The organism is Georgenia sp. Z1491, from assembly GCF_049856175.1.
Taxonomy (GTDB): Bacteria; Actinomycetota; Actinomycetes; order Actinomycetales; family Actinomycetaceae; genus JB111.
Map to the genome: position 1 here is coordinate 1 of NZ_JBNDNA010000017.1, position 49,344 is coordinate 49,344.

The 49,344-nt window shown below is 72.5% G+C and carries 50 protein-coding genes, 5 pseudogenes and 2 other annotated features; of the genes and pseudogenes, 25 read left to right on the forward strand and 30 right to left on the reverse strand.

Annotation, left to right across the window (positions count from 1 at the left end):
* Nucleotide 1: 1 nt before the first annotated feature.
* Entirely contained in the window at nt 2–133 is a 132-nt protein-coding gene (locus ACPYO4_RS14230) for a DNA/RNA helicase domain-containing protein (protein WP_425709961.1), read from the forward strand.
* A gap of 63 nt (nt 134–196) precedes the next feature.
* On the opposite strand, the gene ACPYO4_RS14235 is transcribed toward ACPYO4_RS14230, so the two are convergent.
* A complete protein-coding gene (locus ACPYO4_RS14235; protein ID WP_425709913.1) occupies nt 197–757 on the reverse strand; it encodes a hypothetical protein in 561 nt (186 codons plus the stop codon).
* Nucleotides 757–1,329 carry a hypothetical protein gene (locus ACPYO4_RS14240; RefSeq protein WP_425709914.1) on the reverse strand — a complete coding sequence of 191 codons (573 nt, stop codon included), beginning with the start codon at nt 1,327–1,329 and terminating at the stop codon, nt 757–759. Before ACPYO4_RS14240 ends, ACPYO4_RS14235 begins: the two co-directional genes overlap by 1 nt.
* Before the next feature lie 162 nt (nt 1,330–1,491).
* On the opposite strand from ACPYO4_RS14240, the gene ACPYO4_RS14245 reads away from it, so the two are divergent.
* The 3 genes from ACPYO4_RS14245 (at nt 1,492) to ACPYO4_RS14255 (ending at nt 3,088) form a co-directional block, all read left to right on the forward strand.
* A complete protein-coding gene (locus ACPYO4_RS14245; RefSeq protein ID WP_425709915.1) occupies nt 1,492–1,785 on the forward strand; it encodes an antibiotic biosynthesis monooxygenase family protein in 294 nt (97 codons plus the stop codon).
* A gap of 95 nt (nt 1,786–1,880) precedes the next feature.
* Nucleotides 1,881–2,504, forward strand: coding sequence for a ClpP family protease (locus tag ACPYO4_RS14250; RefSeq protein WP_425709916.1), 624 nt, complete (start codon nt 1,881–1,883; stop codon nt 2,502–2,504).
* Nucleotides 2,501–3,088: a ClpP family protease gene (locus ACPYO4_RS14255; RefSeq protein WP_425709917.1), complete on the forward strand. Its 588-nt coding sequence runs from the start codon at nt 2,501–2,503 to the stop codon at nt 3,086–3,088. Before ACPYO4_RS14250 ends, ACPYO4_RS14255 begins: the two co-directional genes overlap by 4 nt.
* Before the next feature lie 100 nt (nt 3,089–3,188).
* Here ACPYO4_RS14255 and ACPYO4_RS14260 read toward each other — a convergent pair whose 3' ends face one another.
* On the reverse strand, nt 3,189–3,623 hold the full coding sequence (locus ACPYO4_RS14260; RefSeq protein ID WP_425709918.1) for a helix-turn-helix domain-containing protein: 435 nt from the start codon (nt 3,621–3,623) through the stop codon (nt 3,189–3,191).
* 157 nt (nt 3,624–3,780) lie between these two features.
* On the opposite strand from ACPYO4_RS14260, the gene ACPYO4_RS14265 reads away from it, so the two are divergent.
* Together ACPYO4_RS14265 and ACPYO4_RS14270 are read left to right on the forward strand one after the other, a co-directional pair.
* Nucleotides 3,781–4,470 carry a GOLPH3/VPS74 family protein gene (locus ACPYO4_RS14265; protein WP_425709919.1) on the forward strand — a complete coding sequence of 230 codons (690 nt, stop codon included), beginning with the start codon at nt 3,781–3,783 and terminating at the stop codon, nt 4,468–4,470.
* A 141-nt stretch (nt 4,471–4,611) separates the two neighbouring features.
* The gene (locus ACPYO4_RS14270; protein ID WP_425709920.1) at nt 4,612–5,496 is read left to right on the forward strand and encodes a fructosamine kinase family protein; all 885 of its coding nucleotides are present in this window, start codon (nt 4,612–4,614) and stop codon (nt 5,494–5,496) included.
* A gap of 169 nt (nt 5,497–5,665) precedes the next feature.
* Here the strand turns inward: ACPYO4_RS14270 and ACPYO4_RS14275 are convergent.
* Nucleotides 5,666–6,049 (reverse strand): annotated as a pseudogene (locus ACPYO4_RS14275) (RidA family protein); the annotation flags it as partial.
* A 64-nt stretch (nt 6,050–6,113) separates the two neighbouring features.
* Entirely contained in the window at nt 6,114–6,452 is a 339-nt protein-coding gene (locus tag ACPYO4_RS14280; RefSeq protein ID WP_425709921.1) for a hypothetical protein, read from the reverse strand.
* A gap of 454 nt (nt 6,453–6,906) precedes the next feature.
* On the opposite strand from ACPYO4_RS14280, the gene ACPYO4_RS14285 reads away from it, so the two are divergent.
* From ACPYO4_RS14285 to ACPYO4_RS14300, 4 genes are all read left to right on the forward strand, one after another.
* Nucleotides 6,907–7,893, forward strand: coding sequence for a DMT family transporter (locus tag ACPYO4_RS14285; RefSeq protein ID WP_425709962.1), 987 nt, complete (start codon nt 6,907–6,909; stop codon nt 7,891–7,893).
* Between the two features lie 128 nt (nt 7,894–8,021).
* Complete coding sequence (locus ACPYO4_RS14290) at nt 8,022–9,512, forward strand: NAD-dependent succinate-semialdehyde dehydrogenase (protein ID WP_425709922.1); 1,491 nt, start codon at nt 8,022–8,024, stop codon at nt 9,510–9,512.
* Nucleotides 9,513–9,654: 142 nt separating this feature from the next.
* On the forward strand, nt 9,655–9,918 hold the full coding sequence (locus ACPYO4_RS14295) for a type II toxin-antitoxin system Phd/YefM family antitoxin (RefSeq protein ID WP_425709923.1): 264 nt from the start codon (nt 9,655–9,657) through the stop codon (nt 9,916–9,918).
* A complete protein-coding gene (locus ACPYO4_RS14300; protein WP_425709924.1) occupies nt 9,915–10,298 on the forward strand; it encodes a PIN domain-containing protein in 384 nt (127 codons plus the stop codon). Before ACPYO4_RS14295 ends, ACPYO4_RS14300 begins: the two co-directional genes overlap by 4 nt.
* A 58-nt stretch (nt 10,299–10,356) precedes the next feature.
* Here ACPYO4_RS14300 and ACPYO4_RS14305 read toward each other — a convergent pair whose 3' ends face one another.
* From ACPYO4_RS14305 to ACPYO4_RS14345, 9 genes are all read right to left on the reverse strand, one after another.
* A complete protein-coding gene (locus tag ACPYO4_RS14305; protein WP_425709925.1) occupies nt 10,357–11,352 on the reverse strand; it encodes a LacI family DNA-binding transcriptional regulator in 996 nt (331 codons plus the stop codon).
* A complete protein-coding gene (locus tag ACPYO4_RS14310) occupies nt 11,349–12,500 on the reverse strand; it encodes an N-acetylglucosamine-6-phosphate deacetylase (protein ID WP_425709926.1) in 1,152 nt (383 codons plus the stop codon). The genes ACPYO4_RS14305 and ACPYO4_RS14310 overlap by 4 nt, the downstream gene beginning before the upstream one ends.
* Nucleotides 12,490–13,227 carry a 6-phosphogluconolactonase gene (locus ACPYO4_RS14315; protein WP_425709927.1) on the reverse strand — a complete coding sequence of 246 codons (738 nt, stop codon included), beginning with the start codon at nt 13,225–13,227 and terminating at the stop codon, nt 12,490–12,492. Before ACPYO4_RS14315 ends, ACPYO4_RS14310 begins: the two co-directional genes overlap by 11 nt.
* A 19-nt stretch (nt 13,228–13,246) precedes the next feature.
* On the reverse strand, nt 13,247–13,993 hold the full coding sequence (locus tag ACPYO4_RS14320) for a sugar isomerase domain-containing protein (RefSeq protein ID WP_425709928.1): 747 nt from the start codon (nt 13,991–13,993) through the stop codon (nt 13,247–13,249).
* Between the two features lie 70 nt (nt 13,994–14,063).
* Complete coding sequence (locus ACPYO4_RS14325) at nt 14,064–15,353, reverse strand: TRAP transporter large permease (protein ID WP_425709929.1); 1,290 nt, start codon at nt 15,351–15,353, stop codon at nt 14,064–14,066.
* Complete coding sequence (locus tag ACPYO4_RS14330; protein ID WP_425709930.1) at nt 15,350–15,889, reverse strand: TRAP transporter small permease; 540 nt, start codon at nt 15,887–15,889, stop codon at nt 15,350–15,352. The genes ACPYO4_RS14325 and ACPYO4_RS14330 overlap by 4 nt, the downstream gene beginning before the upstream one ends.
* Nucleotides 15,890–15,983: 94 nt before the next feature.
* Nucleotides 15,984–17,036, reverse strand: coding sequence for a TRAP transporter substrate-binding protein (locus ACPYO4_RS14335; protein WP_425709931.1), 1,053 nt, complete (start codon nt 17,034–17,036; stop codon nt 15,984–15,986).
* A gap of 184 nt (nt 17,037–17,220) precedes the next feature.
* Entirely contained in the window at nt 17,221–17,634 is a 414-nt protein-coding gene (locus ACPYO4_RS14340) for a YccF domain-containing protein (RefSeq protein WP_425709932.1), read from the reverse strand.
* Between the two features lie 104 nt (nt 17,635–17,738).
* Complete coding sequence (locus ACPYO4_RS14345; protein WP_425709933.1) at nt 17,739–21,299, reverse strand: hydantoinase B/oxoprolinase family protein; 3,561 nt, start codon at nt 21,297–21,299, stop codon at nt 17,739–17,741.
* Nucleotides 21,300–21,516: 217 nt separating this feature from the next.
* Here ACPYO4_RS14345 and ACPYO4_RS14350 point away from each other — a divergent pair, with 217 nt between their 5' ends.
* On the forward strand, nt 21,517–22,230 hold the full coding sequence (locus tag ACPYO4_RS14350) for a hypothetical protein (RefSeq protein WP_425709934.1): 714 nt from the start codon (nt 21,517–21,519) through the stop codon (nt 22,228–22,230).
* 75 nt (nt 22,231–22,305) lie between these two features.
* On the opposite strand, the gene ACPYO4_RS14355 is transcribed toward ACPYO4_RS14350, so the two are convergent.
* Entirely contained in the window at nt 22,306–22,740 is a 435-nt protein-coding gene (locus tag ACPYO4_RS14355) for a protein-tyrosine phosphatase family protein (protein WP_425709935.1), read from the reverse strand.
* A gap of 189 nt (nt 22,741–22,929) precedes the next feature.
* Here ACPYO4_RS14355 and ACPYO4_RS14360 point away from each other — a divergent pair, with 189 nt between their 5' ends.
* Together ACPYO4_RS14360 and ACPYO4_RS14365 are read left to right on the forward strand one after the other, a co-directional pair.
* Entirely contained in the window at nt 22,930–23,523 is a 594-nt protein-coding gene (locus ACPYO4_RS14360) for a hypothetical protein (protein WP_425709936.1), read from the forward strand.
* Between the two features lie 350 nt (nt 23,524–23,873).
* Nucleotides 23,874–24,563: a hypothetical protein gene (locus tag ACPYO4_RS14365; RefSeq protein ID WP_425709937.1), complete on the forward strand. Its 690-nt coding sequence runs from the start codon at nt 23,874–23,876 to the stop codon at nt 24,561–24,563.
* 6 nt (nt 24,564–24,569) lie between these two features.
* Here the strand turns inward: ACPYO4_RS14365 and ACPYO4_RS14370 are convergent, their stop codons facing one another.
* Together ACPYO4_RS14370 and ACPYO4_RS14375 are read right to left on the reverse strand one after the other, a co-directional pair.
* Nucleotides 24,570–25,727, reverse strand: coding sequence for an RNA polymerase sigma factor (locus ACPYO4_RS14370; RefSeq protein WP_425709938.1), 1,158 nt, complete (start codon nt 25,725–25,727; stop codon nt 24,570–24,572).
* Nucleotides 25,728–26,165 (reverse strand): YciI family protein, encoded by a 438-nt coding sequence (locus tag ACPYO4_RS14375; protein WP_425709939.1) that lies wholly within the window; start codon nt 26,163–26,165, stop codon nt 25,728–25,730.
* 349 nt (nt 26,166–26,514) lie between these two features.
* Between ACPYO4_RS14375 and ACPYO4_RS14380 the strand changes: the two genes are divergently transcribed.
* The 3 genes from ACPYO4_RS14380 to ACPYO4_RS14390 are packed head-to-tail and all read left to right on the forward strand — an operon-like array spanning nt 26,515 to nt 28,882.
* Nucleotides 26,515–27,108 (forward strand): MFS transporter, encoded by a 594-nt coding sequence (locus ACPYO4_RS14380; protein WP_425709940.1) that lies wholly within the window; start codon nt 26,515–26,517, stop codon nt 27,106–27,108.
* Complete coding sequence (locus ACPYO4_RS14385) at nt 27,105–27,899, forward strand: MFS transporter (protein ID WP_425709941.1); 795 nt, start codon at nt 27,105–27,107, stop codon at nt 27,897–27,899. Before ACPYO4_RS14380 ends, ACPYO4_RS14385 begins: the two co-directional genes overlap by 4 nt.
* Nucleotides 27,896–28,882, forward strand: a complete 987-nt coding sequence (locus ACPYO4_RS14390; RefSeq protein ID WP_425709942.1) for a sigma-70 family RNA polymerase sigma factor — start codon at nt 27,896–27,898, stop codon at nt 28,880–28,882. The genes ACPYO4_RS14385 and ACPYO4_RS14390 overlap by 4 nt, the downstream gene beginning before the upstream one ends.
* On the opposite strand, the gene ACPYO4_RS14395 is transcribed toward ACPYO4_RS14390, so the two are convergent.
* The 4 genes from ACPYO4_RS14395 to ACPYO4_RS14410 form a co-directional block, all read right to left on the reverse strand.
* Nucleotides 28,815–29,330: a helix-turn-helix domain-containing protein gene (locus ACPYO4_RS14395; protein WP_425709943.1), complete on the reverse strand. Its 516-nt coding sequence runs from the start codon at nt 29,328–29,330 to the stop codon at nt 28,815–28,817. The genes ACPYO4_RS14390 and ACPYO4_RS14395 overlap by 68 nt on opposite strands.
* Nucleotides 29,327–30,034, reverse strand: a complete 708-nt coding sequence (locus ACPYO4_RS14400; RefSeq protein WP_425709944.1) for a hypothetical protein — start codon at nt 30,032–30,034, stop codon at nt 29,327–29,329. Before ACPYO4_RS14400 ends, ACPYO4_RS14395 begins: the two co-directional genes overlap by 4 nt.
* Nucleotides 30,035–30,145: 111 nt before the next feature.
* A complete protein-coding gene (locus ACPYO4_RS14405; protein ID WP_425709945.1) occupies nt 30,146–31,063 on the reverse strand; it encodes an MBL fold metallo-hydrolase in 918 nt (305 codons plus the stop codon).
* Nucleotides 31,060–32,076 carry an ABC transporter substrate-binding protein gene (locus tag ACPYO4_RS14410; RefSeq protein ID WP_425709946.1) on the reverse strand — a complete coding sequence of 339 codons (1,017 nt, stop codon included), beginning with the start codon at nt 32,074–32,076 and terminating at the stop codon, nt 31,060–31,062. Before ACPYO4_RS14410 ends, ACPYO4_RS14405 begins: the two co-directional genes overlap by 4 nt.
* Nucleotides 32,077–32,384: 308 nt before the next feature.
* Between ACPYO4_RS14410 and ACPYO4_RS14415 the strand changes: the two genes are divergently transcribed.
* From ACPYO4_RS14415 to ACPYO4_RS14445, 7 genes are read left to right on the forward strand one after another with little or no spacing between them, the layout of a single operon-like run.
* Nucleotides 32,385–33,404 (forward strand): VOC family protein, encoded by a 1,020-nt coding sequence (locus tag ACPYO4_RS14415; RefSeq protein ID WP_425709947.1) that lies wholly within the window; start codon nt 32,385–32,387, stop codon nt 33,402–33,404.
* A 3-nt stretch (nt 33,405–33,407) separates the two neighbouring features.
* Entirely contained in the window at nt 33,408–34,367 is a 960-nt protein-coding gene (locus tag ACPYO4_RS14420; protein ID WP_425709948.1) for a fumarylacetoacetate hydrolase family protein, read from the forward strand.
* 60 nt (nt 34,368–34,427) lie between these two features.
* Nucleotides 34,428–35,396 carry a cyclase family protein gene (locus ACPYO4_RS14425; protein WP_425709949.1) on the forward strand — a complete coding sequence of 323 codons (969 nt, stop codon included), beginning with the start codon at nt 34,428–34,430 and terminating at the stop codon, nt 35,394–35,396.
* Between the two features lie 56 nt (nt 35,397–35,452).
* Complete coding sequence (locus ACPYO4_RS14430; RefSeq protein ID WP_425709950.1) at nt 35,453–36,577, forward strand: FAD-dependent monooxygenase; 1,125 nt, start codon at nt 35,453–35,455, stop codon at nt 36,575–36,577.
* Nucleotides 36,574–37,743, forward strand: coding sequence for an amidohydrolase family protein (locus tag ACPYO4_RS14435; RefSeq protein ID WP_425709951.1), 1,170 nt, complete (start codon nt 36,574–36,576; stop codon nt 37,741–37,743). Before ACPYO4_RS14430 ends, ACPYO4_RS14435 begins: the two co-directional genes overlap by 4 nt.
* A 7-nt stretch (nt 37,744–37,750) precedes the next feature.
* Complete coding sequence (locus ACPYO4_RS14440; RefSeq protein ID WP_425709952.1) at nt 37,751–38,716, forward strand: fumarylacetoacetate hydrolase family protein; 966 nt, start codon at nt 37,751–37,753, stop codon at nt 38,714–38,716.
* On the forward strand, nt 38,713–39,519 hold the full coding sequence (locus tag ACPYO4_RS14445; protein ID WP_425709953.1) for an SDR family NAD(P)-dependent oxidoreductase: 807 nt from the start codon (nt 38,713–38,715) through the stop codon (nt 39,517–39,519). The genes ACPYO4_RS14440 and ACPYO4_RS14445 overlap by 4 nt, the downstream gene beginning before the upstream one ends.
* 61 nt (nt 39,520–39,580) lie before the next feature.
* Here ACPYO4_RS14445 and ACPYO4_RS14450 read toward each other — a convergent pair whose 3' ends face one another.
* The 4 genes and pseudogenes from ACPYO4_RS14450 to ACPYO4_RS14465 all read right to left on the reverse strand — a co-directional run bounded on the left by ACPYO4_RS14450 (nt 39,581) and on the right by ACPYO4_RS14465 (nt 43,736).
* Complete coding sequence (locus ACPYO4_RS14450) at nt 39,581–40,354, reverse strand: SDR family NAD(P)-dependent oxidoreductase (RefSeq protein ID WP_425709954.1); 774 nt, start codon at nt 40,352–40,354, stop codon at nt 39,581–39,583.
* A complete protein-coding gene (locus ACPYO4_RS14455; protein WP_425709955.1) occupies nt 40,351–41,337 on the reverse strand; it encodes a LysR family transcriptional regulator in 987 nt (328 codons plus the stop codon). Before ACPYO4_RS14455 ends, ACPYO4_RS14450 begins: the two co-directional genes overlap by 4 nt.
* A 154-nt stretch (nt 41,338–41,491) precedes the next feature.
* A complete protein-coding gene (locus tag ACPYO4_RS14460; protein WP_425709956.1) occupies nt 41,492–42,223 on the reverse strand; it encodes a DUF998 domain-containing protein in 732 nt (243 codons plus the stop codon).
* Between the two features lie 249 nt (nt 42,224–42,472).
* Nucleotides 42,473–43,736 (reverse strand): annotated as a pseudogene (locus tag ACPYO4_RS14465) (IS3 family transposase).
* Nucleotides 43,319–43,451, reverse strand: a sequence feature (AL1L pseudoknot). It overlaps the preceding pseudogene by 133 nt.
* 53 nt (nt 43,737–43,789) lie before the next feature.
* Between ACPYO4_RS14465 and ACPYO4_RS14470 the strand changes: the two are divergent.
* A pseudogene (locus ACPYO4_RS14470) lies at nt 43,790–44,158 on the forward strand (integrase core domain-containing protein); the annotation flags it as partial.
* Between the two features lie 23 nt (nt 44,159–44,181).
* Nucleotides 44,182–44,481, forward strand: coding sequence for a hypothetical protein (locus ACPYO4_RS14475; protein WP_425709957.1), 300 nt, complete (start codon nt 44,182–44,184; stop codon nt 44,479–44,481).
* On the opposite strand, the gene ACPYO4_RS14480 is transcribed toward ACPYO4_RS14475, so the two are convergent.
* The 5 genes and pseudogenes from ACPYO4_RS14480 to ACPYO4_RS14500 all read right to left on the reverse strand — a co-directional run bounded on the left by ACPYO4_RS14480 (nt 44,478) and on the right by ACPYO4_RS14500 (nt 49,288).
* Nucleotides 44,478–45,284: a mycofactocin-coupled SDR family oxidoreductase gene (locus ACPYO4_RS14480; protein WP_425709958.1), complete on the reverse strand. Its 807-nt coding sequence runs from the start codon at nt 45,282–45,284 to the stop codon at nt 44,478–44,480. The genes ACPYO4_RS14475 and ACPYO4_RS14480 overlap by 4 nt on opposite strands.
* Nucleotides 45,285–45,474: 190 nt before the next feature.
* Nucleotides 45,475–46,287, reverse strand: a complete 813-nt coding sequence (locus ACPYO4_RS14485) for a mycofactocin-coupled SDR family oxidoreductase (protein ID WP_425709959.1) — start codon at nt 46,285–46,287, stop codon at nt 45,475–45,477.
* Between the two features lie 112 nt (nt 46,288–46,399).
* Nucleotides 46,400–47,347 (reverse strand): helix-turn-helix domain-containing protein, encoded by a 948-nt coding sequence (locus ACPYO4_RS14490; RefSeq protein ID WP_425709960.1) that lies wholly within the window; start codon nt 47,345–47,347, stop codon nt 46,400–46,402.
* Nucleotides 47,348–47,456: 109 nt separating this feature from the next.
* Nucleotides 47,457–47,984, reverse strand: a pseudogene (locus ACPYO4_RS14495) (IS3 family transposase); the annotation flags it as partial.
* Nucleotides 47,985–48,023: 39 nt separating this feature from the next.
* Nucleotides 48,024–49,288: pseudogene (locus ACPYO4_RS14500) on the reverse strand (IS3 family transposase).
* Nucleotides 48,871–49,003: a sequence feature (AL1L pseudoknot), on the reverse strand. Its footprint overlaps the pseudogene before it by 133 nt.
* Nucleotides 49,289–49,344: the final 56 nt, after the last annotated feature.

Consider the following 49,344-nt stretch of genomic DNA (forward strand, 5'->3'; position numbering starts at 1 on the left):
CATGTACACGGACGACGACCTTCGTCGACTCATCACCAACATCTACGGTGTGCTGCTGACGAGGGGAATGCTCGGGACGTTCGTGTACGTCTGCGACGACGAGCTCCGTGAATATCTTCGGAAGTACTTCTGAGGCCGGCGAGAACATGGCCAACCCGAACATGGCCGGGGACCTGCGGCGGCGTCCCGCGGTCCCTCACGCCAGGTCGGCCAGGCACTCCTCGTCGCCGATCGTGAACGGCACCTCGACGGTGCGCAGGTCCGAGCCGTAGTCGCTGTCCGGGCTGTAGTCCACGAACGCGATGAAGTCCCCGCACCCGTCCGTGTGGTGGAAGCCGAAGCCCGTGGTCAGCGACGTCCCCGCCGGGACGTGCGCGGTGCCCAGGCTGTACTCCAGACTCTGCCGGAGGATGAACGGATCGCCCGGGTCGGAGACCTCGGTCACCCGCACGTCGTACCTCCGCGTCACAGGCTCATCGCTCTCGTTCTCGATCGTCAGCTCGAGATCGAGCGCGTACGGCTCGCTGGGCCAGTCCGCCCGCCAGCCCCGGTCGCGCAGCTCCCCGACGAGCGTCACCCCGACCCCGTCGACCAGCTCGGCACGGACCTCCTCGCCGCGGACGGTCGCCCCCTCGCCCCCGCCGCGCGGCAGCAGGACCAGCCCGGTGCTCAACGTCGCGAACATCGCGACTCCGGCGACGCCGAACACCGCCCGCGCACCTCTGGGCGGGACCAGGGCCCGCGAGAGGCCGGCCATCACCGGCCACCTTCCGTGAGGACGAACGTGTAGTCCGCGCCGTCGACCGTCAGCTCGAGCTCGTAGTGCTCGACCTGCCCCTCGCCGGGCTCGTGGACGAGCCAGAACCGGTAGGGATCCCGGCGCTGGATCGTGCCGCCGATCCGGTCCGCCGCCCGCTGGCCCCGTTCCGTGAGCGCCAGCTCGGTGCGGGCGCCGTCGGCGTCGACGGCGAACAGCGTCGTGTCCAGGTCGGACAGGTCGATCGTCTCCCGGCCGTCGTCGCCGTCGGCACCCCACGTCCAGGTCAGGCTGCCGGTCAGGGAGACGTACCGGTCGCCCCAGGGGGAGGCGAGGGACGGTACCGCGGAGGGCTGGCGCACGTCGTAGACCCAGAAGCCCACGGTGCGCAGGTCGCCGGTGCCCGTGGTGTCGGACAGGCCGTAGGTCGTGACGAGCGGTTCGGCCGCGTCGCGCCGCAGCAGGCCGACCGCCCCGACGAGCAGCACGGAGGCGATCACCCCGAGCAGGGCGCCCTGCACGAACCATCGTCGTCGGGAGATCGGTGGTCTCGGGGGAGCGTCGGGGGACATGACCGCACGCTAGGACGAGCGCGCGCCCCGGACCAGGGCAGGAGTACCCCTGCCCGGGACCAAGGGCTCAGCCGGACGACTCCGCGCGTGCTTAGGCTGGCCTTACCGCAACCGTCACCCGTGCATCGCGCCGGCGCGCCCGCGCCGCAGGAGGAGATCACCATGGCCTTCGTCAACATCACCGCCCTGACGTTCCCCGAGGGCGCGCAGGCCGAGATCGAGCAGCGCTTCGCCGCCCGTAGGAAGGCCGTCGACGCCTCGCCAGGGTTCCTCGGCTTCGAGCTGCTGCGCCCCGTCGTCGGGGAGTCCCGCTACTTCGTCGTCACCCGCTGGGAGAGCCGCGAGGATTATGAGGCCTGGTCCGCCGCACGCCCCACCGGCGGGCACGAGAACGACCAGCGTCGCGGCATGGACGTCGAGGTCCTCGGCTTCGAGGTCGTCCAGCAGGACGGCTGACGCCGCACGCGGTTCTTCACCCGCGCTGCCGACGGCCGATCTGCCGGCGGCAGATCCCGGCTCCCCGGCCACCTCACCGGGCGCAGGGTGCCTGCATGAGCGATCAGCCCCGACCACCACTGTTCAGCGAGTCGGCGCGCCGCGACCTGTTCGAGCGCCGCGTCCTCGTCCTCGACGGCGTCCTCGACGACGACAACGGCACCCTGCTGGCCACCCAGCTCATCGCCCTGTCGGCCGAGGACCCCGCCGCGGGCATCGCCCTGTGGATCCACTCCCCGGGCGGATCCGTGCCCGCGATGCTCGCCATCCGTGACGTCATGCGGATGATCCCGAACGACGTCGCGACCCTCGCCCTCGGCATCGCCTGCAGCGCCGGCCAGTTCCTCCTGTCCGCAGGCACGCCCGGCCACCGGCGCGCGCTGCCGCACGCGCGGATCCTCATGCACCAGGGATCGGCCGGCATCGGGGGTTCCGCCGTCGACGTCGAGCTGCAGGCCGACGACCTGCGGCACACGCGCGACACCGTCCTGCGGCTCGTCGCCGAGGACACCGGGCAGAGCATCGAGAGCGTCTTCGAGGACTCCCTGCACGACCGCTGGTACACGGCACGCGAGGCGCTGGAGTACGGGTTCATCGACGAGATCGCCGACTCCTTCGACCAGATCCGGCCCCGTGCCCGCACCGCGGCCGGGTTCGTCGCCGCGGAAGGTGCGCGATGACCAGCTACACGGTTCCCAACGTCATCGCCCAGCACCCGCGCGGAGAGCGGATCATGGACGTCTACTCCCACCTGCTGACCGAGCGCATCATCTACCTCGGCACGGGCATCGACGCCGGCGTCGCCAACACCCTCATCGCCCAGCTCCTGCACCTGGAGTCCGACAAGCCCGACGGCGACATCCACCTCTACGTCAACTGCGAGGGCGGCGACCCGAGCGCCATGCTCGCCGTCTACGACACGATGCTCTACATCCGACCCGAGGTCGCGACCACCTGCGTCGGTCAGGCGGTGGGGCCGGGTGCCGTCCTGCTCGCCGCCGGTGCCCCGGGCAAGCGCGCCGCCCTGCCGCATGCCCGCATCGTCCTGCACCAGCCCACCGCCCAGGGGCGCGGCACGATCCCGGACCTCATCCTCCAGGCCGACGAGGTCGTCCGGATCCGCTCCGACATGGAGGAGGCGCTGGCGCGGCACACCGGCCAGAGCGTCGCGCGGCTGCGAGCCGACACCGACCGCGACCGCGTGCTCACCGCCGCGGCGGCCCGCGACTACGGCCTGGTCGACCACGTCATCGATGGCCGCTGAGCTGTCTGGCTGCGCGGGACGGGCCGGGTGGGAAGGGCGTCGCGCGGTGGCGTGCCGCACCGTCCGTTGCCCGCGAGGAGCCGGCGACGGTGCCGCGACGTCAGGCGGCGAGGGCGAACGCGCCGCGGCACGTGGCCCCGTCGCGCGTCGACCCGGCGTGGGGGAGCGCGGCCGGCGTGGCGCCGAGCCGCTGGGCCACGGACAGCGCGAGGTCGACGAGCGTGAGGTCGAGGGCACCGCCGATGGCGGCGATCATCTCGCTCGAGGGCTCCTTCCGGCCGCGCTCGACCTCGGAGAGGTACTGAGGTGACAGGCCGGCACGCTCGGCGACGTCGGTCAGCCGCTCCCCGCGCTCGTGCCGCGCGACCCGCAACCGGTCGCCGACCATGTGCCGCCACAGCGGCTCGGGCACCCCCGGAGGCGTACGGTCGCGTTGTCCGGTGACGCCGGACCTCCAGGCGGGTCGTCCGACGTCGTCGCCCGGTTCCGCGTGCGTCGTCGCCTCGTCGTCCCCGGCGCTGCTGCTGTCGGTCATGTCCGCGAGCGTAGGGCGCCCCGCTGCGCGCGGCCCAGCCGATCCGCTCTCGGCAGAGCGAGCCGGTGACGCTACCGTGGTGGACACGCGCGTCCTGCCGACGGACCGGGCCGGACCCGGACCGCGGCGCCGCCCGCCCCACCGAGAGGCCCGACCGATGTCGTCGACCACCACCAGCGCCGAGCTCGTCGTCGAGGACCTGCTCCTCGTCCTGTTCGACGAGCGCCACCACCTCTTCCGGGGCGAGGGGCAGCGCCTGTTCCATGCGCTCGCCGGCGCACTGCTCGTCGACCTGGCCGAGCAGGGGCTCGTCACGCCCGACGCCGACGACCCGCGCGACGCGGTCCGGGCGGCGTCGGAGATCCCGCCAGGCGACGAGCTGCTGCGCATCGGCTGGGACGTCGTGGCCCGCCGCCCGGTCACTGCGCAGTCCTTCGTCCTCCAGGTCGGGCCGCGCCTGCGGGCGCCCGTCATCGACCGGCTCGTCGACCGCGGCCACCTGGGGAGCGAGCGGCGCAAGATCCTCGGGTTCGTGCCCTCCACGCGGCTCACGGCGGGGGAGTCGACCCGGCGCGAGCAGCTGGTGGAGACGATCCGCGGCGTGCTCGTCGACGGCGACCAGGCCGGCACGCACGACTCGGCCGTGGCGGCGATCCTCTTCGCCGCCGGCGCCGCGCCGCTCATGCACCCGGAGATCCCCTGGTCCGGTGCCGTGCACGCGCACGGCACCGAGCTGGTGTCCGCGAGCCGCGCGGCCACGGGCACGGCCGAGGTGGTCCACCAGATGATCGCCACGCTCGTGTCGACGTCGGTCTTCGTCTCCCTCGCCGCAGGATCGAGGGACTGACCCGGATCGGCCGGGCCGCCGGGGCACCTCCGGCGAGTCTGGCGGCGTGACCCGGGCATGGCCCGGCCTTCCGCCCGCCTCCAGGGGACGATCACCCGACCCGCCCTCGCGGGATCCGGCCCGCGTTGCGACCATGGCCGGATGGCGACGCACCGCAAGACCGACGAGCCGACCACCCTGGCGTTCGAGACCGCGGGCCTGCGCTGGCTCACCGACGCCGAGTCCGACGGCGGAGCACCGGTCGTGGGGATCCTCGCCGAGGGGGAGGGCTGGGTCGACCTCGACCGCCTCGAGCACGCCCCCGCGACGCCCGACGCCGCGGCCGCCTTCGGCAGGGCGCTCGCCCGGACCCACGCGGCCGGCGCGCCGTCCCTGGGCTGCGCGCCGCCGGGCTGGTCAGGCGAGGTGCCCCGCAGCTCGGGGGTGATGCCGCTGCACGGCCACGACGACGCGCCCGTCTTCTCCTCGTGGGGCGAGTTCTACGCCGAGTACCAGATCCGGCCCTACGTCCCGCGGGCGCTCGCGAACGGCTCGATCGACGAGGGCGGCGGCCGGGTGCTCGAGCAGCTGGCCGACCGCCTCGCGGCGGGGCAGTTCGACCACGCACAGCCCGCGCTCGTCGGCGACGGCGACGGCACTGGCGACGGCGCCGCGCGCCTGCACGGCGACCTGTGGGGCGGCAACGTCGTGTGGACCGGCGGGCCGCGTGGCTCCGAGGGGCGTGGTGCGGCCGGAGCCGGCCCCGGGCGCGGCTGCCCCGAGCGCGGCGGCCCCGGCGTCCGAGGTGTGCTCATCGACCCCGCGGCGCACGGCGGCCACGCCGAGACCGACCTCGCGGCGCTCGACCTGTTCGGGATCGCGCACCTGCCGGAGATCCTCGCCGGCTACGACGAGGTCTCGCCGCTCTCCGACGGCTGGCAGGAGCGGGTGGGCCTGCACCAGCTGACGATGCTCGTCATGCACGCGGTGATCTTCGGCGGCTCCTACGGCCCCGAGACGGTGCAGGTCGCGCGACGGTATCTGTGACCGCTGTATCCGAGGGCGTCGTTCAGGCGACGGGTCCGCCGCGGCCGCCCGGGTCCGGACGGGCACGCAGCTCGTCGGCGACCTCCTCCTCCGGGCGCGGCGCCACGCTCTGGTCGTCCTCGAGCTCGGGCACATCCGGCCCGCCGTGGCCCGGGACGTCGCCGGGCCCGTCGACGACCGCGGCGACGGCCTCGATCTCGACGAGCTGGTCGTCGTACCCGAGCACGGTGACGCCGAGGAGGGTGCTGGGCACGTCGTGCTCGCCGAACGCGTCGCGCACCACCTCCCACGCGGTCACGAGGTCGGCCTGCCGTGACGAGGCCACGAGGACGCGGGTGCTGACGACGTCGGTGAGCCGCGCGCCTGCGGCCTCGAGGGCCTGCGTCAGCGTCAGGACGCACTGCCGGGCCTGGCCGGCGTAGTCGCCGACCGCCGCCGTCGATCCGTCGATCTCCAGCGGGCAGGAGCCGGCGAGGAAGACGAGCCGCGCGTCGGCGGGGACGGTGGCCGCGTAGGCGTACTCCGCGGCGTCGGACAGCGAGGCCGACCGGATGAGCCGGACGGCGCTCTCGCGGCTGTCCGCGTTGCCGGACGATCCCGGGCCGGCCGTGGGCTGCTCAGGACCTGGGTGGGGCATCGGTCTCTCCTCGTCGCTCGGCGTTCTTCGGGGAGAAGCGCTGCTGCGCCCCCTGCTTGGTCAGGCCGTAGACGGCGCCGATCTTCGACCAGGACACCTTGGCGGAGCGGGCCGCGCGCACGGCGTCGGACTCGATGGCCTCGGCGGTCTCCCGGAGACGACGGGCGCCGTCGAGCACCTCCAGCGGCTCCGTCGCGGAGGTGAGGGCCGCGAGCGCGGTCCGCGCATCCTCGGCCGCGCGGGCTCGCTGCCTCTCGCTGCTCGCGTTCTGCGCGGCGCCGGGATCGGCGGCGTCCACCACGTCGCTGCGCTTGCCCATGCGGCCATCGTATCGAGCGTCGGGGCGGCGTTCGGCCAGGTGCCCGCCACGCCGGCGTCAACGACAGGTTGACACCCCGCGTCAACCGATGGTTGACTTCGTGTCAACATCCAGTTGACGAACGAGGAGGTGCACCGTGGCGAAGAAGTCGAAGAAGGACAAGGACGACGAGAAGAACAAGAAGGCCAAGAAGAACAAGAAGAAGTGACTCCTGGGTGATCACGGGGGCGGGGTGCCGATCCGGCGCACCGCCCCCGAGTCGTGTTCGGGACCGGCGTGGCCCGGCGCGCGCGTCGGGACACAGGACGGCCGCGGCGCGGCCCTGAGGGGTGGCCGCGGCCCGAGCCGACGGGCCGACGGACCGGCCGCATCGATCCCACCGTCCTGACCGGTGGACACCGCGACCGGTCGCGGTGCGCCGTCGAGGCCGGGTGCGAGCATGTGTCCCGTGCGGATGGCCGTGGTGTGCGCGTTCGGGGCGACGGCCCTGTGGGGACTGGCCTTCGTCGCCCCCGAGCTCGTCGCCACCGACGGCACCGAGCTGGCCCTCGGCAGGTACCTCGTCTTCGGCCTCTCCTCGGTGCTCGTCCTCGCGGCCCGGGGCTTCGTCGCGGTCCGCGACCTGCGGGCCCGCGACTGGCGGCGCATCATCCTCCTCGGCCTGCTCGGCAACTCCCTGTTCTACTCGCTCATCTCCGCGGGCATCGTCTCCGCGGGTTCCGTCCCCGTCGCCCTCGTCTTCGCCGTCCTGCCGCTGATGATGGCCGCCGTCGGCAACGTCCGGCGCCCCGTCTTCCGCTGGCGCAGCGTCCTCGGACCGTTCCTGCTCGTCGCCGCGGGTCTCGCGGTCAACGCCGCCACCGCGCTCGCCGGCGACCTCGCCGTGCTCGGCCCGAGGCCGGTCCTGGGCCTGGTCCTCGCCGTGCTCGCGCTGCTCAGCTGGCTCGTCTACGGCATCTGGAACAGCGAGTACCTGCACGACCGGCCGCTGACCAGCAGCGTCTCCTGGGCCTCGCTCACAGGCCTGGGCACGCTCATCACGCTCCCGGCGATCCTCGCCGTCGACGTCCTGGTCCGTGGCGGCATCGACCTGCCGGCGGCGGGGGACCTGCCCGCGCTCGTGGCGTGGTCGATCGTCCTCGGCATCGGCGCGTCCTGGGTCGCCACCTGGCTGTGGGCGCGGGCGAGCATGAGCCTGGGGGCCTCCGTGCTCGGGCTGCTCATCGTCACCGAGGCGGTGTTCGCGGTCCTCTACTCCTGCCTCGTCGACCGGCGGCTGCCGAGCCCGGTGGAGTCCCTGACGGCGGCCCTGACCATCGGCGGGGTCGCCTGGGGACTGGTGAGCATCATGCGGGCGCGGGCCAGGGCGCGCGGCCGCGTCGCGGCAGCCCGACCGCGACCGCACGACCACGACCCACGACTCACGACCCCTGACCGCTGACCCCTGACCCCTGACCCCTGACCCCTGACCCCGGTAGTACCCGCACGGGGCCTGGTACCGCCCGGACGGCCGGTGCACAGTGCGACGAGGCCCCCGTGCGCCTCGCGACCTCGACCAAGGAGACGACGATGACTCAGACGACCACCCACCCCGCCGCCGTCACCGACCTGGTTCGGTCGATCGATCCCGAGCGCGGCGTGTGGATCGACGGGCGGGGTGCCGCGGCATCGTCGGGTGCGACCTTCTTGGTCGCCGACCCGGCCACGACGTTGGAAATCGCCGCGATCTCGGACGGCACCCCCGACGACGCACGGCGCGCCGTCGACGCCGCGGCCACCGCTCTGCCGGCCTGGTCCGCGACGGCCCCGCGCGCCCGGGCCGACGTCCTGCACCGGGCGTTCGAGCTGATGACGGGGCAGAAGGAGGCGCTCGCCGGTCTCATCGCCGCGGAGAACGGAAAGGCCATGGCCGATGCCCGGTCCGAGGTGACCTACGCGGCGGAGTTCTTCCGCTGGTACGCCGAGGAGTGCGTCCGTGGTGCGGGGGAGTACACGGTGGCGCCCGCGGGCGGGGTGCGCACCGTGGTCACGCACCGGCCGATCGGAGTCGCCGCGCTGGTGACGCCGTGGAACTTCCCCGCCGCGATGGCCACGCGCAAGATCGCCCCCGCGCTCGGCGCAGGATGCACGGTCCTGCTCAAGCCCGCCTCGGAGACTCCGCTGACCGCGCTGGCGATCGCGCGGATCCTCACCGAGGCGGGCGTGCCCGACGGCGTCGTAGGCGTCGTCCCGACGTCGTCGGCCTCCTCGGTGGTCACCACCTGGCTCAAGGACGAGCGCGTCGCGAAGATCTCCTTCACCGGTTCCACCGGCGTCGGCAAGATCCTGCTCGAGCAGGCGGCGAAGCGGGTCGTGAGCGCGTCGATGGAGCTCGGGGGGAACGCCCCGCTCGTGGTCGCCGCCGACGCCGACCTCGACCAGGCGGTCGCGGGCGCGATGCTCGCGAAGTTCCGCAACGGGGGCCAGGCATGCACCGCGGCGAACCGGTTCTACGTCCATGCCGACGTCGTCGAGGAGTTCACCGAGCGGTTCGGCGCGAAGGTCGAGGCGCTGCGGGTCGGCCCTGCGCAGGACGACGCGACCGAGATCGGCCCGCTCATCAGCGCGAAGGCGCTCGCGGGCGTGACCGAGCTGGTCGACGACGCGGTGGCCGCCGGCGCGCGGGTCACCCAGCGCGCGGATGTCCCCGGCGGCCTCGACGGGCATTTCTACGCGCCGACCGTGGTGCGCGACGTGCCGGCCGACTCCCCGCTGGTCCGGAACGAGATCTTCGGCCCGGTCGCGCCGATCGTCACCTGGACCGACGACGAGGAGATGCTCGCGCAGGTCAACGGCACCGAGCTCGGTCTGTCCGCCTACCTCTTCTCCCGTGATCTCGGCTGGGCGATGCGGATCGCTGAGCGCTTCGAGACGGGGATGGTGGGGCTCAACCGCGGGCTGGTGTCCGACCCTGCGGCGCCGTTCGGCGGCGTCAAGCAGTCCGGCCTCGGCCGCGAGGGCGGCCACGAGGGCATCCGCGAGTACCAGGAGGTCCAGTACCTCAGCGTCGACTGGAGCTGAGCTGAGCTGAGCTGAGCCGACCGGCCGGCCGGTCGGCGGGCGAGGGCCGTCTCGGCGACGACGCGACCGACCCCGGTCACCATCCACCGGCCTGGACAGCACGCGCAACCGTGTAGATAATTGTCTGGACCCGGAGGTGTGTATGAGCAAGACCATCAGCATCGGTGAGTTGCGCCAGAATCCGACGAGAATGCTGCGCGAGGTCAAGGGTGGTGCGACCTACACGATCACCGATCACGGCGAACCGGTGGCGGAGGTCGCAGGCCATCGCAGGCCACGCTGGGTCGCCAGCGAAGCGATCGACTCGTTGCTGCGAGAGTTCGGCGCCGACGACGCCTGGGCGCGAGAGATCGCAATCGACCGTGCCGCAGTCGATCCCGCCGACCCGTGGGAGCAGGCGGAGTGAGGGCGATTCTCGACACCAGTCTGCTGGTGGCGGAGTCGCTCTCGCACCCCGGTTACGACGTCGCCGTCTCGTCGCTGTCGTGGGCCGAGCTCGGCTACGGTCTCCGAAAGACCGTCGACCCGGTCGAACGGGCGCGTCGCGAGGCACGGATCACGCGGCTTCGAACGGTCCTGGGCGCTGGAATCCCGTTCGACGACGCAGTGGCGGATGCGTACGAGACCGTGTGCGGACTTGTGCTGACCGGCGGACGCGACGTTCGAGGCCGTGTCATCGACCTCATGATCGCGGCGACGGCCGCGGCACACGGTGCCGCTGTGATCACCCACAACACCGACGATTTTGCCGGTCTCGACGGACTCGTCACCGTCGTGGCGGCCTGACCTCCCGGACAGGATGGCCCTGCTCGGGCGCCGGAAGTACGCCGGCTCACGGCGGCCCCTACGTCGTCTCGCCCTTGCGGTAGGAGCCGCTGACGACGACCTGCCGGGCACCCGCACCCGCGTCGTCGGAGAGCAGCAGGTCGATCGCCGTGCGCGCGGCGGTACGGGTGTCCAGGTGCACCGTGGACATCGCGGGCTGGGTGCTGATGGGTAGGGCGTCGTCGCAGCCCAGGACCCGGAAGTCGTCGGGTGCTCGCAGGCCGCGGGCGGCCAGCCCGTCGAGGACGGCGTGGGCGACGATGTCGTCGAAGGCCACGACGAGCTCGCCCTCGCGGACCTCGAGGTCGCCGACGAGCAGTCGCGCGGCGTCGTAGGTCGGTTCGTCGAGCTCGAGGTACCGGTAGGGCAGGGAGTGCCCGGCGGCCTCCGTGCGGGCGCTCGTCTCCCGCTCCATGTTCGGCCACCAGCGTTCCTTGCTCCCGATGTAGGCCACGCCCGACGCCCCGGTGCGCACGCCGTCGGCGACGGCGTCGGAGATCGCCTGTGCGGCGGAGACGAGCACGGATGACAGGCCGGTGACGCGGGCGTTGATCAGCACCGTCGGCACCTGGTCCGCGACCGAGAGCACGTGCGAGCGCGACATCCGCGTCGAGGCGAGGACGAGCCCGGCGACGTCGCGGCTGACCAGGGCGGCGAGCTGCTTCTCGCGGGCCACGCTGTGCTCGCTGCTGAGGATGTAGAGCGAGTACCCCTGCTCCTCCGCGGCGAGCTGGGCGGCGTGCACCAGCGGCGGGAAGAACGGGTTGGACAGGTCGGGGACGATGAGCCCCAGCGCGGAGGACCTGCCCGTGCTCAGCGCCTTCGCGTACCTGTTGTGGCGGAAGCCGAGCCGGTCGGCCGCCGCCTTGACCCGGGCGACCGTGTCCTCCCGCAGCAGGTGCGGATGGTTGAACGCGCGCGAGGCCGTCGACGTCGACACCTCGGCCGCCCGCGCGACGTCGGTGATGGTCACGGGCGCCGGGCGCGGGGCGCGAGGACTCACGGGTCGGCTCATGCGTCGATCGTGCCGCCGGCGGGCCCCACGACCTTCAGCGAGGCGAGGTCCGTGTCCCAGAGGACGAGGTGGGCCTGCGCGCCCGGTTCGATCCGGCCGACGCCGCCCGAACCGGCGAGCTCGGCGAGCAGCCTCCCGGGTACCCGGGTGGCCATGGCGAACACGTCGGGCAGCGCGAGCTGGGTGCGCGTGGCCGCGAACCGGACGCAGTGCGCGAGGGAGACCGCGGAGCCGGCGAGCAGCCGGTCGTCGTCGGCGAGGGCGAGCCGACCGTCGTCGGACAGGACGACGTCGCCCCCGACCGGCGTGGTGTACCGGCCGGCGGGGGAGCCCGCGAGCGCGACCGAGTCCGAGACGAGGTAGCAGCCCTGCGGTCCCTTCGCGCGCACGACGCTCTCCAGCACCGCGGCCGGCAGGTGGTGCCCGTCGGCGATGAGCCCGGCCGACAGGGTCGGGTCCGCGATCTGCTCCCACAGCAGGTTGGGGTGCCGGGGGAGCTCGGCGCGCACCCCGTTGCCCAGGTGGGTCGAGAGGGTCGCGCCGGCGACGGAGGCCGCGGCGACCTGCTCGGCCGTGGCGTGCGTGTGGCCGATGGCCACCGCGACGCCGAGCCGGCGCAGCGCGGAGATCTTCGCCGGGGCGTCCTCGCCGTGCGGCGAGACGGTGAGGTAGCCGATCGGGAACAGCTCCTGCCAGCGCCGCACCTCGTCGACATCGATCTCCCGGACGAGGTCCCGGTCGTGCGCCCCGCGCGGCCCGTCCAGCGGCGAGATGAACGGCCCCTCGATGTGCGCGCACGGCACGGACGCGGCCACGACCGGGTCGCTCGCCACCGCGTCGGCCAGTACCGACAGGGCGTGCGCGACGCGCTCGTGGCTCTGCGTGACGATCGTGGGCACCCAGTGGCTCGTCCCCTGCGCCGCGAGGCTGCGCGCGAGGCGGCCGACGTCGTCGACGGTGAGATCGGCCGCGTTGACGTCGGTGCCGCCGAACCCGTTGACCTGCAGGTCCACCAGGCCGTGGCTGAGCCAGGGCAGCCCGTCGGACGTGTCGAGCAGCGCGACCTCGTCGATGACCCCCGCGCGCACGGCGACCCGCACGGGGCGGCCGGTGAGGACGTCACGGCCCTCGTACGTCTCACGCGACACGGCTCAGCGCCTCCAGGTCCGCCAGCACCGTGACGTCCGGGTGGTTCTTCAACGCGGTCGCGGGGACCTCGTTGGTCACGGCGTTCTCGAGCATCGCACGCATCGCCTCGGCCTTCGCCGCCCCGAGGACCGAGCAGACGATGGTGCGGGCGGCGAGCATCCGCGGCACGGTGACCGTGATGGCGTGCCGGGGCACGGCCGCGAGCTCGGGGAACAGCCCCTCGTCGACCTGCTGCGTCCGGGAGGCCTCCGCGAGCTCGATGTGGCGCACCGGCTCGGGGTCCTCCAGGTCCGCGCCCGGGTCGTTGAACGCGAGGTGGCCGTTGACGCCGATCCCGCACAGCACGAGGTCGAAGTCGCCGTCCGGCAGCCGCGCCGCGTAGTCGCTCGCCGCCGCCGACGCCGCGCCCGAGGCGTCGATCCGCTCGAAGACGTACGGGCTGCCCTGCGGGAGGCGGGCGAGGTAGGTGTCCTCCAGCCACCGGCCGAACGCCTGGGGCGCCGCTGCGGGCAGCCCCACGTACTCGTCCATGTGGAAGTACCGCACCGGTCGGGAGTGGACGTCCGCCCCCACCAGCGCGTCGAGGACGGGGACCTGGCTGGGCGCGGCGGCCAGCAGGACCGTGGCCTCCCGCCCCTCGCCGTGCGCCCGGGCGATCGCCCGCGCCGCGATCCGTGCACCGTCGGCGCCGAGCTCGGCGAGGGTGTGGTTCTGGATGAGCTCCATCGTCTGTGTCCTCCGTCGCTCAGAGCAGCTTGATGCGGCCGGTGAACCGGTCGACGAGCCGGGCGTTCGCCTCGTCGCCGCCCGGAGCGTTCCCGCTCGTCCACACGGCCGGCCGGCCTCCGTCGGCGAGGACCCGCTCGATGGTGAGCATCTGGATGGCGTTCATGAGGAAGGCGTTGGCGAACGTCGACACGGCCCCGGCGTTCGGGACGTCGGCGTCGAAGGAGACCACGGCGTCCCCGACCGGCACGTGCGAGTCCAGGAAGAGGTCCGCCAGGTCGTGGAGGTTCTGCTTGGACGGGTGCCGGGCCGGGTGGTCCGGTCCGATGGTCTCGGCGTGCTCGCGGGAGCTGACGCCGACGACCGTGGCCCCCAGCTCCTTGGCCCGCAGCGTGGAGTCGACGACGGCCGAGTTCATGCCGTAGGAGTTGACGATGAGGATGAGGTCGCCCTCGCCCAGGCCGGAGTGGTCGATGACGACGCGCCCGTAGCCCGGGGTGCGCTCCATCGCCATCGACCGCCGCGCGCCGCTGGACAGCATCGTGCCCTCGTCGAGGATGGCCGAGATGTTCATCAGGCCGCCGGCGCGGAAGAACGCCTCCTGGCTCGCGATGTTCGCGTGCCCGCCGGGTCCGTAGACGTAGATGAGGCGGTCCTCCGTCACGCGTCGCGCGGTCTCGTCGATCACGCGGGGCAGGACCTCGGCGTTGGACTCGACGACCCGTCCCAGCATGCCGGTGACGTAGTCGAGGTACTTCTCGAGCACTGGATGTCCTTTCGTCGGTGCGGGGCCGGGACCCGGCGCCCGCGTCGGTGCGGTGTCAGCAGGGGCCGGGTCAGAACAGGAGGCCCGGCAGGGCGGTGGTCAGGGCCGGCACGAGGGTGGTGAGGAGGACTACCAGGAGGTAGACGCCGATGAACGGCGCGATCTCCCTGACCAGCGGGACGAACGAGACGCGCGCGAGCTTCGTCGTGACGAAGAGCAGCGCGCCCACCGGTGGCGTGATGAGGCCGACCATGAGGTTGACGACGATCACCGCCGAGTAGTGGATCGGGTCGATCCCGAGCTCGATGGCGCTGGGCAGCAGGACCGGGACGAAGATGAGGATCGCCGGGATCGCGTCCATGATCATCCCCAGGACGAGGAAGAAGAGCATCGTCAGCACCAGGAACGCGAACGGGCCGAGCCCGGCGTCGACGACGAGCTGGTCGATCCGGTCGCCCAGGCGGGTGAGCGCGACGATGTAGGTGAACCCCGCGACGGCGGCGAAGATCATCATGATCGTCGACGCGAACTGCGCGGTTTGGGTGAACACGTCGAACAGCGACCTCAGGTTCAGCGTCCGGTAGACGAGCCCGAGGAGGAGCACGTAGGCGGACGCGAGGATCGAGATCTCCGTGACGGTCGCGAACCCGCCGATGACCCCGGCGATGATGAGCACCGGCGTGAGCAGGGCCGGCAGCGCGCGCAGCGTGACGGCGAGCAGCCCGTCCTTCCGGTACGGGTTGACCGCCTCCGTGTCGGGGATCCGCTCGGTGCCCCGGCTGCGCAGGGCCACGACGACGACGAGGCCGACGATGAGCAGGACGCCCGGGCCGATGCCGGCGATGAACAGCTGCCCGACGGACAGGGAGGTCACCAGCGCGACGAACACCATCGGGACGCTCGGGGGGATCACCGGGCCGAGGACCGCGGAGGACGCGACGACGGCGGCCGAGAACTCCTGCCGATACCCGGACCGCCGCATCATCGGCAGCATCGCGGAGCCGATCATCGACGCGGCGGCCGGGGCGGACCCGCTGACCGAGGAGGCGAAGGCGCTCGAGCCGATGACGGTGTGCGCGAGCCCGCCCTTGATGCCGCCGATGAAGTACATGAGGAAGGCGACGATCCGCTCGGTCAGTCCGGCCTGGGACATGAGCGAGCCCATGAGGACGAAGAACGGGATGGCGAGCAGCTCGTAGGAGTCGACGCCGGCCGCGACCTGGGTGGGCAGCACCGTGGCCGAGCCGAGTCCACCGGCGAACAGGGTGACGAGGACTGCCGCGAGCATGGCGACGAAGATGGGTGTGCCCAGCGCCATGAGCGCGAACATCGTGACGAAGAGGACTGCGATCTCGGTCATGACGCCGCACCCGCGTCGGCGGTGGCCAGCGCCGGTCCCTCGGGACCGCGGACGCCACGCAGGACGCCGAACAGCACGAGGAAGAGGCCGAGCACGGGGACCGCGAGGTACGCCCACCCCGTGGGGATGCCCAGCTGGATGTACTGGATGCTCATGCGGTCCAGCGCCACGATGGTGCCGGAGACCAGCAGGACGACGCCGATCGCGAGCTCGATCACGCGTGTGAGGTAGGCGCACGCCGTGCGGAACGCCGCCGGCACGCGGTCCACGACGAAGTCGACGACGAGGTGCTCGCGCAGCCCGACGGCGGCCGACGCGCCGATCATGATCACCCAGGTGATGAGCAGGCGACTGAGGTCGTTGACCCAGATCCAGCCGCCCATGAACGGGCGCGCGCCGATCTGGACCACGTTGACGACGAACAGGACGAGCAGCAGCCCGCCCGCGATCGCGGCGAGGCCGTGCGAGGTGCGCCGGACGAGGGCCTCACGCCTCGTCGGTCCTCGGCCCGGTGGTGTCGGTGCGTCGGAGTCCATGGTGTCTCCTTCTGGGAGTCTGTTCGTGCAAGCGGTTGCACCGCGAGGCGGGCGGCTCGAGGGTGTGCGGGCCGCCCGCCCCGGTCGCGGTGCGTCAGGCGGCGTCCGCGTGCTCGGCGGCGAGCTCCTCGACCATGTCGAGCGTGCCCTCGGGCCACATGTCGCCGTCGAACTGGTCGAACTCGCCGTCGAGCTCCTCGCGGAACGCGTCGACGTCCACGTCGACCACGGTCATGTTCTCCTCGATGACCTCCATGGCGGCCTCGAGCTCGTCGCGGGTCGACCCGGTGACGTCCTCGCCGGCCTGCTCCATCTCCTCGGAGAGGATCGTGCGGTGCTCCTCGCACATGCCCTGCCACAGATCGTCGTTGACGTACCAGGCCCGCACGTCGCGGATGTAGTCCGTCGGCATGTAGTAGTCCTGCACCTCGAAGATGCTGTTGTTGACGACGGCGATCGACCCGGTCTCCTGCGCGTCGACCACGCCCTGGCGCAGCGAGAAGTACAGGTCCGACAGCGCGATGACCTGCGGCTCGGCGCCGAGCGCCACGGCGAAGGCCTGGGGGATCGGGGCGTCCGCGATCCGGATGCTCAGGCCGCCCATGTCCTCGGGGGTCTCCACCGGACGGTTCGCGGTCAGTGCCCGCGGCTCGTTGTCCCCGGAGGCGTTGACGACCCGCACCCCGGTGGCCTCCGCGGCCTCGTCGAAGAGCTCGGCGAACTCCTCGGTCTCGAGGACGGCCGCGAACTGCTCGTAGCTGTCCCACAGGAACGGCACGGTCAGGGCGGTGAACGCCTCGGCACCGCTGAGGGTCGAGTACGTCGAGATCGTCTCGTAGTAGGCGTCGATCTCCCCGCTCGCGACGCCCGCGTAGGCGTCGTTCATGTCGCCCAGCTGGCTGTCCGGGTAGATCTGCACGTCGACGTCGCCGTCGGTGCGCTCGGAGACGCGGTCTGCCAGTTCCTGCGCCGCGATCGTGCCGGGGTCGTTGGCGGTGCGGATCATGGCGACCCGGAGCGTGGTCGGCTCGCACTCGCCGCCGTTCGCCCCGGAGTTTCCGCCGCCGTCGTCGCCGGTGAGGAAGCCGCAGCCGCCCAGGACGAGCGCACCGCCCGTCGCCACCGTCAGAGCTCGTAGTCGTCGCATGGTGTCCCTACCTCCTTGTCGGGTGGGGGGAACCTCGCATGCAAGCGCTTGCACGTCAAGGGGCGACGCGCGATCCGGAGCGGGTGGGCGGTCGGCCGCCTCCGGAGTGCCGCGGCCGCGCGCAGGCGACCGAGGCGCGATCCGGGCACTGGCGAGCGTGGCCTACCGGCCGGGCACGCGTGGCCTACCGGCCGGGTGCGGCGGCGAACGGGTCGCCGGCGCGGCTGCGCACCGGCACGATGTGGGTCCCGAACGGGAGGAAGGCGAGCGGCACCATCTTCCAGCAGGCGATCCCCAGCGGGATGCCGATGATCGTCAGGCACAGCAGCGCACCCGCGACCAGGTGGACGAGCGCGAGCTCCCAACCGAGGAGGACGATCCAGATGATGTTCGCGACCACGTGCAGGATGCCGAAGTCCCGCCGGATCTCGGCGCGACGCCCGAACGGCCAGACCACGTAACCGGCAAGCCGGAAGGACGCGAGTCCGAACGGGATCGTGATGATGAAGATGCAGGCGATGATTCCGGCGGCGACGTAGAACAGGAAGAGCCAGAACCCGGCCAGGACGAACCACAGGACGTTGCCGAGGATGCGCATGGACCCACGGTAGAGGTCGGCCGGCTACGCCCCGGTCCCCGGACGACGGCGGTGGAGGTCGGCGGACCGCACGCTCGACGACTCGCAACCGCACGCTCGACGAACTAGGGCTCGCCGTAACCTCCGCCGCCGGGCGTCTCGACGACGAGGACGTCGCCCGGCCCGACCTCGGCCGTGTCGACCCCGCCGAGCTCGACCACCTCGCCGTCCGCGCGCTCGACCCGGTTGCGGCCCAGCGCCCCGGGGCGCCCGCCGGCCATCCCGAACGGCGCCACGACCCGGTTGCCGGTGAGCAGGCTGACGGTGGTGGGCTCGAGGAACCGGATCCGACGTACCCCGCCGTTGCCCCCGCGCCACCGGCCCTCGCCACCGCTCCCGCGCCGGACGGTGTAGGACTCGAGCAGCACGGGCAGGCGCCACTCGAGCACCTCGGGATCGGTCAGCCGCGAGTTCGTCATGTGCGTCTGGACGGTGTCGGTGCCGTCGAACCCGTCGCCCGCCCCGGAGCCGGAGGCCAGGGTCTCGTAGTACTGGAACCGCTCGTTCCCGAAGGTTACGTTGTTCATCGTCCCGGCGCCCTCGGCCATCACCCCGAGCGCCGCATACAGTGCGCCGGTGACGGCCTGCGAGGTCTCGACGTTGCCGCCCACCACCGCCGCGGGGTGCGTCGGAGCGAGCATCGACCCGTCCGGGACCACGATCCGCAGCGGCCGCAGGCACCCGTCGTTGAGCGGGATGTCGGCGTCGACGAGCGTGCGGAAGACGTACAGCACCGCCGCGGTGGTCACCGCCGTCGGGGCGTTGAGGTTCGTGGCCAGCTGCGCGGACGTGCCCGTGAGGTCGATCGTCGCCGTGCGCGCCGCCCGGTCCACCTCGACCCGCACCCGGATGCGGGCGCCGGCGTCGGTCGCGTAGTCCCAGGTCCCGCCGGTCAGGCGGGCGACCGCGCGCCGCACCGACTCCTCGGCGTTGTCCTGCACGTGCCGCATGTAGGCCTGCACGACGTCGAGCCCGTAGCGGTCCACCAGGGCGCGCACCTCGGCGACGCCGGTGGCGTTCGCCGCGACCTGGGCGCGCAGGTCGGCGAGGTTCGTCGCCGGGTCGCGCGAGGGGTAGGGGCCGGACGTCAGCAGCTCCTCGGTCTCGTCCTCGAGGAACCGCCCGTCGTCGACGATGAGCCGGTCGTCGAACAGGATCCCCTCCTCGTCGACCGTTCTCGAGGTCGCCGGCATGGACCCGGGCGTGAGCCCGCCGATCTCGGCGTGGTGCCCGCGCGAGGCCACGAGGAAGAGCAGCTCGGTCCCGTCGTCGTCGAACACGGGGGTGACGACGGTGACGTCGGGCAGGTGTGTCCCGCCGTGGTACGGGTCGTTGACGGCCACGACCTGCCCGGGGCGGAGCTGCTCACCGCGCCGGCGCAGGACCTCCTGGACGGTGGCGCCCATCGAGCCCAGGTGGACGGGGATGTGCGGGGCGTTGGCCACGAGGTGCCCCGTCGGGTCGAACAGGGCGCAGGAGAAGTCGAGTCGCTCCTTGATGTTGACCGACTGCGAGGTCGCCTCCAGCCGGGCGCCCATCTGCTCGGCCACCGACATGAACAGGCTGTTGAACACCTCGAGCATCACCGGGTCCGCGACCGTGCCTGCGGTGGGCGCCGCCCGCGGCGTCGACCGCTCGAGCAGCATGGCGCCGTCCTCGAGCACCCGCGCAGTCCAGCCGGCCTCGACCACCGTCGTCGAGTCCGGGTCCACGACGATCGCCGGACCGGCGAGGACGCCGTCGACCCCTGCCCGACGCCGGAGCGGCACCCTCCGTGCCTCACCGCCCGTGTGCATGGCGACCTCGGCGGGCTCCGCGTCGGCGCCGAGGTCGGCGGCGATCGTCGGCCGCCCGGAGCGGACCAGGGCCTCCACCGCCACGGCCTCGACGACGACCGGCCGGTCGAGGAGGAAGGAGTAGGTGCGGCGGTGCTCCTCCTCGAAGGCCGCCCGCATAGCACCGGGTGGGCCGAGGGGCACCTGCACCGCGGTGTCGGTGCGCTCGTAGCGCAGGTGCGCGCGGGCGAGCACCTCGACCGGGCCCTCGGCATCGGCGAGCTCGGCACGGGCCTCGGCCGCCAGGTGGTCGGCGACGTCGGCGAGGAGGGGCTCGGCGTCGTCGTCGAGGATCGTCTCGACGGACTGCTCGCGCATGGCGGTGACGTCTGCGAGCCCCATCCCCAGGGCGGAGAGCACGCCCGCCATCGGCGGGACGAGCACGGTGGAGATGCCCAGCGCGTCGGCGACCCGGCAGGCGTGCTGGCCGCCGGCGCCGCCGAAGGTGGTCAGGGCGTGGTCGGTGACGTCGTGGCCGCGCGAGACGGAGACCTTCTTGATCGCGCCGGCCATCGTGGCGACGGCGACGTCGAGGAACCCCTCTGCCACCTCCTCGGCCGTGCGGTCGACCCCGGTCTCCTCGCGTAGGCGGTCGGCGAGCTCGGTGAAGAGGCGGGCGACGACGTCGGTGTCGATGGGCTCGTCGCCGCCGGGGCCGAAGACGTGGGGGAACGAGGCGGGATCGATGCGGCCGAGATGGACGTTGGCGTCGGTGAGCGTGAGCGGGCCGCCGCGCCGGTAGCAGGCGGGACCGGGGACCGCGCCGGCGGAATCCGGGCCGACCGTGAACCGGCCGTCGGTCACGTGCAGGACCGAGCCACCGCCGGCCGCGACGGTGTGGATCGCGAGCATCGGCGCGCGCAGCCGGACCCCGGCGACCTCGGTGTGGAAGTCGCGTTCGAGCTCGCCGGTGTGGTGGGAGACGTCGGTGGAGGTGCCGCCCATGTCGAGGCCGACCACGCGGGTGAGCCCGGCCCGCGCCGAGAGCTCGGCCATCGAGACGATCCCGCCCGCGGGGCCGGAGAGGATGGCGTCCTTGCCGCGGAAGGCGTGGGCCTCGGTCAGGCCGCCCGAGGACTGCATGAACAGCAGCCGCACGCCCGGCAGGTCTGCCGCGACCCGGTCGACGTAGCGGGCGAGGACGGGGGAGAGGTAGGCGTCCACGACCGTGGTGTCCCCGCGGGGGACGACCTTCATCAGCGGGCTGACCTCGCTGGAGATCGAGACCTGACCGAACCCGAGACGTCGGGCGAGGTCGCCGACGGCCCGCTCGTGGTCCGGGTACAGGTGACTGTGCAGGCACAGCACGGCGACGGCGTCGATCCCGTCGGCCCGCGCCCGGCGCAGCTCCGGCTCGAGGCTGTCGAGATCGGGGGGCGTGAGGATCTCGCCCCGGGCGGTCACCCGCTCGTCGACCTCGATCACCCGCTCGTAGAGCATCTCGGGGAGCACGATGTGGCGGTCGAAGATGCGGGGGCGCTCCTGGTAGCCGATCCGCAGCGCGTCGGCGAAGCCGCGGGTGACGACGAGCGCGGTGGGCTCCCCGGTGCGTTCGAGCAGGGCGTTGGTGGCCACGGTCGTGCCCATGCGGACGACGTCGACCTGCTCGGCGGGGACGGGCTCGTCGGGCGCCAGCCCGAGGACGTGCCGGATGCCGGCGACGGCGGCGTCCGCGCGCCGGCCGGGGTCGTGGGAGAGCAGCTTGTGGGTGACGAGCGAGCCGTCCGGGCGGCGGGCGACGACGTCCGTGAAGGTCCCGCCGCGGTCGATCCAGAACTGCCATCCGTCCATGCGTGGACACTACGGGGAGGGGCGTGCGCGGTGCGGGGTGCGGGTCGCGCGGTGCGGGGTGCGGGTCGCGCGGTGCGGGCACGGGACGCGGGGACGCGCGCCGCGGGTGGGCCGCCCCGGGCAGAGGTCTCCGACCGGGGCGGCCCTCGGCCGGCGGCGGGGCCCTACCGTGTGGGGTGGTCGGCGACGGGTGCCGTCCCGCGACGGAGAGGGAACCATGACGCGCAGGACCACGAGGATCATGACGGCGGCCACCGGAGTGCTCGCGCTGCTCGCGGCAGCCGGGTGCTCGGGCTCGGGTGCGGACGCGGTCGGGCCCCAGCTCGACGCCGACGGTCTCGCCTCCTACGCGTGCGCGCTTGCCGTCGACGCCGCCGCCGGCACGCCGATGGAGGAGATCGAGGGGTACATCGGGCCGGACACCGCTCCCGAGCTCATTGCGGCCGGCGGGGCGGCCGGACTGCTGGGAGCGACCACCAACTCACCGCTCGAGGGCTACGAGGACCTGCTCGAGCCGGCGACCACCATGATGCAGAGCCTGCAGAGGATCGACCTGGAGAGCCTGCAGCAGAGCCTCGACGACCTCGTGACCGCGTGCGAGGGGCACGATCTGCCCGAGGGGGACCCCGACGTCACCGAGGAAGGGCGCCTCGCCCAGGCGTGCGCGCTCGTCACGTCGGTGGACGGCGACGATCGGCCGGCCGAGGAGTGGCTCGAGATCCAGGCGCCGGCGGGCAGCGCCGAGAGCCTGATCATGGCCCGCGCCGGAGGGTTCTCCGGGCTCGGCGGTGGACTCAACGCGTGGACGATGCCCGGCCACGAGCCGCTCTCGGAGGCGTCGACCAGCGTGGTCGAGGGCCTGATGCGGCTCGACACCGAGGCGGTCGACGAGGGCGCCGCCGCCGGCGCGGAGTACTGCGCGACCCTCTGACCGAACCGGGCGCACGCCGGGCGGGTGTCTGGCCGCGGTCGGTTGCTCCCTGGTCGGGCCCTGGACGTCCCCGGCTCAGGTCAGCCGGGCGGCGACGGCCCGGATCCACTCGCGCTGCCGCCGGGTCTCGACGGCGCGCGGCCGGTAGGCGGAGCGGACCCACCCGACCGCGTCCTCGGCCGGGACCCCGCTCATGACGGCGAGGACCGCGAGCGCGGTTCCGGTCCTGCCCGTTCCTCCGTGGCAGGCGATCTCCACCCGCTCGTCGGCGGCTCTCGCGTGGGCGTCCCGCAGCGCGTCCAGGGCATCCTCGGTGGAGGCGGGTAACGAGAAGTCACGCCACCGGACGCAGCGGTTCGGCCAGCCGGTCTCCTGCGGGTCGCGGGCCAGCAGGTAGACGGCGTGGTCGGGCGGCGAGGCGTCGTCGCGGGCCACTCTCCGACCGGTGCCGCGCACCGTGCGACCGTCCGGGAGGCGTACCACCCCCGGCTCGGCGTCCCACGTAGGCATGTCGGTACGGTACGCGGGGGCGGTGGGCGCCGGGCCGACGTCGCAGCATGACGGGTATCCCGGCCATGACAGGGGTTTCATCTGTTTGTCCTCGCCCTCACAGAAAGCCCGGGCATCGTGGTGGTCATCGAGGAGGACGGCCCCCGGACCTCCCAGGAACGGCCCCAGCGGGCCACGAGAGGACACGCCATGAGCAAGAAGATGTGGATCACCACCGGGACGCTGGCCGTCGCCGCGATCGTCGCCGGCAGCTCGGTGGCCATCGCCGACGGCGAGTCGCCCTCCGAGCCCGGCTCCGACGCCGCGAGCTCGAACGGGGACGGCCGCGAGCTGCGGGTGCTCCCGCAGCTGTCGACCCCGATGCTCTCCGCCGCCTCGGCGCCCGCCGCCGTCGACCCGTCGGACCCGCGGACGAATACCTCGGCCGTCACCGCGACGTCGGCGGACCAGACGCCCAGCGCACCGTCGACCGACTCGCCGGTGTCGGCGCAGTCGCCGGTCTCCGCGCCGTCGCCCGTCTCGCCCCAGTCGCCCGCCTCCCCGGCGAGCCCGGCCTCCGCGCCGTCGGCGCCGAGCGCGGCCCCGGCCCCGCGCACGCAGGCACCCGCGCCGGCTCCTGCTCCGGCGCCAGCTCCCGCGCCCGCGCCGGCACCGGCTCCCGCGCCGGCACCGGCTCCCGCGCCGAACCACTCGGCCGACTCGGGCTGGTCGGCCCCGTCGGGTGTCTCGGCCCAGTCGGGCTGGTCGGCGGACTCGGGCTGGTCGGCCGACTCGGCGGACTGACACGGCCCGTCGGGTCAACTGACCGCTCGGCTCGGCGCACCGCCCCGCTGGACCGACGCGGGTCGGCGACCCGGCGCAACGAACGCCGCGACACCGGTGGCCCGGTCCCCTCGACCTGACGGTCCTGGGCCCGGGCCACCGGTGCGCTCGCGTCCCCGTGGGCCGCAGGTTGTCGCAGGCCGTGCGAGTCGGCGTCGCCGACCGTGGGTGACGGAGGCGGAGCAGCGACAGCCGGGGTCGGAGCGGTTGCGGCCCGATCACCTACGCTCGGAGACCACGTGCGCGGCCGTGCCCGACCCGACGGCCGCTCCCTGCGGAGAGGTGTCATGGTGCGGACGACGATGTCGACGTTGAACAGGGGTCTGGCTCTGACGACGATCGTCGCCGCGGCGCTCCTCGCGGTCGCAGGGTGCGGGGTCGAGGACGAGCCGGAGATCGACGCGGACGGGCTGGCGCGCCACGCCTGCGGGTTCGCCGCGGCGGCGCACAGCACGCCGGCGGAGCAGTGGGGCGAACCCGTCGGCCCGGGCACCGCTGAGGAGTTTCTCCTCTCCGGCGGCGCCAACGGCCTCCTCGGCGCGACGACGGCCTCGCCGCTCGAGGGGTACGAGGAGCTCATGGAGCACGGCCAGCGCGTCTACACGGCGACGCTGCAGGCCGAGCTCGACCTCCTCGACGACGGGCTCGCGTCCGTGGTCGACGCGTGCGAGGAGCACGGCTTCGCCGACGACGACCCCGACCTGTCCGAGGAGGCGCGGCTCGAGCTCTCCTGCGCACTCGTCGGTGCGGTGAGCGAGGACGACCGACCCGCCGAGGACTGGCTGCAGGTCGGGGCGCGCGCCGGCAGCGAGGAGGGCCTGCTCATGGCGCAGATGTCCGGTTTCACCGGCCTCCTGGGGGCCTCGCACGGCTGGGAGATGCCCGGGCACGAGGAGCTGTCCGAGGCCGCACAGTCGGTGCACACCTCGCTGACGAGGATCGACGCCGACGGCGTGGACGAGGGGATGCGCGCCGCCGAGGAGTACTGCTCGAGCCTGTGACGCGGCTCAGCCGCCGGCGCCCAGGCGGGCGGCCCGGCGGATCAGGTGGTCGCGCTCGGGGATGCTCGTCGCGCGGTCGGCCGCCAGCGCGTACAGCCGGGCCGCGCCCGCCCGGTCCCCGTCCTTCTCGGTGAGGTGCGCGGCGACCGCCGCGTGGCGGGGCAGCGACTCGTCGAGCTCGGCCAGCGCGGCCAGGCCGGCCCGCGCGCCGTCCGCCTCGCCGACGGCCACCGCCCGGTTGAGCCGTGCCACCGGGCTGTCCGTGAGCCGCACGAGCTCGTCGTACCACTCGACGATCTGTACCCAGTCGGTCTCGCTCGCGGCAGGCGCGTCCGCGTGCAGCGCGGCGATCGCCGCCTGCGCCTGGTACTCGCCGAGCTCGTCGCGGGCGAGGGCGGCCTGCAGGATCGCGACGCCCTCCGCGATGGCGCGGGTGTCCCACAGCGAGCGGTCCTGCTCCGTCAGCGGCACGAGGCGCCCGTCCCTGCCGAACCTGGCCGGGCGCCGGGCGAGGTGCAGCAGCATGAGCGCGAGCAGCCCGTCGACCTCGGGGTGCCGGACCGCGGCGGCGAGCCCACGCGTGAGGCGGAGGGCCTCGGAGGCCAGGTCGACGTCGCCCGCGTACCCCTCGTTGAAGACGAGGTAGAGGGTGCGCAGCACTGTCGTCACGGACCCCGTCTCGCCCAGCCGGACGTCTGCCACCGTGCGCTTCGCGCGGCTGATGCGCTGCGCCATCGTCGACTCGGGCACGAGGTAGGCCTCGGCGATCTGCCGCGTGGTGAGGCCACCGACCGCCCGCAGGGTGAGCGCGACCGCCGAGGACGGCGTGAGCGAGGGGTGCGCGCACAGGAAGTACAGCCACAACGAGTCGTCGGCCTCGGCGGCGCGCCCGGCGGGCGGGGCGGCGTGCACCACCTCCTCGCGTTTCCGGCGCGCGGACTCGGCGCGTGTGGCGTCGAGGAACTTCCGCCACGCCACGGTGACGAGCCAGCCCTTCGGGTCCTGGGGCGCCGAGGCCGGCCAGGCGCGCCACGCCTCGAGCAGCGCCTCCTGGACGGCGTCCTCCGCTGAGGCGAAGTCGGCGCCGCGCCGGACGAGGATCCGCAGGACGACGGGTGTGAGCCGCCGCAGCAGGTCCTCGTCCGGCGCGACCGTCTCGGACATTCAGCGGCGTTCGCGGTCGATGATGTCGGCCGCCTCCGTGGAGGTGACGGCGGGGGAGAGGAACGGGCGCAGCTCGAGCCACTCGCCGATGGGCCTGCCGTCCTTGCCGGGGGCGGCCGAGAGCTCGGCGGCCAGCTCGAGCGCCCGGTCGTGGGTGTCGACGTCGATGATCACCCATCCGGCCACGAGGTCCTTGGTCTCGGCGAACGGACCGTCGGTGACCGGCGGGCGCCCCTCGCCGTCGAACCGGACCCACGAGCCCTCGGGGGACAGCGCCTGGCTGTCGACGAGCTCGCCGGAGTCCCGCAGCCGGCCGACGAAGGCGTCCATGTAGGCGAAGTGTGCGTCCATCTCCGCCTCGGACCACTCGTTCATGGGCGCGTCGTTCGGCGCCGTGGGGGCCCCGCGGTAGTGCTTGAGCATGAGGTACTTGGCCATGACGGACTCCTCCGGTGGGTGCGACCCAGTGTGGTCGCGTGCACCCCTGGGACGGAACCGGTCACGGATTCTCGACATCGGTGCGGTGGGCCTGGTCGCCGGTCCTCGGAGGTCCGCGGTCCGCGCCGGGGGGCGTGTCGAACTCGTGGACCGGGCATGCGCCCACCGATGAGTTCTGCCTGCGCCAGGTATCTACCCCTGTGAGCCCGCCTGCGCCCGGACGGTCCGGGTGGCCCCGGCGGGCGAGAGAGGGGGCATCGTGGCGATCGAGCGAGCGAGTGCGAGTCCAGGTCCGAGCTCGAGTCCGAGTCCGAGTCCGAGTCCGAGCGCCACCCGGCCGACGACCCCCGTGCGCCGGGGCTGGGTGCTGGCGATCGTGTGCACGGCGATGTTCATGGGCGTGCTCGACTCGACGAGCGTGTACGCGGCGTTGCCCGAGATCGCGGTCGACCTGGGGTTCGAGCCGGCCGAGGCGCAGTGGGTAATCACGGCCTACGGGGTCTCGATCGGCGGGCTCCTGATCCTCGGCGGCCGGCTGGCCGACCATCTCGGCCGGCGCCGGGTGTTCCTGGCAGCGGTCGCGCTCTACGCGGGCGCGTCGCTCCTGTGCGGCCTGGCACCGACGAGCGGGCTGCTCGTCCTCGGTCGGGTGGTGCAGGGCGTCGGCGCGGCGGTGCTGACGCCGGCCGGTCTGTCGATCCTCATGGCGGTGTTCCCCGAGGGGCCGGAGCGCCACCGGGCGCTGGGCATCTGGGGCGGGCTCGGCGGCACGGGGGCGTCCGTCGGCCTGCTGCTCGGCGGTACGCTGACCGACTGGGCGGGGTGGCCCTGGATCTTCTTCACCAACGTCCCGGTGTGCCTGGTGGTGCTGCTCGTGGGCCCGGCGCTGCCCCCCCGGAGGGGGCCCGGTCACGGCAGCGGCTCGACGTCCCCGGCGCGGTGACGGCCACCGCCGCGCTCGTCGCCGTCCTGCTCGCCCTCTTCCGCGTGGCCGCACACGGCATCGACCCGCTCGTCGCTGCGCTCGGGGCCGCCGGAGTGGTCGTGGCCGGCCTGTTCGTCGTCGTCGAACGGCGGAGCCCGGCACCGCTGGTCCCGATGCGCATCTTCCGCTCACGGACTCTCGTCGGCGGCAACCTCGTCATCCTGCTCGCGGGGATCGCCGTCGACGGGCTGCTCATCCTGGTGACCCTCTACGCCCAGCACGTCCTCGGCCTCTCGGCTCTGCAGTTCGGCCTGACGATGGGGACCATGACCGTCACCTCGGTCGTCGCGGTCCTGGCGGGTCAGCAGCTCGTCACCCGGTTCGGGTTCCGGGCCGTGGCCGGCGCCGGGCTGACCCTGATGGCCGTGGCCGGCCTCCTGCTGAGCCGGCTGCGCCCCGGCGGCACGATGGCCGAGGACCTGCTGGCAGGGCTTATCGTGTTCGGCGTCGGCATGGGCGCCGCGTTCGTCGCCGGCCAGATCCCGGCGCTCGCCGACGTTCCCGAGCACGACGCCGGACTGGCGGCCGGCGTCGAGGAGACGCCCTTCGCCGTCGGCACGACGATGGGTGCGGCGCTGGTCTCGGCCGTCGCGATCGGGCACGCGACGCGCGGCGGGACGGATGTCCCGTCCGCCGCAGCCCTCACCGACGGGTTCGCCGTGGCGTTCCTCGTGCTCGCCGCCCTGGCGATCCTCGGCGCCGCCGTGTCGGCGGTCCTGCTGCGCCGGCCACGTACGGTGGCGGCGTGAGGACCACGGACGCGGAGTTCGAGCGGCGCACGCGCTCCTACCGTCCGGAGCTGCTCGCGCACGCCTACCGCATGCTCGGGTCGATCCACGAGGCCGAGGACGCCGTGCAGGAGACGTACCTGCGCGCGTGGCGCGGGATCGAGTCGTTCGAGGGCCGCTCGTCGGTGCGGAGCTGGCTCTACCGGATCGCGACCACCGCCGCCCTGCGCGCGCTGGAGAACCGCGGTCGCCGGGCGCTGCCCACCGGCCTCGGCGGACCCGCCGACGACCCGTCGGCCGACCTGGTCCAGTGGCCCGAGCTGCCGTGGCTCGAGCCCGCGCCGGACGCCATGCTCGCGGGCGCGATCGGCGCGGACGACCCGCTCGCCGCGGTCACGCGCCGGCAGAGCGTGCGGCTCGCGTTCGTCGCGGCGCTCCAGCACCTGCCCTCCCGCCAGCGGGCGGTCCTCGTCCTGCGCGAGGTCCTCGGGTTCGCCGCCGCGGAGGTGGCGCAGATGCTCGGGACCACCCCGGCAGCCGTCAACAGCGCCCTCCAGCGCGCACGCGCTCAGCTCGAGCGCGTCCGGCCCGACGAGGGCGACGTCGTCGAGTCCGGCTCGCCCGAGCAGCGCGCCCTGCTCGAGCGGTATGTCGAGGCGATGCACGCCAACGACATGGCAGCGCTCGTCGGCGTCCTCACCGAGGACGCCGTGTACGAGATGCCGCCCTTCCCGGCCTGGTTCCGCGGCGCGCGCACGATCGGCGAGATGGTGGACGCCCAGAGCCCCGCGCAGAGACCGGGCGACCACGTCCTCGTGCCGACGGCTGCCAACGGTCAGGCGGCCTTCGGGCTCTACCTGCCCGACGAGCACGGCGTGCACCGCGCCTTCAACATCCAGGTCCTCGACGTGACGGGCGCGGGCATCTCGCACATCGTCATCTTCTTCGACCTGCGGCTGTTCGCCCGGTTCGGGCTGCCGGAGGTGCTGCCGCCGGCGAGCTGAGGTCCACGGCGCTGACCAGGCGTTCCATCCGGTGCACGAGTGCCGCCGACGGTGAGACCGTGCCCGAGCGGTACGTCGACAGCCTGCTCCTCGACGTCCCGATCCGCGTGGCGAAGTCGGCCATCGACAGACCGGAACGGGTCACGAGCTCGCTGACCCGGGCGGCGACCGCGGCTCGGTCGATCTCCTCGGCACGACGACGCGCGCGGGCGATCGCCCGTCGGAGCAGCGGTGCGAGCCCGGCCGGGGACTCGTACCCGAGATAGTCCTCGACCTGCCGGGCGACCGGCCCCCACGGGTCCCGCCCTATCTCGCGAGTCACGGCCGACCAGTCACGGATCGAGCCGCGGTCGAGGATCGCGACGAGCGCCTCGTAGGGCCACGTGTCCAACGGTGCGTCCGGATCGACGTCGACGTTGCGTGCCAGGCGTGCGAGGTGCGCGGTCATGTGGCGTCCTCCTCGACGATCTCCAGCAGCGCGTCCGCGAGCTCGGCGCAGGCGCGGACGACCTCCGACCACTCGTGCCAGCGAGGCTCGAGGTTCTTGTACCGCGTGAGCTCGGTGCGCAGCCGACGGTCGCGCGGTGCCGGCTCGGAGAGCCGGAGGACGAGCGTTGTGAGCACGGAGTCGTCCTCGCCGGATCGGTCCGCGTAGTAGTCGTCCATCTCTGCGAGCACCTGCGCCGCGACCTCCGTGCCGGTCCGGGCGGCGAGCGCGACGGTGTCGAGGTAGTCGCGCACGGCGTTGCGCTGGACGACGAGGTAAGCCTTGACGCGCAGCATCTCCGGCAGGGTGGGAACCCGGACCGTCCGATCCTCGCCGACGCTCACCTCCTCCACCTCGAGCGGACGGGTGCGGCGGAGCTGGCGGAGTCCTGCCTCGATCCCGTCGAGCGATCCGAGCAGCGTCAGCGGTGGGCTGCTCGCGCGGACGGAGGTGACCCAGCCCTCGCTCGCCTCGACCGCCTCGACGATCTCCGCGTAGCGCGCCGCGAGGTCGGACATCACGTGGTCGTGGTCCAGCGACAGCCGGTGGCCGGCGTGCAGAGCCGAGGCGGTGCCACCGACCAGGACGGCCTCGGGAACGATGTCCTGCAGGCGGGAGGCCGAGCGCAGGACGTCCTCGAGGTTCGGGCCGGACGACTGATCCATGGGCGGATGGTATCGGAACTGATACGAGGCTCCGAGTGGCTCACGCGCAGGATCTTGCTGCGACGCGGACCCGCCCTGAAGTACGGCCCGCCAGCCGGGCCGCCCCCGCACCTACGCGCGCGTGGCCAGCAGCCCGCCGTTGAGCTCGACCATGTCGCGGAACGCCGCTACGGGGTCGAGCGCGTGGGTGGCGTCGAGGTCCCGGTAGGCTACGTGCAGGTTGCCCGCGATCCGTTCGGGGTCGATGAGGCCGACGAACCTGCCCAGATCGGTGTCCCGTGCGCACTCCAGCGGCGTGAGCCCGGCGGCGAGCCCGCGTCCGGCCGCCTCGAGGACGAGCTCGAGGTACTCCGCGACGTCGTCGATCACATCGCGCCCGGCGATCTCCCCGTGCCCCGGCACCACCGTGGTGGCAGCGAGCGTGCGCAGCTCGTCTAGGGCTGTCAGCCAGCCCGTGACCGAGCCCGACAGTGCGAACGGCGTCCCGCCCTCGAACACGAGGTCGGCGGCCAGCAGCAGGCTGCGCTCGGGGAACCACACGTACGCGTCGCCGGTGGTGTGGGCGATGACGCCGGGGTGGCGGACCTCGATCGGCTCGTCGCCCCGGGTCAGCGTGAGCCCGGTCTCGAACGTGCGGCCCGGTACGACGGCGTGGGCGTCGCCCACCGTGATCGGCTCGAACACGCCCGGCGGGGCGTGCACCGGGGCCTCGAGCGCGGCCGCCGTCGCCGCGTGGGAGACGACCTCGGCGCCGGTCACGAGGGAGGAGCCGGTGCAGTGGTCGGGGTGGGCGTGCGTGAGGAGCAGGAGGTCCACGCGGCGTCCCTCGACGCCGTGGCCGGTCGTCGTGGCGACGGCGTCGAGGTAGTCCCGGGTGCGGCGCTCCGTCGACGTCACGTCGACGCTCACCAGCCCCTGGTCCGTCTCGACGACGGCCATGTTGTTGACCATCCACCCGCCGTCGGGCTGGATGTACGCCCAGACGCCGTCGCCGAGGTCGGTCATGCGCGGGCTGCGGCCCTGGCTCACTCCACCACCAGCGCCATCACGTCGACGACCTCGCTCGTGAACCCGAACTCGGCCATGAGCTCGGCCATCCGCTCGAGGGCCGGGATGTTGAGCTCGGAGGTGAACTCGGCGAGTACGAGGTTGTCCGCCGCTTCCTGGGGGATGTCCATGACGTCCGGCAGGACGTCGCGCACGAGCTGGTCGTCCTCGCCGACCAGCGCCATGGTCTCTTCGACGGCCGCCCGGAACGCCTCGACGAGCTCCGGATTCTCCTCGGTGGTCGCCACGCTCGTGTAGCTGAGCATGGCGGGCTGGCCGCCCTCGATCGACTCGACGTAGGGGTAGAGGATCACCTCGTGTCCGGCCGCCTGGGCCTGCCCGAGGAACGGCTCGACCAGCAGTGCGGCGTCGACCTGCCCGTTCTCCAGCTGAGCCTGGGCATCCGGGAAAGGAATCTCGACCAGCTCGACCGCCTCCGGGTCGCCGCCCGCCAGCCGCACGGATTCGCGGAGCGCGAGCTCGGGCTGGGACAGCAGGGTGTTGGCGGCGACCGAGCGGCCGCCCAGGTCGGAGGCGTCCGCGATGTCGGAGTCGGCGGAGACGACGAGGCCGAACGCGTCGGCGCCCTCCGCCGCGCTGTCGACCCAGCCGGACACGATGCGGGTCTCGATGCCCTCGGCCTGCGCGAGGAGGACCGAGACCGGGTTGCCGACGGCGAAGTCCAGCTCGCCGGACAGGACGGCGGGCAGCGTGGCGCCACCGCCCTGGCCCGAGACGACCTCAACGTCAAGGCCGTGCGCCTCGAAGATCCCTTCCTGGATGCCGACCTGGATCGGCTGGGAGTCCGCGATCGGCAGGACGCCGACCCTGATCGAGGTCAGCTCGTCCGAGGCGGCGGCCCCCTCGGAGCCGCCCTCCGCCCCGGAGGCATCGTCGTCGGACTCGTCCCCACCACCGCCGCAGGCGACGAGCGTGAGGGCGGTGGCGGTCAGCAGTCCGGCGAGGGCGGCGCGACGGGGGGTTCGAGCAGTCATCTGGCTCTCCTTCGAGCAGGTGCAGGGGAGGCGATCGTGACAGGCGCGGGCGCGACTGCCCATCGCTCGCTCGCATACCTGGGATCGACGGCGCGGATATGTAGGTCCGCGGTTCGTCCTCGTAGGCCGACCGGAGGAGACGTGGATCTCGCCGCCGGGTGATCGTCGACGACGAAGTATCGATCGGACGAATAAATGGGATGGATGGGACCGCTTGGTGTCGGGGAAGGATCCGCCCACACTCGGGGCATCGCACACCGACGTGCCTCGCGGCGTTGCCGCGGCACCCGTCCCGGAAGGACCCGACGATGGAGAAGCTCCTCGCTCACCTCTCGCACCTGGAGATCGCGAGCCCCGACGTTGCGGCCTCTGCCGCGTTCTACGTCGACAAGTTCGGCATGCGGATCATCGAGGAGGTCGACGGGAAGGCGTACCTGCGCTGCTGGGGCGATCACCAGCGGTACAGCCTCGTCATCTCGCCGGGGGCCGAGCCGGCGCTGGTGACGATGGCCTGGCGGACCACGTCCGCTGAGGCGCTCGAGGAGGCCGGCCGTCGGGTCGCCGCCACGGGCACCGACGTCGCGTGGGCCGACCGCGGCGCGCACATCGGGCGCAACGCCCGGTTCGTGGGCCCCGGTGGGCACGACATGACTCTCTTCTGGGAGACGGAGCGGTTCTGGGCGGAGGGTGAGCTCGCCTCGCAGTACCCGGACCGCCCGGAGCGCCGGTCGGCCCACGCGGGCGCGCCGCGGTTCCTCGACCACGTCACGGTCGCGACGGCGGACGTGCGCGCCTTCACGGCCTGGTACAGCGAGACGCTCGGCTTCCGGACCATGGCCTTCACCGACCTCGACGAGGCGCCGGTCACCGTCTTTGCCGTCCTCACGACCAACGAGAAGTCGCACGACCTCGGGGTCGTGCTCGACACCTCGGACCGGGCGGGCCGGGTCAACCACATCGCGTTCTGGGTCGACACTCGCGAGGAGCTGTTGATCTCCGCCGACGTGCTCATGGAGCGCGGCACGCCGATCGAGTACGGGCCCTCGATCCACGGCATCGGGGAGCAGTCCTTCCTCTACTTCCGTGAGCCGTCCGGTCTGCGGGTCGAGCTGAACTCCGGTGGCTACCGCAACTATGTGCCGGACTGGGAGCCCCACACCTGGCTGCCGGCCGAGGGGTCGAACAACTTCTACCGGAACGGTTCGATGCCGATGTCGATGACGGAGTCGTTCCCGGACGCCGACGGCCTCACCGCCACCGAGGAGGGCGCCTCGCCCGAGATGAAGGCCGCGATCCTCGGCGCCTACTCCGAGCACGGCAAGGGCTGACGCGTGGTTTTCGCACTCGCACGCCTGCGCTCGGACGGCAGCGCGCGCCTCGCCCTCGTCGTCGGCGAGCGGATCCGGGAGCTCCCCGACGACGTCGTCGCCGACCTGGGAGGATCGCTCAACGCGATCCTCGCGGACATCGGCGGGGCCACGCCGCGACTGGAGGCACTCGCCGCCGACGACTCGGCCCACTGGCGGACCGTCGACGAGGTGACGCTCCTCGCGCCGGTGGAGCCCCGGCAGGTCATCCAGGCCGGCGCCAACTACCGCAAGCACGTCATCGACCTCGGGGTCGCGCACCGCGACCCCGCCGACGGCAGGAGCGAGGAGGAGGTGCGCGCCGAGACCGCCGCGATGATGGACGAGCGGGCCGCGACCGGCATCCCGTACTTCTTCCTCGGGCTGCCCACCGTCATCGCCGGCCCGCACGAGGACCTCGTCCTGCCCGCCGGCAATCCCACGCACGACTGGGAGCTCGAGCTCGCCGCTGTCATCGGCCGGCCGGCATTCCGCGTGAGCGTGGACGAGGCGCTGAACCACGTCGCCGGTTACACGATCGTCAACGACATCACCACGCGGAACCTCGTGTTCCGCAAGGACATGGACGCGATCGGCACGGACTGGTTCCGGGCCAAGAACCAACCGGGCTTCCTGCCCGCCGGGCCCTACCTGGTCCCGGCCGACCAGGTCGGCGACACGCAGACGCTCCGCGTCACGCTCCGGCTCAACGGGGAGGTGATGCAGGACGAGGGTACGGACGACATGATCTTCACCGTCGCCCAGCTGCTCTCGCACGCCTCGCAGACCACGACCCTTCTGCCGGGCGACCTGCTGCTCACCGGGTCCCCGTCCGGTAACGGCGCCCACTGGGGGCGGATGCTCCGCCCGGGCGACGTGATGGAGGGCGAAATCACCGGCCTCGGCCGGCAGGTCGTCCGCTGCCGAGACGAGGCCCGCGCATGACCACGGTCGTCGAGTGTGCGGTGCGTGCCCCTCGAGCGTGCGGATCGTGAAGGAGGCGTCGTGAGCACCGAGGACGAGAGCCGGGCCGCCGAGGCGATCGTGGCCGCCGCCGCGCGCGTGTCCAACTGGGGCCGATGGGGGGACGACGACCGCCTCGGCACTCTCAACCACGTGGGCGCCGCCGACCGCGTCCGCGCCGCCGGGCTCGTCCGCACGGGCGAGGTGCACTCGCTCGCCCAACCCTTCTCGAGCGAGGGCCCGCAGAAGGGGTGGCGCCGCCGCACGAACCCGGTCCACACGATGACCGACACCGGCGTCGAGGCCGTCCACGGCGACCAGGGCTTCCCGCACGGGTTCGGTGGCGCCGACGACGTCATCGCCATGCCGCTGCAGTGCTCGACCCAGTGGGACGGACTCGGCCACATCTTCGACCACGGGCGGGCATGGAACGGGCGCTCGGCCGCCGTCGTCACCTCCGAGGGCGACTCCGTCACCGGCATCGAGACCACCGCGGAGCAGTTCGTCGCCCGCGGGGTCCTGCTCGACGTCGGCGCGGCCCTCGGGAGCGACGGCGAACTCCCGGACGGGTTCGCCATCACTCCCGACCACCTCGAGGCGACGATCGCCGCGCAGGGTGAGAGCTCCGCCGTCGGGCGCGGCGACGTCCTGATGATCCGGACCGGCCACTACACGCGAGCGCGCCGCGACGGCTGGGGCGACTACGCCGGAGGCCCCGCGCCCGGCATGTCGTTCACCAGTCTCGACTGGGTGCACGCCCGCGAGGTGTCGGCGCTCGCCACCGACACGTGGGGCGCCGAGGTCCGGCCGCCGGAGCTGCCCGGCGCGTTCCAGCCGTTCCACCAGGTCGCCATCCCGCACATGGGACTGTTCCTGGGGGAGATGTGGGCCCCGGACGGCCTCGCCGCCGCCTGCGCGGTCGACGGGCGCTACGACTTCCTGCTCGTCGCCCCCACGCTGCCGATCGTCGGCGCCGTGGGCTCACCGACCAACCCGCTCGCCATCCGATAGCACCGGCCACCGCGCGCACACGCCCACCCAGCCGTCCATACGAAGGAGTACACGACATGGCTGCCATCACCACCGTTGGCATCGTCGGGGCCGGGGCCGCCGGCACCACCCTCGCCGCCTACCTCGCCCGCGGCGGAATCGACGTCGAGGTCCTCGAACGCACCCCCGAGCCCTCCACGCTCGGCTCCGGCCTGACCCTGCAGGGCAACGCCCTGCGTCTGCTCAAGGACCTCGGCGTGTGGGAACAGCTCGAGTCCCACGGCTACGGGTTCTCCGAGCTCGGCATCCGGGCCCCCGACCCGGACGGCACCGTGCTCACGGTCATGGACGACATGCGAACCGGGGGCCCCGACCTGCCCTCGACACTCGGGATCTACCGACCGGACCTCGCCCGCATCGTCCGCGAGCGGGCCGCCGAGCTGGGTGCCCGCTTCGTGTACGGCGCTCAGGTCGAGGGGCTCGACGACGACGGTGAGGACGTCACCGTCCACCTCGCCGACGGCACGACCAGCCGCTACGCCCTCGTCGTCGGTGCCGACGGGCTGCACTCCACGGTGCGCTCCCTCATCGGCATCACCGAGGAACCGCGACGGACCGGGATGGGCATCTGGCGGGCATTCGTCCCGCGCCCGGCCGAGGTCACCCGCACGGACCTCGTCTACGGCGGTCCGGTCTACATTGCCGGCTACTGCCCGACGACGGACGACACCTGCTACGCCTACCTGGTCGAGGACGTCCAGGACCGCACGGGCGCGGACGGGCCGGCGATCATGCGCGAGCTCGCCGCCGGCTACGGCGGCCCCTGGAAGGAGATCCGCGAGTCGATCGACGACGGGGCGAACGTCAACTACACGTCCTTCACGACCCACTTCGTCGAAGGCGACTGGCACCGTGGCCGGGTGGTGATCATCGGCGACGCCGCCCACTCCTGCCCCCCGACGATCGCCCAGGGTGCGGCGCAGTCGTTCGAGGACGCCGCCGTGCTCGCCGAGCTGCTCCTCGGCACCGAGACCCTGGACGACGCGCTGTTCGCCGAGTTCCTCGAGCGGCGACGCGCCCGCGCGAAGCGGGTCGTCGAAGCCTCGACCCAGCTCGGCCAGTGGCTGCTCGACCACGACCGCAGCGGCGACCCGGGCGCCCTCATCGGTGAGATCGGTGCGCTCGTGAGCGAGCCCGCGTGACGGGGAGCCACGGGGCGCAGCTGGCCGGCCCGGTCGTCGACCTCCACGCGCATGTCCTGCTGCCCGAGCTCTCGGCGCTCGCGGCCCGGCTCGACCCGGCCGCGGCGGCACGCCAGGGCGCGCTCGACGTCTGGCGCCAGGGGGAGGAGTCGATCGCCGTGAGCGGGGCGATGCTCGGCGACCGCCTCCCGCGCCTGACCGACGTGGCCCGGCGCCTGGCCGACATGGACACGGCCGGCGTCGACGTCCAGGTCGTCTCCGCCTCGCCGAACCACTATGCCTACTTCCTGGGCGAGGACGCCGCACGGGAGTACTACCCGGAGGCCAACCGCCTGGTCGCGGCGCACGTCGCCGAGGCGCCGGACCGGCTGCTCGGGCTCGGCCTGGTCCCGCTCCAGCATCCGAAGCTGGCTGCCGACGTGCTGCGGTCAGCCGTGCGTGACCACGGCCTGAGGGGCGTGGAGATCGGCTCCTTCGCGCCGCGGCCCTCGGCGGGTGGCGCGGCGGTCGCGCACGAGGATGCGGACGCAGATGCCCCCGCGGGAGCGAGGGCCGCAGGTGGCGGAGCCGCGGTCGACCGGTCCGAGGGCGAGACCGACGTCGCCGGTACGGTCGAGCTCTCCGACCCGGCGCTCGACCCGTTCTGGGCGGCCGCGCTCGAGACAGGTGCAGTCATCCTCCTGCACCCGTTCGGAAGCCCCCAGGGCAGCAGGCTCGACCGGTACAACCTGTCGAACACCGTCGCCCAGCCGGCCGAGAACGCGACCGCGCTGTCCCACCTCATCTTCTCGGGCGTGCTCGACCGCCATCCCGGCCTCGCGCTCGTCGCCGCGCACGCCGGTGGCTACCTCCCGACCGCCATCGGCCGCTCCGACCGGGCGTGGCGCGTCCGACCCGAGGCGCGGACGTGCGCACGCACCCCGTCCAGCTACCTCTCCGAGCTCCACTACGACTCGCTGACGCACGACCAGGCCCAGCTCGCGGCGCTCGTCGCGCAGGTCGGGGCCGACCGGGTGGCGCTCGGTTCCGACCACCCGTTCGACATGGGTGAGGATGACCCGGTGGCAGCCGTGCGCGCCGCACACCTGAGCGACGATGACACGGAAAGCATTCTGCGCGGCACCGCCGCTGCGCTGGGACTGAACCCACGACCGACCAGGAGATGAGCACGACATGGTGAAGCTCGCCCGCTGGACCGACGGCGACGAGCCGTTCGACGGCTTCGTCGACGGCGAGACCGTCTGGGCCCTGAGCGACGGGAGCACCACCCTCGACCTGGTGCGTCGCGGCCTTGCCGCCACTCTCAAGGTCGCCGCAGCGACTATCGGGCACGGGGAGGGCCGCCCGCTGGTGCACGTCGAGCTCCGCACTCCGCTCGACCCGCCGAGCGTGCGCGACTTCGTGGCCTTCGAGCAGCACGTCGAGGGCGTCGCCGTGGCGATGGGCCACGGTGGCGTCGTGCCCGAGTGGTACGAGGCGCCGACCTTCTACTTCACCAACCCCCACACGCTGCGGGCCACCGGCGAGGAGATTCCCGTGCCCGCGGGGTGCGAGGTCCTCGACCTCGAGGCGGAGGTCGCCGTGGTGGTCGGCGGCGGGACCGACGACGACGGCCGCTCGCTCGATCCGGAGCGGGCGGCAACGAGGATCTTCGGTTTCACCGTGTTCAACGACTGGTCCGCGCGCGACCTGCAGCGCCGGGAGATGAAGGTGTCGCTCGGGCCGGCCAAGGGCAAGGACTTCGCCGGCACCCTGGGTCCGTGGATCGTCACCGCCGACGAGCTCGCCGACCGGGTCGGGCCGGACGGCTTCCACGATCTGCCCGTGCGGGCGGAGATCAATGGCGAGGTCCTGGGGGAGGACACTACCGCCCACATGGGCTGGACGTTCGCCGAACTCGTCACGTACGCGTCCGCGGACTCCCGCGTGGTGCCCGGAGACGTCCTCGGCTCGGGCACGGCCGGCGGCGGCTGCCTGGCCGAGCTCTGGGGCCGCCGCGGCGAGCAGGTGCCCCCGCCCCTGACCGAGGGCGACGAGGTGCGGGTCGTCGTCGACGGGATCGGGGAGGTCGTCAACCGGGTGGGCGCTCGTCGAGCGGGCAGCCAGCTGATCCCCGCACGGAACCGGCGGACCCCGTGAGCGTCCCGGACCCGCGTGCGGGCACCGCCGGCCGTGCGGACGGCGGGCAGCAGGGCCGCGGCGCCTCGCCCGAGCCCCTCGCCGGCCGGGTCGTCGTCGTCACCGGGGCGCTCGGCGGCATCGGCGCCGCCCAGGCGACGCTGCTGCGGAACCAGGGCGCCGTCGTCGTGCCCACGGACCTCGCCGAGACCTCCGAGGTGCCCGGCTACCGGCACCTCGACGTCGCCGACCGCGCGTCCTGGGAGGCGCTCGCCGAGGAGCTGCGGGACGCGCACGGGCGCGTGGACGGCCTGGTGAACAACGCCGGCCTCACGCGTCGGCATCGGCTCCTCGAGGTCGACGCCGGAGACCTGCGCGAGCTGTTCGACGTCAACGTCGTCGCGTCGCTGCACGGCATCCAGACGCTCGTCCCGCTCATGCCGCGGGGTGCGTCGATCGTCGAGATCGGCTCGCTCGCCGCCGTCACGGCTCACTACACGACCGCCTACACGGTCTCGAAGTGGGCGCTGCGCGGCCTGGCCCAGGTTGCGGCGCTCGAGCTCGGCGACCGGGGCATCCGCGTTAACACCGTCCACCCCGGGTTCATCGACACCCCGATGACCTCCGGTGCGCCCGCGGCGTTCCGGGAGGCGTCGACCACGATGACGCCGCTGGGCCGGGCCGGGCTGCCGGCCGAGGTCGCCTCCGTCGTCGCGTTCCTACTCTCCGACGCCGCCGCCTACGTCACGGGCACTGACATCCCCGTCGATGGCGGGCAGCACGGCCACGGGGGCGCGAAGGTCGTTTCCGACGCCCTGCGCTGAGCTCGCTCGGCGTCGTCCGGATTGCTGGCGTGCCCTGCTGTCAGCCCGGCGTGCCCTCTCGTCAGCCTGGCAGCACGGACGACCAGCCGCCGTCGACGACGAGGTTCTGGCCCGTGATGTAGCCGGCCTCTTCGCTTGCCAGGAACAGGGCGACCGGGGCGACGTCGTCGGGCGTGCCGACGCGGCCCAGGGGGATCGCGCGAGCGATGGAGGACATCGGGTGGTCCGGCGCGAGCAGGTTGCCCGCGGACTGGGGCGTGGCGATCATGCCCGGGGACACGCAGTTGACCCGGATGCCGTGCGCGGCGCCCTCGGCGGCGAGCTGCCTGGTCATCGCAACTACGGCGCCCTTGGTCGCGGTGTGCGCCAGGCGCGTGTTCGTCACCGACCCCGTGATGCCGGCCGTCGAGCCGACGAGCACAACGGATGCCCCGCCGCGCGAGGCGAGGTGGTGCCAGAGCGCGCGTACCGGGAGGAACACGACGTCGACCTCGTGGGCGTGGTTCCAGTGCCACTCGTCCAGGGTGATGTCGGCGACCGGCCCGAACCGCGTGACGGCCGCGTTCGCGTAGAGGATGTCCACTCCGCCGTCGGTGACCACATTCGCGGCCCACGCCGCGACCGCCGCCTCGTCGGTGAGGTCGAGCGGCGCCGTCGATGTCATCTCGCCACCGGCCGACCGCACGAGAGCCGTCGTCTCGGCGTCGCCCTCGGCGTCGATGTCGCACCCGATCACGTGCGCACCTTCGGCCGCGAAGAGCAGGGCCGCTGCTCGGCCCTGCCCGCTGGCCGTCCCTGTGATGACGGCGCGTCTGCCTGCCAGGCGTCCGGTCATGACCGGTCCTCCGTGGGTGAGTGATCGTGCGGGTCGGTGACGGCGAAGACGGCGTCCGGCGGTGCGGCGTCGTCGATGATGACCTGGAGGCTGCGGCACGCCCTCTGGACGACACCGCGCAGCCAGCTGTTCGCCGCGTCGTCGGTCGTCGACCGGTGCCAGAACATCGCCTCGACGAGCGCGGTCTCGTGTTCCTCGGGCAGGGCGATGATCGCGATCCGCCCCGTCGGCCGGACGCGCTCGGCCAGCATGCGCGGGACGAGCGCGACGAGGTCGGTTCCCTCGACCAGCAGCGGCAGCGAGAGCAGCCCAGTCACCTGGGCGACGACCTCCGGGCGGAGGCCCACCAGGTCGAAGAGTCGGTCGGCCGGGGTGACGACGTTGGTACCGAAGCGTCCGATGGCATGGGGGTAGCCGGCGGCGTCCCGCAAGGTCGGTGCGGGCAGGTCGAGCAGCGGGTGGTGCGCATCGACGACGGCGACGAACTCGTCGCGGAAGACGAGCTTGCGCTCGCCGTCGATTCCGTAGCCCGTCGGGGAGATGACGAGGTCGACCGAGGTCGGGTCCAGGGCGTCGGTGACGTCGGTCGTGTTGGGGACGAAGTTGATGACGGCACCCGGGGCCTCTTCCGCGAGCACCTGGCGCAGGGGGCGCACGAGCAGGGTGGAGACGAAGTCGGAGCACGCGATCGTGAACGAGCGCGTCGTGGTGGCGGGGTAGAACCCGCCCGCGGGGTGGGCGGCCTGGTCGACGGCCGCGAGGGCGGACTCGACGGCGGAAACGAGCTCGACGGCGAGGGGCGAGAGCTCGTAGGTGCGGCCGACCCGGACGAGAAGCTCGTCGTCGTAGTGGGACCGGAGGCGGGCCAGAGCCGCGGAGACCGCCGGCTGACTGAGCCCGACGCGCTCGGCAGCGCGGGAGACGTTGCGCAGCTCGAGGAGTGCCTGCAGCGTCGGCAGCAGGTTGAGGTCGAGCGGCGCCATGTCTCCACGGTAGTGGCCGGAATGATGTCCGGCGTGGCTCAGCTATCGACGAGCCTGATAGGCGGCCTTGGTGCGGTCGATGGCGCGACGGGGGCGTCGGAGGCCCGGCCGGCGTGGCTCGGACGAGGGTGCAGGTTCAGACGACGCTGCTGGCTCAGACGCGGCTGGTTGCACCGACCTCGGACGGGGTCCCAGGACTGTGCTGCGCGGGCCGGGCGCCCGGCCCGCGTCGGGTCAGGAGGAGCGTGGCGCCGAGCATCGACGCCCACAGGGGGAGCGGCCACAGCGTGAGCCGCTCGGGGATCGACCAGTTCTGGTCTATCGACACCAGGGTGACCGTGACGATCGCGGCGATCAGGCAGAACACCCCGATCCCGACGCCGAGACCGCCCACCGTGCGCAGCGCACCGCTCTCGCGCGCGAGCTGGAACGCGAGCAGCGTGGTGGCCGCGGGTGCGAAGAAGAAGATCGGCACGGACACGAGCGAGTGCAGGTCGATGACCGTGTCGATCGGGACGAGCGCGGTGCCGATCGCGCTGACTCCCGCGCACACGAACAGTGCACGCGTGAGGGCGCGCAGCCGGGTCGGCGGCAGCACGGTGCTCACGAGCCACGCACCGGTCGCCAGCAGGATGCCGAACGCCGCGAACGCCCCGTTCATCAGCGGGTGCCACGGCGAGCAGACCTCGACCCAGTCCCAGCGGTAGGGGATCCACGTGCAGGTGGACGCGCCGAGGTCGGAGATCGTGTGGGTGAGGAACGAGAACGGCGCGGTCACGCGCGAGGCGACGACCACCTCGACCAGCCAGTACAGCGGCAGGATCGTCCAGACGGCCGCGCCGACGACGGCGGCCCGGGTCACGGGTCGGGGGGTGGCGCCGGGCACCTGGTCTCCTCGGGTCGTGCCGGGTCGGGGGTTGTCCGGCGTCCGTGCTGACGACGTCCGTCGTCACCCGCACAGGCTCGCCGCCCGGGCGGTCGTGGTCAAACGATGCGGGCGGGAAGTTCAGCCCGGAGCGCCGGGCGGGCGCGGGGCCGCGGCCGGGCCGGCGTCGTCGAGGCCTGTGCTGGTGGGTGGGGGTGTCCCGTCGTCGGGTCGAGTTGAACCGCCCTGGGTCTCCCGGAGGGTGGTTGTTTACGCGGCCTCCGAGTTCGGGGCTGCGGTCGTAGCCTGCCGGTGAGCGTTCTCGAACTCAATGGGGGGGGCACGTGTCCGACCGACGAGTGCAGGCGTCCGTGGTTGTACCAATGGACCCATCGGGCGACCTGCCACTCGACCTCGGCGTGGTTCTTCCACGTCGGTCCGCCGTCATTGATCGCCTCGGTCTTGAACAGGCCGATCGTCGACTCGCACAGCGCGTTGTCCAGTGCGTCGCCGACCGTGCCGATCGATCCGGCGATTCCTGCCTCGGCGAGCTCGGCGGTCAGCGCCAGCGAAACGTACTGAGCTCCGGCATCGCTGTGATGGATGAGTCGGCCGTGTTCCCAGGTGGCGCCGGCCCGGTGACGGACACCGATCGCCTGACGCAGAGCGTCGGTGACCAGGACCGCTCGCATCGAGGAGGCCACCCGCCAGCCCAGGATCCGGCGGGAGTAGACGTCCACGACGAACGCGACGTAGACGAACCCGGTCAGCGTCCAGACATAGGAGAAGTCCGCGACCCACAGCTGATCCGTCGCGGTGGGCACGTTCCAGCCGCGCTTGACCAGGTCGGGATGACGTGGCGCATCACCGCGCGAGCGGGTGGTCACCGTCCGGTGCCGACCCCGGATCGCGCCCGTGATCGAAGGCGATTCTCATGAGCCGTCCGACCTGGTCCCGACCGACCTCGAGACCGGCGCGCCGAGCGGCGTGCCAGAGCTTGCGCACCCCGTAGACGCCCCAGTTCTCCCGGTGCAGAGTGACCAGCGCGTTCGCGAGGTAGGCCTCTTCCAGCAGCGCTTCGCTCACCGGCCGGACCTTGTGCGTGTAGTAGGTGGACGGCGCGATCTTCACGCCGTGCTCGCTGAGCACGACGCAGATCGGCACGGGCGCCGAACCTGTCCCGGTAGGAGTCGATGTAGGCCACGATCACTTGAGTCGGCGGCCTGGCTCCGCCTGAGCGAAAAACGCGGACGCCGTCTTGAGGATCTCGTTGGCCCGCTCGAGCTCGGCCACGCGCTTCCTGACGCGCTCGGACCTCCTCGGACTCTGTTGAACGTGTGGCCGCCGGGCGGGTGCCCTCGTGGCGTTCGGCGTCCTCGACCCAGTTCCGGAGCGTTGCCGGCTTCAGATCCAGCAACGCTCCCACATGCTTGCGGGCACCGAGCTTGGACTCGGCCCCCTCGGCGATCTTCTCGCGGTACATCCGAACCGCGCGCTCTCGGAACTCCTCGTCGTACTTCCGTGGTGCTGACACAAGAACCAGTCTCCCCTTGCTAGATCAGCACCCTCCAGGAGACCCAGGGCGGTTCACTCACCGCCACCGCCGTCCTGGTCCGGGCCGTCGAGTGGTTCAACGCCCGCGGTGTCACCTTCGAGCGGGTCCTGTCCGACAACGGCGGCGCCGACCGTTCACACCTGTGGCGAGACACCTGCCACGAGCTCGCCATCAAGCACAAGCGGACCAGGCCGTACCGGCCGCAGACCAACGGGAAGATCGAGCGCTTCCACCGCACCTTGGCCGACGGCTGGGCCTACGCCCGCTGCTACATCTCCGAGACCCAGCGTCGCGGAGAACTCGACGGCTGGCTGCACTACTACAACCACCATCGGCCCCATACGGCACGCGGCAACCAGCCGCCCTTCTCACGATTGATCAACGTCTTCGCTCAGTACATCAGCCCGCCGCCGGGGGGACGACGTTGCGGGAGCTGGTCACCGAGGCCAAGGCCGAGCTCACGGTGTTCAACGGCAAGGTCCGCACCGTGCTACGCGGTTCCTACTCCCATCACTACCGGCGGCTGCTGCCCGACCTGCTGGCGAGTCTGGAGATCCGCTGCAACAACACGGCGCACCGGCCGGTGATGACCGCGGTCCCGCTCGCGGCCGACCAGATGCCGAGCGACCATGGCCCGGACCCGGCACACGGACCCGCCGTCGGCGCCGGTGACCCGGCTGCCGGTGACGGCGGGCCCGTTGACCGGTGTCTCGGCCAGCGTTAACGGATCGTGCAGCCCAAGTCGACCTTCATCTCCAGTCCGGTGACGTAGCGGGCCTCGTCCGACGCCAGGTAGAGCAGCGCGTTGCTGATGTCGACCGGGTCGACGACCTCGACCGGCATGGTGTTCATGAAGATCGGGCCCATCGTCGGGCTCTGCTCGATGAACTGGTTCATCCCGCCCAGCCCCGCAACCAGCGGGGTGTCCACGCCGGCGGGGTGGATCGTGTTGACGCGGATGTTGTGCTCGGCGAGCTCGTTGGCCAGCGAGCGCATCACGCCCACGATCCCGTGCTTGGCGGCGACGTAGGGGGCGAGCCACGGCTGCCCCTTGATGCCCGACGTCGAGCTCGTGATGGCGATCGAGCCGCCACCCGCCGTCAGCAGGTGCGGGATGGTCGCCACACATGTGTTCCAGACACCGGTCAGGTTGACGTCGAGGGTGTCCGCCCAGAGCTGCGGGGTCACCTCGTCCCACTTCTGCACCGTGCAGATGCCGGCGTTGGCGGAGACGATGTCGAGCCGGCCCAGCTGGGCCACACCCTCGTCGACAGCGGCCTTGAGCCCCTCAGCGTCGCGGACGTCGGCCGTGACCGCCACGATTCGGCGGTCCAGCGCCTCGACGGCCTTGACCGTGTCGGCGAGGTCCGCCTCGGTGGCCATCGCGTAGCCGACCGTGTCGAAGTCCCGGCAGGCGTCGACGGCGATGATGTCGGCGCCCTCCTCGGCCAGCCGGACCGCGTGGCTGCGGCCCTGGCCCCGGGCGGCACCGGTGATGAAAGCGACTTTGCCCTGCACACGCCCCATGGCGCGGCTCCTCTCGTGGATGGTGGTGGTGCTTCTGCTACTTCTGCGTCATGCCGAGGTCGATCGGCAGCGATACGCCGCTGACGAACCGCGCCTCGGCGGAGGCCAGCCGGCCCTTCCCTCGCGCCGCGCCGCGCCGGTGATGAACGCGACCTTACCCGCCACACCTCCGGCCATGGTCTGCGGTCCCCTACTTCTGGTTGAAGCCTGCGTCGACCGGGATCTGCGCGCCGGTGACGTAGCGCGCCTCCTCCGACGACAGCCAGACGATGGCGTTGGAGACGTCGACGGGCTCGATCATCTCCACCGGTAGCGGGTTCTTCAGGGCCTCGAGCATCTCGGAGTGCTCGGAGAACCACTTCTGCATGAAGTCGTTGGTGACCAGCGGGGTGTTGACGCCGGTCGGGTGCACCGTGTTGACCCGGATCGAGTACTTCGCCAGCTCCAGGGCCAGCGACCGCATCAGCCCGACCACACCGTGCTTGGCCGCGGCGTAGTGCGCGATCTGCACCAAGCCCTTCATGCCGGCGGTCGAGCTGGTGAGCACGATCGAGCCGCCGTTGCCGGCCGCGATCATCGCGGGGATCGCCGCCTTGCAGGTCCTCCAGACGCCGGACAGGTCGATGTCGATCGTCTCGTCCCAGACGTCCTCGGTCATGTCCCAGGCGTTCTCGACGTAGGAGACGACTCCGGCGTTGCCGCAGACGATGTCGAGGCGGCCGAACTCGGCGACGCCCTCATCCACCACGGCCTGCACCGCCGCCATGTCTCTTACGTCGGCCTGCCGGGCGATGATGCGGCGGTCCAGGTCCTCGACCAGCTTCACCGTCTGCGCGAGGTCGTCGGCCGTGCCCAGCGCGTAGGGCACCGTGCTCATGTCCTGGCAGGCGTCGAGCGCGATGACGTCCGCGCCCTCCTCCGCCAGGCGCAGGGCGTGCGACCGGCCCTGCCCCCGCGCTGCGCCGGTGACCAGCGCGACCCTGCCTTCCAACCGTCCGGCCATGTCGGCTCCTCCTTGAGCTGTCCTGTGCAGCCGAGCATAGGCGCGCCAGGCGGGTGGATCTTGACGGTGCCCGCACACGTTCTTGCACGGGGCCGCACAGCCGACGGAGGAGTCAGGTGCCCGCGCGTCGCTCGCCCGGTGTGGTCCCGTAGCGCGCCTTGTAGGTGCGGGCGAAGTGCGACGGGTGGGTGAAGCCGACGCCACGGGCGACCTCGGAGATCCCGCGACCGGCCCAGCGGCGGTCGACGAGCAACGCGTGCGCCCGGGCGAGCCGCTCCTCGCGCAGCCACCGCCCCGGGGACGTGCCGTCGGACTCGAGGAGCGCGTAGAGGTAGCGCTCCGAGACGTTGATGCCGTCGGCGATGACGGCGGGTGTCAGCTCCGGATCGGACAGGTGGTCGCGGATGAAGCTCCGCGCCCGGGCGAGGTGCGCAGCGCGGACGGACCGGACGCGGACCTCGCCGCCGACCCGGTCGTGCAGGGCTGCGGCGACCAGGTCGAGGACGGATCCGCTGACCGGTGCCACCGATTCAGCCTCCTCACCGTAGAGCGGAAGAGACCGCAGGAGCCCGGAGGCGAGCGCACCGGCACCGCTGGTCCCGGTGACGGTGACGCCGGTGGCCCCGGCGAACCCCGGCAGCCACGACGCCAACCGGTCGCGGGGCACGCGCACCACGATCTGCCGCGACCGGTCGCCAAGGCGGCCGCGGTACGGGCGGGTGCTGTCGATCAGCACGAAGTCACCAGGCCGGTCGAGGACCGCACGCCGATCGTCCTGCTCGAACACCCCCGCGCCCTGCACGAGCAGGGTGAGGAACAGGTCATCGGTGTCGGCGCGGCTGATCAGCCGGGCCGTGCGGACGACCTCGTGCGCGTCCGCGGTCACCGTGTCCACGTGCAGCCGGTCGACGGCGCTGCGCACGATCTCCCCGACGAACCGGTCGGACGACGGCCCGGCGGCGCGCGCGCGCAGCTCGACGATGTGTCGGCAGACGGCGTCGCGCCAGTACGCGAAGCCGTCGTGGCCGTCGACGTCGGAGGTCGAGAGTCGCACTACCATCACGCACCTCGCACGGCCAGGGTCGGGGTGGCACCCATCGTGCCACCAACCGCCGCCGATGCCGGTCGGGTCTGCCCCTGGTGTGGTTGGCACTCGGGGTTGATGGTTCTCAGGCCGCGTCTGCAGCCCGGTAGACCATCTCGAACTCGAGCGGGGTGAGTCGACCAAGGGCTCGCTGACGACGACGGCGGTTGTACTTGGTCTCGCTCCAAGTCACGATCGCCAGGCGCAGTTCCTCGCGCGTCTGCCAGCGGCGAGTGTTCAGGACGTTCTTCTGCAACAGCGCGAAGAAGGACTCCATCGCGGCGTTGTCACCGCTGGATCCGACCCGGCCCATCGAGCCCCGCAAGTCGTTGTTCTTCGGCAGCCGTACCACCTTCTTCGACCTCAACTGCCTGCCTCGGTCGCTATGCACGATCGTCTTGTCCGGACTGCGCAGGGCGATCGCGTTGCGCAGGGCTGCTGCGGCGAGGCCGGACTTCATCGGTGAGTCGATGGAGTACCCCACGAGCTTGTTGGAGTGGCGGTCCTTGACCGCGCACAGGTACAGCTTGCCCTCCCGCGTGGTGTGCTCGCTGATGTCGGTCAGCCACACCTGGTTCGGCCGGGTCGCGGCCCCGGTGAAGTCGTGGGTGACTCGGCCTGAACCGCCCTGGGTCTCCCGGAGGGTGGTTGTTTACGCGGCCTCCGAGTTCGGGGCTGCGGTCGTAGCCTGCCGGTGAGCGTTCTCGAACTCAATGGGGGGGGGCACGTGTCCGACCGACGAGTGCAGGCGTCCGTGGTTGTACCAATGGACCCATCGGGCGACCTGCCACTCGACCTCGGCGTGGTTCTTCCACGTCGGTCCGCCGTCATTGATCGCCTCGGTCTTGAACAGGCCGATCGTCGACTCGCACAGCGCGTTGTCCAGTGCGTCGCCGACCGTGCCGATCGATCCGGCGATTCCTGCCTCGGCGAGCTCGGCGGTCAGCGCCAGCGAAACGTACTGAGCTCCGGCATCGCTGTGATGGATGAGTCGGCCGTGTTCCCAGGTGGCGCCGGCCCGGTGACGGACACCGATCGCCTGACGCAGAGCGTCGGTGACCAGGACCGCTCGCATCGAGGAGGCCACCCGCCAGCCCAGGATCCGGCGGGAGTAGACGTCCACGACGAACGCGACGTAGACGAACCCGGTCAGCGTCCAGACATAGGAGAAGTCCGCGACCCACAGCTGATCCGTCGCGGTGGGCACGTTCCAGCCGCGCTTGACCAGGTCGGGATGACGTGGCGCATCACCGCGCGAGCGGGTGGTCACCGTCCGGTGCCGACCCCGGATCGCGCCCGTGATCGAAGGCGATTCTCATGAGCCGTCCGACCTGGTCCCGACCGACCTCGAGACCGGCGCGCCGAGCGGCGTGCCAGAGCTTGCGCACCCCGTAGACGCCCCAGTTCTCCCGGTGCAGAGTGACCAGCGCGTTCGCGAGGTAGGCCTCTTCCAGCAGCGCTTCGCTCACCGGCCGGACCTTGTGCGTGTAGTAGGTGGACGGCGCGATCTTCACGCCGTGCTCGCTGAGCACGACGCAGATCGGCACGGGCGCCGAACCTGTCCCGGTAGGAGTCGATGTAGGCCACGATCACTTGAGTCGGCGGCCTGGCTCCGCCTGAGCGAAAAACGCGGACGCCGTCTTGAGGATCTCGTTGGCCCGCTCGAGCTCGGCCACGCGCTTCCTGACGCGCTCGGACCTCCTCGGACTCTGTTGAACGTGTGGCCGCCGGGCGGGTGCCCTCGTGGCGTTCGGCGTCCTCGACCCAGTTCCGGAGCGTTGCCGGCTTCAGATCCAGCAACGCTCCCACATGCTTGCGGGCACCGAGCTTGGACTCGGCCCCCTCGGCGATCTTCTCGCGGTACATCCGAACCGCGCGCTCTCGGAACTCCTCGTCGTACTTCCGTGGTGCTGACACAAGAACCAGTCTCCCCTTGCTAGATCAGCACCCTCCAGGAGACCCAGGGCGGTTCA

Bases quoted from the DNA above. Each gene is read 5' to 3' on its own strand.
- ACPYO4_RS14370 (WP_425709938.1), bottom strand. From the start codon at position 25,727: ATGTCCGAGACGGTCGCGCCGGACGAGGACCTGCTGCGGCGGCTCACA.
- ACPYO4_RS14315 (WP_425709927.1), bottom strand. From the start codon at position 13,227: ATGGAGCTCATCCAGAACCACACCCTCGCCGAGCTCGGCGCCGACGGT.
- ACPYO4_RS14250 (WP_425709916.1), top strand. From the start codon at position 1,881: ATGAGCGATCAGCCCCGACCACCACTGTTCAGCGAGTCGGCGCGCCGC.
- ACPYO4_RS14290 (WP_425709922.1), top strand. From the start codon at position 8,022: ATGACTCAGACGACCACCCACCCCGCCGCCGTCACCGACCTGGTTCGG.
- ACPYO4_RS14355 (WP_425709935.1), bottom strand. From the start codon at position 22,740: ATGCCTACGTGGGACGCCGAGCCGGGGGTGGTACGCCTCCCGGACGGT.
- ACPYO4_RS14360 (WP_425709936.1), top strand. From the start codon at position 22,930: ATGAGCAAGAAGATGTGGATCACCACCGGGACGCTGGCCGTCGCCGCG.
- ACPYO4_RS14455 (WP_425709955.1), bottom strand. From the start codon at position 41,337: ATGGCGCCGCTCGACCTCAACCTGCTGCCGACGCTGCAGGCACTCCTC.
- ACPYO4_RS14335 (WP_425709931.1), bottom strand. From the start codon at position 17,036: ATGCGACGACTACGAGCTCTGACGGTGGCGACGGGCGGTGCGCTCGTC.
- ACPYO4_RS14260 (WP_425709918.1), bottom strand. From the start codon at position 3,623: ATGACCGACAGCAGCAGCGCCGGGGACGACGAGGCGACGACGCACGCG.
- ACPYO4_RS14415 (WP_425709947.1), top strand. From the start codon at position 32,385: ATGGAGAAGCTCCTCGCTCACCTCTCGCACCTGGAGATCGCGAGCCCC.
- ACPYO4_RS14270 (WP_425709920.1), top strand. From the start codon at position 4,612: ATGGCGACGCACCGCAAGACCGACGAGCCGACCACCCTGGCGTTCGAG.
- ACPYO4_RS14350 (WP_425709934.1), top strand. From the start codon at position 21,517: ATGACGCGCAGGACCACGAGGATCATGACGGCGGCCACCGGAGTGCTC.
- ACPYO4_RS14480 (WP_425709958.1), bottom strand. From the start codon at position 45,284: ATGGGGCGTGTGCAGGGCAAAGTCGCTTTCATCACCGGTGCCGCCCGG.
- ACPYO4_RS14395 (WP_425709943.1), bottom strand. From the start codon at position 29,330: ATGACCGCGCACCTCGCACGCCTGGCACGCAACGTCGACGTCGATCCG.
- ACPYO4_RS14265 (WP_425709919.1), top strand. From the start codon at position 3,781: ATGTCGTCGACCACCACCAGCGCCGAGCTCGTCGTCGAGGACCTGCTC.
- ACPYO4_RS14430 (WP_425709950.1), top strand. From the start codon at position 35,453: ATGGCTGCCATCACCACCGTTGGCATCGTCGGGGCCGGGGCCGCCGGC.
- ACPYO4_RS14450 (WP_425709954.1), bottom strand. From the start codon at position 40,354: ATGACCGGACGCCTGGCAGGCAGACGCGCCGTCATCACAGGGACGGCC.
- ACPYO4_RS14340 (WP_425709932.1), bottom strand. From the start codon at position 17,634: ATGCGCATCCTCGGCAACGTCCTGTGGTTCGTCCTGGCCGGGTTCTGG.
- ACPYO4_RS14230 (WP_425709961.1), top strand. From the start codon at position 2: ATGTACACGGACGACGACCTTCGTCGACTCATCACCAACATCTACGGT.
- ACPYO4_RS14295 (WP_425709923.1), top strand. From the start codon at position 9,655: ATGAGCAAGACCATCAGCATCGGTGAGTTGCGCCAGAATCCGACGAGA.
- ACPYO4_RS14285 (WP_425709962.1), top strand. From the start codon at position 6,907: ATGGCCGTGGTGTGCGCGTTCGGGGCGACGGCCCTGTGGGGACTGGCC.
- ACPYO4_RS14325 (WP_425709929.1), bottom strand. From the start codon at position 15,353: ATGACCGAGATCGCAGTCCTCTTCGTCACGATGTTCGCGCTCATGGCG.
- ACPYO4_RS14400 (WP_425709944.1), bottom strand. From the start codon at position 30,034: ATGGATCAGTCGTCCGGCCCGAACCTCGAGGACGTCCTGCGCTCGGCC.
- ACPYO4_RS14485 (WP_425709959.1), bottom strand. From the start codon at position 46,287: ATGGCCGGACGGTTGGAAGGCAGGGTCGCGCTGGTCACCGGCGCAGCG.
- ACPYO4_RS14375 (WP_425709939.1), bottom strand. From the start codon at position 26,165: ATGGCCAAGTACCTCATGCTCAAGCACTACCGCGGGGCCCCCACGGCG.
- ACPYO4_RS14490 (WP_425709960.1), bottom strand. From the start codon at position 47,347: ATGGTAGTGCGACTCTCGACCTCCGACGTCGACGGCCACGACGGCTTC.
- ACPYO4_RS14410 (WP_425709946.1), bottom strand. From the start codon at position 32,076: ATGACTGCTCGAACCCCCCGTCGCGCCGCCCTCGCCGGACTGCTGACC.
- ACPYO4_RS14345 (WP_425709933.1), bottom strand. From the start codon at position 21,299: ATGGACGGATGGCAGTTCTGGATCGACCGCGGCGGGACCTTCACGGAC.
- ACPYO4_RS14240 (WP_425709914.1), bottom strand. From the start codon at position 1,329: ATGTCCCCCGACGCTCCCCCGAGACCACCGATCTCCCGACGACGATGG.
- ACPYO4_RS14280 (WP_425709921.1), bottom strand. From the start codon at position 6,452: ATGGGCAAGCGCAGCGACGTGGTGGACGCCGCCGATCCCGGCGCCGCG.
- ACPYO4_RS14440 (WP_425709952.1), top strand. From the start codon at position 37,751: ATGGTGAAGCTCGCCCGCTGGACCGACGGCGACGAGCCGTTCGACGGC.
- ACPYO4_RS14245 (WP_425709915.1), top strand. From the start codon at position 1,492: ATGGCCTTCGTCAACATCACCGCCCTGACGTTCCCCGAGGGCGCGCAG.
- ACPYO4_RS14235 (WP_425709913.1), bottom strand. From the start codon at position 757: ATGGCCGGCCTCTCGCGGGCCCTGGTCCCGCCCAGAGGTGCGCGGGCG.
- ACPYO4_RS14330 (WP_425709930.1), bottom strand. From the start codon at position 15,889: ATGGACTCCGACGCACCGACACCACCGGGCCGAGGACCGACGAGGCGT.
- ACPYO4_RS14305 (WP_425709925.1), bottom strand. From the start codon at position 11,352: ATGAGCCGACCCGTGAGTCCTCGCGCCCCGCGCCCGGCGCCCGTGACC.
- ACPYO4_RS14255 (WP_425709917.1), top strand. From the start codon at position 2,501: ATGACCAGCTACACGGTTCCCAACGTCATCGCCCAGCACCCGCGCGGA.